Genomic DNA, 50,223 nt, shown 5'->3' with positions numbered 1-50,223 from the left:
TGTCGTGGGAGGTGGCTGTGGTGCCTCTGGTACTCAGGCTCAAAGATGAGCAGAACTTTACTGTAATTGGTATTACACTCCCCATACCCCTTTCCGGCTTTCTGTTACCCTGCCCTGCGCTTAATGGTTGCATAGCATACCGCCGTGAGTACGGCGCCGCTTATAATGGCCAGCGCATACCCGGTTATGGGTTGAATGGCATTGGGAATAAAAAATACAAATACCCCGCCGTGGGGTGCCAGAAGTGTTGCGCCAAACCACATGGACAAGGCGCCAGCCGTAGCCCCACCCAGCATGCAGCTGGGGATCACCCGCAAGGGGTCTCGGGCGGCAAAGGGAATCGCCCCTTCAGATATAAAGCACAACCCCAGCACCAGCGAGGCTCTGCCGGCTTCCCGCTCGCTGACACTGAACTTGCGCCTTGCCAGCAAGGTGGCCATGCCCATGCCCAAGGCAGGCACCATGCCCGCGGCCATGGCGGCTGCCATGGGGCCATAGGTTTGCGACGCCAGCAGCCCCACGGCGAAGGTATAGGCCACCTTGTTCACCGGGCCTCCCAGATCGAAACACATCATGGCACCGATAATCACGCCCAGTAACACCGCATTGGTTGAGCCCATGTTGTCAAGAAAGCCGGTCAGATGGGTCATCAACCAGGCCAGCGGTTCACCCACCACATAAATCATCACCAGGCCGGTAAACAAGCTGGCAAACAAGGGGATAATCAAAATGGGTTTCAGGGCCTGCAGCCGGTGGGGCAACCACAGCTGCCGGGCAATATACTGGCTACTGTATCCGGCCAGCAGGCCGGCTATGATGCCTCCCAGAAAGCCGGCTCCCAGTGAACTGGCCAGCAGGCCGCCAATCATGCCCGGCGCCAGCCCGATTCGCCCGGCAATGGACAAGGCAATGTAGCCCGCCAGCACCGGGATCATCAGGGCAAAGGCGGCCTCTCCTCCAATCTGCATCAGGGCGGCAGCCAGCGAGTCTGGTTGCTGGTATGCATTAATGCCAAACACGAACGACAGGGCCACCAGCAAGCCGCCGGCCACCACCACGGGCAACATGAACGACACCCCTGTCATCAAGTGTTGGTACAAACCGCCCTGCTGCTTGTTGTCGCTCTGGTACTCGGTCACGCCAGTGGGCTGATGGCGTCTGGCATCCAGCAAGGCACGGTTGATGACACTTTGCGGTGATTGCAGGGCGGTCTGGGTATCGGTGCGGTACAAACGTTTACCCTGAAAACGGCTTAAATCTACATCTATGTCTGCGGCCACTATCACCCGCTCGGCGGCGACAATATCGGCCTCATCCAGTCGGTTCTGGGTGCCAACCGATCCCTGGGTTTCTACCTTAATGGTAATGCCCATGTTACTGGCGGCGGCTTTGAGTGCCTCCGCCGCCATAAAGGTATGAGCCACCCCGGTAGGACAGGCGGTAACGGCCACCACGCTGATACTGGCCGCCATGTCATTCTCGGTCAGTGGTGCGGCTTGTTCCCTGCCCTGCTGCAGCCAATCGCCGGGGGCATTCAGCGCGGCTTGCAGCCCGCTGCGATAAACCCGCTTCCCCAGAAAACGGGATAAATCCAGTTCGATATCGGCCGCCACCAATACCAGCTCGGCGTCATCCAGCTCGGCGTCGGTAAAGGGGGTCAGCTCCACCAGCCGGCTATAACACTCCACCCTCGCCTGCCATCCCAGCTCTTGTGCCGCCTGCTCCAGTAAATTGGCGGCCAGATAACTGCCCGCCATGCCACTGGGGCAGGCAGTGATGATGAGTGCCTTCACTCTGCCTCCTTGCTCGCTCTTATTCACGCGAATCGGTTACCGCGCTGTTGTTTTGTGCCTGCATGACCAGGGTACGCACTGCCGTGGCATCGGTTGCCATCAGGGCCTGTTCGGCCAGCTGCCGGCAATCACTGAATCGCCACTGGCGCACATGAGACTTCACCATTGCCACCTGTTTCAGGCCTACCGACAGCTCATCCAGCCCCAAGCCCAGCAAGAGCGGCAAGGCCACGGGATCGGCGGCCAACTCGCCACAGAGTCCGACCCACTTCCCTTGCTGATGGGCCGCACTCACCGTCATCCGGATCAGTTTCAATATCGCGGGGTTGAGCCCGTCGGCAAGCGCAGCCAGGGCACTATTCCCCCTGTCTGCCGCCAGCGCATATTGCGCCAGATCATTGGTCCCGATACTGAAAAAATCCACTTCGGCGGCAAACACCTCGGCATTCAAGGCCACGGCGGGCACTTCCACCATGATCCCCAGCTTGACACTCGGGGCCTGAATGTCGGCCTGAATGTCGGCCTGAATGGAGTCGAATAATTCCTTGGCCCACCGCCACTCCGAGATATCCGTGATCATGGGCAACAGGATGTGCAACGGCCGCGTACCGGCGGCCAGCAACAAGGCTCGAAACTGGTTTGCCAGCCACTCGGGTTGCTGCCGGCACAGCCGCACCCCTCTCACACCCAGGGCGGGATTATCTTCCGCCGCCATGGGGTAGTAAAGCAGCGGCTTGTCCCCCCCGATATCCAGGGTGCGCACCACCAGTGGCCGCTCGGCAAGGGCATCCAGCGCCGCTTGGTACATGGTTTGCTGCTCGTCAACCTCGGGGAGCTGACGGCGAGCCATAAAGGCAAACTCGGTGCGTAGCAGCCCTATGCCATCGGCCCCGACTTCCACGGCATCGGCCGCTTCTTCGGTATTGGCCACATTGGCGGCCACCTCAATGGCATGCCCATCCAGGGTGATGGCCGCTTGCTGTCGCTGCTCCCAGGCTTTCGCCCTTGCCTGCTGCTCTTGCTGCTGCCAGCCCCGGGCCTGGGCCAGCAAGGTGGCATCCGGTGCCAGGCACAAGGTGGCGGTCGCGCCATCCAGAATGGCCGTGGTGCCCGAAGGCACTGCCATCACCGCCTCATCGACCGCTACCAATGCAGGAATACCCAGGGCAGCAGCCAGAATGGCACTGTGTGAGGAGGCCCCGCCCCCCACGCTCACCCAACCGAGCAGTTGGCTGATATCCAGATTCACCAATTGGGACGGGCTGATCTCCCGGGCAACCCAGATATAGGGATGTGACGGCGGCTGGACTGGCTGTCGATGACACAACAAGGCCATCACCCTGTGCCCCACATCACGAATATCCATGGCGCGATCGGCCAGCAGGACATCTTTATTGGCAGCCTGCTGCCGGGTCAGCGTATCAATTTCGCTCCACCAGGCGTTGGCTGCCGACTGGCCTCGCTGAATGCGGCACTGCACTCCCGAGGTCAGAGATGCATCGGCCAATAGCTCCCGGTGCATGGCCATCAATTCCTTGGCCTGAGGGTCTTTAATCCGTTGCTGGGTGGCCGCCAGCTCGGACCGCGCCCGAGCCAGTGCCTGGCTGAGCGCCTGCAATTCAACCGTGGCATCACTGGCCTGGGTGGGGTAATCAAATTCCAGGGGGACATCGACAAACAAGGGTCCGATGGCCAGCCCGTACGACGCCGTGACGCCACTGATGCTCATGTTGGCCGGTATCTGGCTGCTGCCTGCAGCCGGGTCGGTCGGCTCGGGATCACGCTGGGGGACGGGCGAGCTTTCGCCAAGGTTATCGTTCATGCTTTGCGCCAGGGCCGCCAATGCTTGTTCGCCATCCGCCCCTGTCGCCCGGAACAGCAGCTCATGCCCGGCACTGGCCCCCAGGGTGATCATCTGCATCAGGTTTTTGGCCGACACCCAGGGCCCGTCCAGGGTGAGGTTGCGCACCTGAATCTCGGCGGTAAACGACTTGGCGGTATGCACCAGCATGGCGCTGGGCCGGGCATGCAGGCCATGTTCGTTGTATACCTGCAGCGTCTTCTCGTAATAGGGGGGTCTTTGCTCGGGACCCTGTTCCAGAGCGGCCAACAGCGCCTCGGCGCTGGGCTCGCCGGCCAGCTCGGCCCCTTTGCCGGCCGCTAACCATCTGCTGAGCTGATCCAGCAAGGCTTTGTGCTCCAGATCTGACACTTGCAGTGCCAACAGGCCCACCATAGATGCCAGCTCGGTGTCCGGTCCGGTATTCAGGGTCAGCAAGGCCGCACCAGGGGTAGCGCCCTGGGTTTGACACAGCCACCAGCCCTGGCCGATGTGCAGGGGGCTGGACTGCTGTAGTGCCGACTTTGCACGGCCTTCCAGTCCTAACAGATCGCAGGCTTGAGTCACCAGCTCCGATAAGGAGCCTGCATTCACCTGAAGGGCGATGTGGGCGGGGGTAAGCTGGCACCTGGCCGCCGGGGCCGGCTCAGACTGTACCTGCAACAGGGCCAGCACGGCAGCCGGATCCCGGCATGTCATTATGTGTTCCAGCAGGCCCCCTTGCAGCAATCGCCTCGCCAACTGCTGCAACAAGGCCAGATGTGCGTCGCTGTCGGCCGCAATGGCCAACACCAGATACGCGGTATGGCCATTGCCCCAGGGCACCCCCTGGGGCAGCTGCATCACCTTGATGCCGGTGCGCTTAATCAACCGCCGGCCGTTCTGGGTGCCATGGGGGATGGCAACCCCCTGCCCCAGGTAGGTGCTTGTCTGCATTTCGCGCGCCAGCATGTCGTCGCCGTAGCCGGTGGCCACATGGCCGTCCTGCTGCAACCAGGCCGCCAACGCCTGAATGACCGACGTTTTATCGCTGAGCGTCACGCCGGTTTGAATATCTGATACCGACAAGCTAAACATGCCTTTCTCCATTCACTTCACACTGGCCTCATCCATTTTCAGGCTGTGGTGTTCCTTGCAGGCTCGATGGTTTCCCCAGGGAGCCGTCAGGGTTGTATTTCCTGGCCATCCCAGGCAAACAGACGCCCCGAATGCTCGGGCTGCACCCTATCCAGCACCTGCAATAAATGCCGCGCCGCCTGGGCAGGTGTGTGCAACTGCCCCTCGGCCAACCCCGACCTGAAAGGAGCCGATAACCGGGTGGCCACCGTGCCCGGGTGTAGCCCGACGATAGTCGCGGCCGGAAACCGCCGCTGCCACTCGATGCCGATGGTTTTAATGGCCATATTCAGTGCCGCCTTGCTGATACGATAGCTATACCAGCCCCCCGCTCTGTTGTCACTGATACTCCCCACCCGCGCCGACAAGGCGGCAAACTGCAGTGTCTGGCTGCGGGTCAGGCGGGCCGACAAGAGTTGAGCCATGGCCAGCGTGGGCCAGGTGTTGATGCGCAGGCTGTTACTGAATGCCGCTTCATCAAGCTGCTCGATGCGTTTTTCGGGCTGTTGCTCACCCTGGTGCAGCATGCCCAGGGTATTGATGACCCTGTCCGGCAAGGCGTGGGCAGCGGTCGCCTCGGTCAAGGCCGCCTGGTCGGTGTTATCCACCGCCTGCCACTCAGCGCCGTCGATAGCGGGATCGGTACGGCTGAAGATCACCACCTGGTCGCCTCGGGCCAGACACGCCCGAGCCAGCGCACAGCCTATGCCACCCGCGCCCATAATCCAATACTGCATTCGCTTACTCCTCAATGCCACCCTTGACAATCATCGGCTTTTCTTACCGCTCGCTGTGGGCCGCCAGCAAGGCATCGGCCCAGGCCGTTAACTGATCACCATGGGTTAAAAAGTGCTGGCCAAAGGTCAGCGGCGCGCGCACACACACAGGCTCACCGCGATAGGCAAAGCGTAATTGCCAGGCGTGCAGATAGCCACGGTCTGCCGGCCCACCGCCATAACGCTCGTCCCCCAGAATGGGACAGCCCTGGCTTTTTAGTGCCACGCGCAGCTGGTGGGTCTTGCCCGTTTCTGGCTGCAGCAAGAAACCACGCAACCGTTCGGCCAGCAAGCAGCTGTAAAAGCGGGTAACAGCCGGGTTGTTCTGGCTGCGAGCGAGTTTCCAGCTGCCGCCACGGGCCTTTTCCATATCGCCCTTGATCAGCCCCTGCTTTTTAGTGGGCTTGCTAGCCGACAACGCCAGGTACCACTTGCGGGTGCTGCGCTCGGCAAACTGACGGCTGAGTTCCCGGTTGGCGGTGCTATTGCGTGCCAACAACAAGACGCCGGTGGTAATTTTATCGAGCCGGTGTACCGGATACAGCTGCTCGCCCAGCTGCTCGCTGAGCAAACGCACCAGGCCCGGGTCTGCGCCTTCTTGATGCATGCCTATGCCAGCGGGTTTATTGATAACCAGATAATCGGGGTCGGTACGCAGAATATCCATAGCTGAGTCTCTAAGGCTTTTCAGGAGCTGAAAATGCAAAAAGCCCGCTGCGAATTAACGCAGCGGGCTTTTCATGGTTTGGCGGAGGAGCAGGGATTTGAACCCTGGATGGGCTATAAACCCATGCCGGTTTTCAAGACCGGTGCATTCAACCACTCTGCCACCCCTCCGACGCCGTGCATACTACCCAAGGCAGCAGCGGCTTGTAAACCCATAAATGACAATATTCATTTGAATGCACATTAAATATTCAATTTGCCGATAACTCGGGCATCCTGGCTCTTGTTCACGCAATACAAAGCTCGACAATCCGGTCATGATATGTCCAAATGGCACAATAACTTTATATCACCCTCATCGTTTCTGTACCATATTAGTATCAGACACAGATTTAGGAGCTTGTATCATGCGATACCAAAACACGATTCCTCATACCCAGTCCAGTGCACTGGCGACCAACAAGGTGCTGCGTAACACTTACATGCTGCTGGGACTGACGCTGGTGGTGGCTTCTCTGTCCGCCGGTATCAGTGCCATGCTGGCCCTGCCCCGCCCCGGGCTCATTATTACGCTGGTCGGTTTTTACGGCTTGATGTTTTTAACCGAAAAAAATCGTGACAGTGGCCTGGGCTTGTTGTTCATTTTTGCCTTTACCGCGTTTACCGGTTACACCATTGGCCCCATCATCAACTACTACCTCAGTACCGCGAGCGGGACCGAAACCGTGATGCTGGCACTGGCCGGCACGGCACTGACCTTTTTGTCACTGTCCGCCTATGTGCTGACCACCAAAAAAGACATGTCCTTTTTAGGTGGCATGATGATGGCCGGTTTTGTGGTGATTCTGGTGGGCTTTGTCGCCAACATTTTCTTCCAGCTGCCTGCGCTAAGCCTGGCATTGAGCGCGCTGTTTATCCTGTTTTCCTCGGGCGCTATTTTAATGCAGACCAGTGCCATTATTCATGGTGGTGAGCGCAACTACATCTCTGCTACCGTGACCCTGTATGTGTCTATCTTCAATATTTTCCTGAGCCTGCTGCAGTTACTCGGCCTTAGCCGCGACTAAGCTTAAACTCACGATAATCCTAAAAAAGCCCCTAACGGGGCTTTTTTTATGTCTTTGCACTCTGTTGTTCACCACCCAGTCGAGTATCATCAAGGTTAAGTACGGAACCTTGAGCACATTATGTCACCCGCAATTACCTGGTTAAGGCGAGTCTTTACTGACAGCCATTTCTTCTTCGCCCTTAAAGTGCTGCTGGCCATGATCAGCCTGGTGCTGCCCGGCTGGTGGCTGGATCAGACGCCCGCCGCCATGACGCTCGCCCTGGGCGCCATGGCCGGTGCCCTGAGCGAAGTGGATCAGGCCCCCAAAGGCCGGCTGCGCCACCTGCTGCTGAGCCTGCTGTGTTTCTTCGGCGCCATCACCCTGGTCACCCTGTTAATCGACATCCCCCTGCTGTTCGGCCCCTTGCTGGTGCTCAGTACCCTGGTGCTGATCCTGATCGGCGCCTGGGGACCAGCCGCCGGTACGCTGGGGTTCGGCACCCTGCTGATCTCGCTCTACGCCATGCAGGGCCATGTCGACAGCCCTTCGTTCTGGTATCAGCCCGTGCTGCTGACTCTGGGGGCGGCCTGGTATGGCCTCCTGTCCTGGCTGGTGCTGCTGGTCTGGCCCTACAAACAGGTACATGAACAGCTGGCCCAGTGCTACTTCGCCCTGTCCCGCTATCTGCTGGAAAAGTCCCGTTTCTTCGACAGCCCTCAAGAGCAACATCAGCAGCGCCGTCATCAGCTGGCCCAGCTCAATATTCAGCTGGTCAGTGCCCTGGAAAACACCAAGCAAATGCTGAATTTGCGTACTCAGGGCCGGGGCAAGCAAGAACAGGATCAGGAGCTGAGCCGACTGCTGGCACTCTACCTGCTGGTGCAGGAGATGCACGAACGGGCCACCTCCAGCCATTATCCCTATCAACAGCTTAATCAGGATCTGAAACAGGCCGATGTGCTGGTCGGCTACCAGATCCTGCTGATGGAGCTGGGGCAGGCCTGTTATCGGCTGGGTTACGCCATTCTCACCCACAATACTTATCGGCACAGCAAGCGCATCACCTGGGAGCTGAGCGCCCTGCAGGATCAGCTGGATTACAGTCACCTCAAGCGCCACTATCCCCCTTCCCTGCTCAGCCCGATGAGGTTTCTGGCCCGTAACATGGCATCCCTGCATCAATCACTGCAACGGGCCGAGGCGCTCACCCGGCGCCAGCCCGAGCCGGTCTCCATCGAGCTGGCCCGCCCCGACCCGGTGCCATTCTGGCCCAGGCTCAAGGCGCTGCTGCATCCCAATGCCCTGTTGTTTCGCCACGGGGTACGTCTGAGCCTGTGCTTTGCCCTGGGTTATGCCCTGATTGCCGGCTTTGAGCTGGAACGGGGCTACTGGATATTGCTGACCATTCTCTTCGTCTGCAAGCCCAGCTTCAGCGCCACCCGCAAACGACTGATGCAGCGCACTCTGGGGACTTTCGGCGGTATTGTAGCTGCGGTTCCCCTGCTTCATCTCTTTCCCTCGGTCGGTGCCCAGCTGGTAATACTGCTGTTGTGCATCTTTATCTTTTTTACTCAGGTCAAGGTCTACTACAGCTGGGCGGTGGGTTTTGTGACCCTCTTCGTCTTGCTGGCCTTCAACCTGCAGGACGCCATGGCCGAACCGGCGTTTCTGGCCCGATTGTTAGACACCCTGATCGGCTGCGCCCTGGCCTTTGTCGCAGTCTGGTTTATCTGGCCCGACTGGCAGCGCCGCCATCTGCCCCGGCTGATGGCCGATGCCATGGAAGCCAACGCCCATTATCTGGCCGCCATTGCCCGCCAGTTCGAACAGGGCCGGGATGACGAGCTGGACTACCGGCTGCCACGCAAGCAGGCGCACCTGGCAGATAATCAGCTGGCGCTGGCCTGGCAGAATATCCGGGTTGAGCCGGTGCCGCGGTTTTGGCTGAACCTGTGTTTCGACATTGCCTATCGCAACCATGCGCTGCTGTCCTATCTGTCGACCCTGGGAGCCCACCGCATGCACAGCGCACCCTTGCAGGGCGATCAGATCCAGCAACTGGTGGACCGGCTGCTGGCCTCGGCCCAGGCATTGCGAAGCGAAGAGGCGTTGCCAGACTATCCGCCACTGCCAACCAGCACTCTGGACGCCGACAATGACGATGAATGGTTGATCCTCAGCCGCCAGTTATTGAACCAGGTCACCCTGCTGGTAAACGCACTTTACCAGCAGGCCCAAAGCTTTCATCACCTGCCACCGCCAACGGAAGATGCACCCGCCCCTGGACTTGGGTAAAATCACGACACCACAGTGAACGAAAGAAGATGAATGATGATGTTCGAGTTTGAAGGGCGCACCATAGAGACCGATGCTCAGGGCTATCTTAAGCAGCATCGGGACTGGCAGCCGGAAATGGTGGCCATTCTGGCCGAGCAGGAAGGCATTACGGTCAGCCCGGAGCATTGGGAAGTGATCCAGTTTGTGCGCGATTTTTATATCAAGTACAACACCTCGCCGGCCATGCGCGCCCTGGTCAAAGCCATGGCCAAAGAGCTGGGCGAAGAAAAAGGCAACAGCCGTTATTTATACCGTCTGTTCCCCAAGGGCCCGGCCAAGCAGGCCACCAAACTGGCCGGCCTGCCCAAACCAGTGAAGTGCATCTGAAAAAGCTGGAAGCCGGATGCCTGTCTCTAAGTCACAACTATCTGTTGAAATTAGTGTGACTGGTCAGGCAGAGGGCACTACTCCTCCGACTCGCCGTTAATACGGTCCCTGTAGGCTCAGCCGCGCCATCCCTGGCGCGGATGGTCGGCTGAGCAGACACCCTCTGCCTTCCCATTGACACCAGTGCCGTCGGTCAGTGGTGCTCGCCGACGACTCGGGGCCTAAAAAGAGGCTGCTGGGATAGCCTCAGCCGACCATCACATGACAGGGACGTCATGTGCTGAGCGTCACAGGGAGGTGCTTGAAGCGTGTCGGAGGAGGCTACCCAGTTGCCTCTGGGCATTAATTCATTGGCTAGCGACTTGTGACTAAGAGACAGGCCATCAGCTAGAAGCGGTCAGCTACCGATAACCCGTCCCCTTCGTAGGGGTCATGTTGTATGAAGAGTATTCGACCACTTTTAGGTTGTGCCATCGTTTTGGCCGAATACTCTTACCTAGAACAAGTCTCCCCTACTAGATACTGTTCCGTAAGCTTTTGATAAAATTAAGAAATTGAAAGTAAAAACGGCTGTCAGCGTTATGCTGACACACGTTTTTTCAAATATGTTTGTTTGCCGAACAAACAAGCGGCTACAAAAGACGGTGTTTGTCTTTCACTTATGGCTGACAGCTTATCGCTGCAGCTGCCCTTCGGGCTTATTTTTGCTCGGGCTTGGGGTACTTGGCAGCGGTTTCCTTGATCAGTGGCTGCAATTCACCATGCTGGAACATTTCCATGATGATGTCGCAACCGCCGACCAGCTCGCCGTCTACCCACAGCTGTGGGAAGGTTGGCCAATCGGCGTACTTTGGCAGCTCGGCACGAATTTCCGGGTTCTGCAGAATATCCACGTACGCGAAGGGTTCGCCGCAGTTCATCAGAGCTTGAGAAGCCTGGGCAGAAAAACCACAGCTAGGGAACTTCGGAGAGCCTTTCATATACAGCAGTATCGGGTTCTCACTGATTTGGGTTTTAATCTTTTCAATTGTGTCCATGGGGCACCTCAGCAGACGACTGTTGGTAAATAAATGATGTATTAACAACCCATTCTACTTTATCCCCCTGATGTCACAAGACCGAGACACCATAAATTGGTATTGGAATACATTAACTGACGTGACTGGTCACATAACAGGCAACGGGGTGCGGCTGGCAGGTATTTCTTTACACACTGGCGCCGGCTGTGATACCCCTACTAAAGCTGTTGTTGTTTAGCCATCTGGCTAACTGCTACAATGGATTCAGTAATTTAGCGGCTTGCGACTTTATTGTTGTTAGTCGTATTTGCACTGGAAAGCACGTCGCAATGTCTAGACCAGCTTCAGGCTGGCACCATCAAAATGGAGATTATAAGAATGGCATTTGAACTTCCCGCTCTGCCTTACGCCAAAGATGCACTGCAACCGCATATTTCCCAGGAAACCCTGGAATATCACTACGGTAAGCACCACAACTCTTACGTCGTTAACCTGAACAATCTGGTTCCTGGTACCGAGTTTGAAGGTAAATCTCTGGAAGACATCATCACTACCTCTTCTGGTGGCATCTTCAACAACGCGGCACAAATCTGGAACCACACCTTCTACTGGCACTGTCTGGCACCCAACGGTGGCGGCGAGCCTACCGGTGCTTTGGCTGATGCCATTAACGCGGCCTTTGGCTCTTTTGACGCATTCAAAGAAGAATTCACCAAGTCTTGCGTAACCAACTTCGGCTCTGGCTGGACCTGGTTGGTGAAAAAAGCCGACGGTACCGTTGCCATCGCCAACACCTCCAACGCCGGTTGCCCGCTAACCGATAACGTTACCCCGCTGCTGACCTGTGATGTATGGGAACACGCCTACTACATCGACTACCGCAACGTACGTCCCGACTATGTAAAAGCCTTCTGGTCCCTGGTTAACTGGGAATTTGCGGCAGAAAACTTCGCCAAGTAATACTGGCTGAATGATAAAAAACCCCGGCTTGCCGGGGTTTTTTTATGAGTAAATCTGTTTCATCGGCTTTGTGCCGCTCTTGCCTGGAGTCGACAGGCGAGAACGGCTTGCAGCCCTTACCTTTCCTAGTTATCCGCACCGTAAAGCGCGTCGCCGATGGGCTTGACCACTTCCTGACCGTCACCATCGATATCCTGCATCTGTTGGATGCCAAAAAAGATCATCCTGTTTCGTCCTAAATGCTTGGCCTCGTAGAGCGCGTGGTCGGCGCGAGACAGCACAGCCTCAAATCCCTCTTCTGGATTCAGACAGCAGGTTACGCCAAGGCTGACCGTTATTTCGAGTCTATACTCACCGATAATAACAGGGCCACCGGCCAGACATCCGCGGATACGTTCGGCAGACAGCATGGCTTCCTCTCGAGTGCAACTGGGGATCAGGACCAGGAATTCCTCCCCTCCATAGCGCCCGAAAATATCATATTCACGCAGGCACCCGGTGATACGCCGAGACATCTCGCGCAACACCTCATCTCCGACTTGATGGCCATAGGTGTCGTTAACCGCTTTAAAGAAATCGATGTCGAGCATGATCACCCCCAGGCCGTGGGTGGGCTTCTGCTGTAAATCGTGCCGCTGCATCCGCGACAGCTCCTCTTCGGCCCGATGGAGCACGGCACCCCGGTTAATTAAACCGGTCAATGTATCGGTAGTGGCCTGCTGCTCCAAGCGGGTGAGCAGTGCTTTAAGCTGCTTGCTTGCCTTACTCACCACCCAAAAAGAGAGAAGAAATACCCCCAGAAGAATGGTCGCCAGGAGCAGCAGCGACGAGCTGACTCGATAGGAAATTTCATTTCGGTAGCGGGTGACATCGAGATATACCTCAAAACTCCCCGCGATCTCCCCCGAGGTATTGTAAACAGGCAGGTAGGTTTCCACGACATCGACATCGAACCGCTGTTCCTCATACAGGTCGATGAGCTGCTCCTTGGTCATCTGGTGGGAGTCTGTCTCCCCACGCAGAGCCTTCTCCAGGCCAGCACGGTCCTCAACCCGCCTACCGATGATATTGGCATCGGTGCTATAGATGATCACCCCGTCGAGATCAAATACCTTGACCTTGACGATCCCGAAGAGGTGCAGAAAGTCTCTGATTGTTTTATCAAAAGTATTTAATCCATGGTTGTCCATGGCAATATTTTGCTCGCCATCACTAAACAGGAGCTGATAGTGCTGGGCAACCATCAGCTTCGCAATCTGGGTACTATCGTATTCAGCCTCTATCAGTACGCTGTTGGTGGCGGCTCGCTGAATGCCAATCCAGGACAGGCTTAATATCAAGAAGATGGAAACAACGCCGCAAACTAGCAGCAGCTGCTGCAAACTATTCGGGTCACGCTCTCGATGACTCAGTTTATGCATGTCCCTTCCTTGGGTTATATACTTTGCCTACTGACGCCGATGGTTCAATACCGCATTCAAAAAAACACCTTGCTCAATAATAGTAGATAGTGCCCGTCACTGCCTGATCAGACTCCGGTGAACATGACCATTGCCGACCATTTATAAGCTTGATCGTTTATTGTCCCGGCATACCTGTTTGCGTTACAATTCCCGCCACTTTTTTATCTGTATATATTTTAAACAAAAGAGGCTTTATGCAAAAACCGCCACGTATTGGGTTTGTTAGCTTGGGATGCCCTAAAAATCTGGTCGACTCGGAGCGAATTCTGACCCAACTGCGTATTGAAGGTTATGAGGTTGTGCCTTCTTACGATGATGCCGATATGGTGATCGTCAATACTTGTGGCTTTATCGACAGTGCGGTGCAAGAGTCCCTGGAAGCGGTAGGCGAAGCCCTGAGCGAAAACGGCAAGGTCATTGTCACCGGTTGTCTGGGTGCCAAGGAAGATCAAATCCGTGAAGTGCACCCCAAGGTGCTGGAAATTACCGGCCCGCATTCCTATGAGCAGGTGCTCGAGCATGTGCATCGTTATGTGCCTCGCCCCGAGTACAACCCCTTTGTTAACTTGGTACCAGAACAAGGCGTCAAGCTGACCCCCAAGCACTTTGCCTACCTGAAAATCTCCGAAGGCTGTAACCACAAGTGTACTTTTTGCATTATCCCGTCTATGCGGGGTGATCTGGACAGCCGACCCATTGGTGACGTCATCGGTGAAGCGCGCCGCCTGGTCAATGCCGGGGTAAAAGAGCTGCTGGTCATCTCTCAGGACACCTCAGCCTACGGGGTAGACGTTAAGCATAAAACCGGCTTTGCCGACGGCATGCCGGTCAAGACCCACATTCAGGCCTTGTGCGAAGAGCTGGGCAAAATGGGTGTGTGGGTGCGGTTGCACTATGTGTACCCTTACCCGAGCGTGGATAACCTGATCCCCTTGATGCGCGATGGCCTCATTCTGCCTTATCTGGATATTCCGCTGCAGCATGCCAGCCCGCGCATTCTCAAGTTAATGAAGCGCCCCGGCGCCATAGATCGCACCCTGGAGCGCATTCGCAGCTGGCGCGAAATCTGCCCGGAGATCACCATTCGCTCCACCTTTATCGTCGGCTTTCCCGGCGAAACCGAAGAAGACTTCCAGCTGCTGCTCGACTTCATCGAGCAGGCCGAACTGGATCGGGTCGGTTGTTTCACCTACAGCCCGGTTGACGGTGCTCGCGCCAACGAACTGGCCGATCCGGTACCGGAAGACATAAAACAGGAACGCTTCGAGCGCTTTATGTCGCTGCAGCAAGCCATCTCTACCCGCAAGCTGGCGCAAAAGGTGGGCAAGACCATACAAGTGCTGATCGACGAAGTGGACGAAGAAGGCGCCATCGGCCGCTCCAGTGCCGACGCGCCGGAAATAGACGGTGTTGTGTACTTGAACGGAGAGACCAGTCTCGCCCCCGGCCAGATGGTTGAAGTGACCGTCACTCATTCCGATGAATACGATTTGTGGGGCGAACTCGTCTAAAATACTGCGTAATGTTTACTTGAAAGCCCCGAAATCGGGGCTTTTTTTGTACCCACCTTTCGTCATTCAGTAACAACACCGGTTATAAAGCAACCTGTTCTGTGCCTTTTCAGGCTTATTGTGTAGTCCAGCATCATATTTTGTTAGCCGGATCTCATCAGGTAATCAATTGTCCTGTATAGTCATTCTTGTTTAACGCAGTCCAAGACCCAAGCTGCGCTTCTTACAGAACCTGGTCATACAGATGAATACATTAGAAAGAATCACACAACATCTTGAAAGTTTTAGTAAGTCGGAGCGCAAAGTCGCAGACGTAATCCTGGCTTCCCCACAAACCGCGATTCATTCCAGCATTGCCACGCTGGCCAGACTGGCCGATGTCAGCGAGCCGACGGTTAATCGCTTTTGCCGCCGGTTAGACACTAAAGGTTTTCCCGACTTCAAGCTGCATTTGGCACAAAGCCTGGCCAATGGTGCGCCTTATGTCCATCGCGAGCTGGATGATGACGATGGCCCCGAGGCTTATACCGCCAAGGTATTCGAGTCGAGCATGGCCTGTTTGAACGCCGCCAGCACCAGCCTGGATCCCCAGGCGGTGAATCGCGCGGTCGACCTACTGACCCAGGCCAAACGGCTGTCTTTTTTTGGTCTGGGTGCCTCTTCGGCTGTGGCCCATGACGCCATGAACAAATTTTTTCGGTTCAACGTCCCCGTGCAGTGTTTTGACGACGTAGTCATGATGCGCATGAGCGCCGCCAACAGCTCGGTCGATGATGTACTGGTATTGATTTCGTATACCGGCCGCACCAAGGCATTGGTAGAAATTGCCCACCTGGCGCGGCAAAACGATGCCATTGTGCTGGGGTTAACCGCCAAAGACTCTCCACTGGCCAGAGCCTGCACCATGGTGTTGTCAATGGACGTACCCAATGATGCGGATCTGTATCTTCCCATGGCATCCAGGTTGACTCAAATGGTCGTTATTGATGTACTGGCAACCGGCTTTATCTTGCGCCGCGGCAGCAAATTCAGAGAAAACCTGAGAAAAGCTAAAGAAGGGATAAAAAATTCACAATTTGATAACCCTCATCTTTGATTTTGATTGACTGGCTGTCCAACGACTTCCGTTTTTGTGACGCAGTCTACACTTTCCCGTTTCCTTCAGTTATTATCGATAACAATTTATAAACCAAGGGTGCAGCTATAAACCGTGAGCAGGCCAGTTATCTTCTTTCCAACGTCACATTGTGTTACCACGACTTTATCGACGTTGAAGCACTCTCCGGCTGGCATCCCTTATTCTGTTACCATGTCTGTGCATATTGGTATGAAACACCACACGCATTCTTCTTTATGTGATCTACCTCTACACTGGAGTCTCTTATGTTAAGACGTACCAAGATAGTTACTACCCTGGGTCCGGCGACTGATCGCGACAATAATCTTGAAGGCATCATCAAGGCCGGCGCCAACGTGGTACGCATGAACTTTTCTCACGGTACCGCCGAAGATCATATGAACCGGGCCAATCAAGTACGTGCCATAGCCAAGAAGCTGGGCGTACACGTAGCTATTCTGGGGGATCTGCAAGGCCCTAAAATCCGGGTTTCTACCTTTAAAGACGGTAAAATCCACCTGAATGTCGGTGACAAGTTCGTGCTGGATGCCGATCTGGCGCTAGGCGAAGGTGACCAGCAGCAAGTGGGGATCGATTATAAAGACCTGCCAAAAGACGTTAAAGTCGACGATGTTCTGCTGCTCGACGATGGTCGTGTACAGCTGCGCGTTGAAAGCGTCGCAGGCAACAAGGTATTCACCGTGGTCACCGTGGCCGGCCCTCTGTCCAACAACAAGGGCATCAACAAAAAAGGCGGCGGCCTGTCTGCTCCGGCGCTGACCGAGAAAGACAAGGAAGACATCATCACCGCCGCCCAGATTGGCGTCGACTACCTGGCCGTGTCTTTTCCCCGTACCGGTGAAGACATGCGCGTCGCCCGCGATCTGGCCCGGGCTGCCGGCAGCAACGCCAAGATGGTGGCCAAGGTAGAACGCGCCGAAGCCGTGGCTACCGATGCCGCCATGGAAGATGTGATTCTGGCGTCCGACGTGGTCATGGTGGCCCGTGGCGACCTGGGTGTTGAAATTGGCGACTCCGAGCTGGTGGGTGTGCAGAAGAAGCTGATCCGCGCCGCTCGCCGTCTGAACCGCGTGGTGATTACCGCGACACAAATGATGGAATCGATGATTTCCGCGCCGCAGCCGACTCGTGCCGAAGTCATGGACGTGGCCAACGCCGTGCTGGATGGCACCGATGCGGTGATGCTGTCCGCCGAAACCGCCGCCGGTGAGTTCCCGATTGAAACTGTTAAAGCCATGGCTGAAGTCTGTGTGGGCGCCGAAAAGCACCCCAGCATCAATGTGTCCAATCACCGCATGAACTATACCTTCACGTCGGTGGAAGAAACGGTCGCCATGTCGACCATGTATGCCGCCAACCACCTGCAAGGTGTAAAGGCCATCGTGGCCCTGACCCACTCGGGCACCACGCCCCTGCTGCTGTCACGCATCAGCTCCGGCCTGCCTATTTTCTCGCTGTCTGGCGAGGAAACCACCCTGGCCTGGAGCAACCTGTACCGTGGTGTCACGCCGGTGTATTTCAAGCACGATGCCCTGCTTAACAACTCCGAAGTGACCCGTGAAGCGCTGGTAACCTTGAAGAAAGCCGGCTACGTGAACAGCGGTGACCTGGTATTGCTGACCCACGGCGACACCATGGAAGTCGTCGGCAGCACCAACACCTGCAAGATCCTGACGGTTGAATAAACCCATTCGTTGAATGCGCTTTAATAAAAGTCAGTCACCAAAAAGCCGCCCAAGGCGGCTTTTTTGATCCTAAAGAAAACAATACGCGATAAGCTTCACGCCTCACGCCTCACGCCTCACGCCTCACGCCTCACGCCTCACGCCTCACGCCTCACGCCTCACGCCTCACGCCTCACGCCTCACGTATTACAGCACCCCCGGCTTGAAGCTGTCTACCGCTATCGCTTGGCGACGCAGTTCGTCTGCACGCTCAAGCTGCTTGATGTCCTCATCCTTGATAATGTTGTGTGCCTTGCCCTGAACGAGCAGCTCGTCAAACGTCAGCTTGCGTGGCAAGGTGCCGGTTTTTTGTGCCTGATGCAGTTTTTTCTCGATGCCCTGCACGCCCACCATGGCCAAAAAGGCCGCCTCCACTTCACCCAGCCCCGGCTTGCCGTCGGCAGGCACGTAGCACAGAGAAGTTAACCGCTCGCGTATGCCCGACGGCGACATCAACGACCTGCTGATCGCCTGCGCATGGCTATCCAGGGGTTTCTTGTAGCGATTGCCTAGCGGGAAAATCAACGCCTTCAAGGTGACCGCCACCGCCCGGTTGGGGAAGTTCTGAAAAAAGCCGTCCAGCGCTTCTCCCATCAGATGCAGGTTGCGGGTCAGCGCATAATGCACAAAAGGTAATTCATCCCGAGGGCGGCCGTTGTCTTCGAAGAACTTGAGGGTGGCACTGCCTAAATAAAGATGGCTCAACACATCGCCCAGGCGCGCCGAAATCATTTCTTTGCGTTTAAGATCACCGCCCAACATCAACATGGAGATATCGGCACACAAGGCCAGGGCTTTGCTCATGCGCGCCAGCTGACGATAATAGACCGCCGTTTCGCCCGATACCGGTGCTCGGTTAAAACGTGCGCCGGTCAGCCCCTGCCAGAAGGCACCAAAAACGTTGCCGGTGGCAAAGCCGATATGCTTGAACAGCAGACGGTCAAACTCCTTCAGCCCCGCCTCTTCATCCGGATTGGCCGCCGCCTCCAGCTCCTGCAGTACATAGGGATGACAACGGGTCGCTCCCTGGCCGAAGATCATCAGGTTGCGGGTAAGAATATTGGCCCCTTCTACCGTGATGGCTACCGGTATGCCCATGTAGTTGTGCGCCAGGTAGTTTTTAGGCCCCATTTGAATGGCTTTGCCCGCATGCACATCCATGGCGTGATCCAGTACGGTACGCGCCATTTCCGTCATATGGTATTTGGAAATGGCGGTGACGATGGCCGGGCTTTCGTTCAGATCCAGCGCTTGGGCCGTGAGTCGACGAGTCGCTTCCAACTGGTAAGTGAGTCCGCCAATGCTGGCCAGGGCTTCCTGCACCCCTTCGAATTTGCCGATAGACAAGCCAAACTGCTTGCGTACATAGGCATAGGCGCTGGTGCTGCGCACCGACAAATGGCCGCTGGCGGTACCCAGCGCGGGCAACGAAATGCCCCGCCCGGCCGACAAGCACTCTACCAGCATCCGCCAGCCCCGGCCGGCATACTCGGGTCCGCCGATGATCCAGCTCAGTGGGATAAAGACGTCTTTGCCGTGAGTGGTGCCGTTTAAAAATGCCAATCCCATCGGAAAATGCCGGTCGCCAATGTTGACCCCCGGGTGACTGGTGGGGATCAACGCACAGGTAATGCCGGGAGCCTTGTTGTCACCCAGCAGACCGTCGGGATCGAACAGTTTGAATGCCAGTCCCAGCACTGTGGCTCTTGGTGCCAGCGTAATGTAGCGTTTGTCCCAGTTAAGACGAATACCCACTACTTCCTGGCCTTCAAACTCGCCCTTGCACACCACACCCGAGTCGGGAATGGCGCCCGCATCCGAGCCGGCCTCCGGGCCGGTCAGGGCAAAACAGGGCACTTCTGTGCCATTGGCCAGGCCGGGCAACCAGTGGTCTTTCTGCTGCTGGGTACCGTAGTGCATCAGCAGTTCACCCGGGCCCAGGGAGTTGGGCACCATGACAGTGACTGCGGCACTGACACTGCGCGAGGCAATGCGTGCCACTATGGTGGAGTTGGCGTAAGCGGAAAAGTCCCGGCCGCCGTATTCTCTGGGGATAATCAGCGAGAAAAAGCCTTCCTGCTTGATGTAATCCCATACCGGTTCGGGCAGCTCGCGCTCGTCGTTGACTATCTGGTGGTCATCCAGCATAGCCAGCAAGGTTTCTACCTGATTATCGAGAAAGTGTTGTTCGTCATCGCTTAGACGAGAAGGTCCGTAGGCCAGCAGTTTCGACCAGTCGGGCTTGCCACTGAACAAGTCTCCGTCCCACCAAACCGTGCCGGCTTCCATGGCTTCACGCTCGGTTACCGACAGCGGCGGCAGAATTTTTTTAAAGGTGGCAAAGGCCGGCTCGCTGATCCACTTCTTACGTAAACTCATGTTCCCACTCCTCATAAACCACTAAGGTCAACAGACCCTACACAGGGTTGGCACCGACTCCGCTGGCAAGATAAGGGATCACCTTGCGCACCAGCCCTTCTACATCTATGTCTTCATTGAAATCTGTCTTGGCAATATCACGCAGGGCCTCACTGGAGGCCATGGTGAACACCACAGTTCCCAGGGTAAAATGCAGCCGCCAGAACAGGTCCGCAGATGACAATCCTGGCGCCGCTTTTTGAATGGCCCGGGTAAAGTGTTCCAGCACCTGGCCATAATGATTAACGATAAACCAGCGCAAGAACCCCTGGTTATCGATATAACCTCGTCCCAGCAGCTGTAAAAAAATCTCCGGTCCGCGGCGCTGAACGGACACCAGCTGCATCAAGGGCGCCACAAAACAATCAAAGACCTGATGCAAGGTAATGGCCGGCTCATCCAGCAGCTGCAGCAGTGCCGCATTCGTGTTGGGCATAAAGATGGCAAGATAACGATCCATGACCGCTTTGATCAGGTCTTTTTTCGACCCAAAGTGATAGTTGACCGACGCCAGATTGACCCCGGCATCACCGGTGATTTGCCGCAGCGAGGTCTCGCTAAATCCCTGCTCGGCAAACAGCAACTCGGCTGCATCGAGTATTTTTTGTTTGGTTTCTTTTTTAGCCACGGGACACCCCAAATAAAACAACTGTTTAAAATTTACGTTTCATTTGCTATCACTGTCAAGCTAAAAGCGATAACAAGCCATTTTTCTATTGAATAATAATTCTGGGGAACTTTTTACGCTTACCCTGCTCCAATGTAATGCCACTGCAATTAAGCACTAAGTTCGCCCAGCTCTGCTGGGCATTTTTTTGCCTGCCATATGGTGCTCGCCCCAGCGGGACGGGAAGCGGGCCCCAGGAAGTCGGCCCTCTGCTCGAGGTTGGTATGACTCATACCAATTACAGTAAAGATCTGTTCACCTTTGAACCTGAATACCAGAGGCACCACAGCCACCTCCCACGACACGCCATGGATAAATGACACTCACCGTTGCAGCCTACTGCGAACATTCACTGGATGTTCGTTCAGGCAGCAACGTTCGTCACGGCGAGACAAGCTCGCCCCCTGAGGGCTCGGGAAATGCCATCGGCATTTCACGGTCGTGGGAGGTGATCTCTGCTGCCTCTTCTTAGGCTCCGAGTTGCCTGTAGGCACCACCAACAGGCAACTCCGTAGCATCAGGGAGGATGAAGGGATCTCCTCCACCGACCATCACATGACAAGGATGTCATGTGCTGAGCGTCACAGGGACGTGCTTGCAGCGTGTCGGTGGAGGAGGCCCTTTATCCGACCTTTATAGAGCAAGAAAATAGATCTGCTATTTAATCTGTTTGGTATCATTCGTTTGGTAGGCATGCTCAGATTTATCGGATGACAGAAACAAAAAAGCCACTCACGGAGTGAGTGGCTTTTTTGTTTCATATGGTGCCCGGAGCCGGAATTGAACCGGCACGCCCTTGCGAGCGAGGGATTTTAAATCCCTTGTGTCTACCGATTTCACCATCCGGGCAGTAGACTTGCTTGTCACAAAATTGGAGGCGCGTTCCGGAGTCGAACCGGACTAAACGGATTTGCAATCCGCTGCATAACCGCTTTGCTAACGCGCCGCATGAGCTGTGTTACTCAGTTGCTAGGCATTTTAATGATCGCTGCGCTTAGGTCAACTCTAATCTATTCTTTTTGGTTTGTTCGAGCATTTTTTATCCGCAAGTGCTTGTTTTTGTATATTAAACATACTTTTACACCGGTGGGAGACCTAATATGCATGACTAAAGGCGGCGTGAATAATGCCTGCAGATTCGCAGGTTACGGCCACCCCCCACTATTTACACCCCACGGCTTACGCTGAGCGAGTCAAGTCTCCCCAGGCGGCTTTCAAGTAATCGTATGCCGAATACAGGGTCAAGCCGGTGGCCACGTACAGTAAAAAATAGCTGCCCCAAATCATGTACAGGCTCTGCTGCCAGATCAGGCCGATAAGCGCCAGCATCTGGATAGTGGTTTTCCACTTGCCAATCCAGCTGACCGCCACCTGAGAGCGCTGGCCAATTTCAGCCATCCACTCGCGCAGGGCCGAAATAATAATTTCCCGCCCTATCATGATCAGGGCGGGGATGGTCACCAGCGGACTGCTGTAGTCTTCCACTATGATGATCAGCGCCGCCGCCACCATCACCTTGTCGGCGACCGGATCGAGAAAGGCACCAAAGGGCGTGTTCTGCTTTAGCTTGCGCGCCAGAAAGCCATCGAGCCAATCGGTCACCGCAGCCAGGGTAAACACAGCCGCGGCCCACATATACGCCCCTTCCATTTGTACATAAAACAGCACAATAAAAACGGGGATCAGCAGTAATCGAAAGAAAGTAAGAGAATTAGGTATATTTATCATTATTTTTAGACCATTAGATGATGCCGCTACATGGTGCATGATGCCGCTTAGTGATGCAATGCATCGTGAATTTTTTCTGCCAGTGACAGGCTGATCCCCGGCACCTTGGCCAGTTCATCCACACTGGCGCGTTTGACTTCCTGAATACCGCCCAGGTATTTCAACAGTGCCTGCCGCCGTTTGGCGCCCACGCCGGGAATGGTTTCCAGCGTGCTGGTGGTGCGCACCTTGCCTCGTTGCGCCCGGTGGCCGGTAATGGCAAAACGGTGCGACTCGTCACGTATATGCTGAATCAGGTGTAATGCCGGCAAGTCCGCCGGTAAATGCCGCTCTTCGTGACTGCCGCCCATGATCAGGGTCTCCAGCCCGGCCTTGCGCGTGACCCCCTTGGCCACCCCGATGAGCAGCGGCTGGCGTGGGCTGTCGGCCAGCTCGCGGGCTATCACTTCTTCGGCTCGTGCCAACTGGCCCAAGCCCCCATCGATAAACAGAATGTCCGGTAGCTTGTCGATATCGGCTTGATGAAAACGTCGGCTCAAGGCTTGTTCCATGGCCGCATAATCATCCCCCGGGGTAATACCCGTGATGTTAAAGCGCCGGTATTCACTTTTGTTGGGGCCTTCCTGATTAAACACCACGCAAGAAGCCACGGTTTTTTCCCCCATGGTATGGGAGATATCAAAACATTCCATGCGGTTAATCGGTGGGCAGGCCAGCACTTCTTCCAACTGTAGCAAGCGTTGTCGTTGCGTGCTCTTGTGCGCCAGACGACTGGCCAGTGCGGTTTCTGCATTGGTAGTGGCCAGCTTGATAAAGCGTGCCCGCTCGGATCGGGTCCGGCTGCGCAACTTGATACGGCGGCCATAATGCTGGCTCAGGGTGTCGCTTAACACGGCTTCGTCAGACAGGGTGTAGTCGAGCAAGATTTCCGCCGGCGCTTCGCGGCCCCCTATGCCGGCCAGGTAAAACTGCAGCACAAAACTTTGCAGTATTTCTTCGCCGTCGGTATCCGGCGGCATTTTAGGAAAATAACTGCGACTGCCCAGCACCTTGCCCTGGCGAATAAACAGCACCTGTACACAGGCCTGGCTGGGTGACAGAGCCAGCCCGATCACGTCCAGATCATCCAGCACATTGCCGCTCACAAACTGCTGCTCCTGGACCCGGCGCAGGGCCTGTAACTGGTCGCGATATTTGGCGGCGTCCTCAAAGCGCAGCTCGGTGCTGGCCAGATCCATGCTGTTGGCCAGGTCTTGCAGCACCTGCTGGTTTTTACCCTGCAGGAACAAGCGTGCCAGTTGCAGCTGATGGTTATATTCTTCATCGCTGACCAGACCGCTCACACAAGGGCCGGCACAGCGTTTGATCTGGTAGAGCAGGCAAGGCCGAGAGCGGTTGGCATACACGCTGTCTTCGCACTGGCGCACCGGAAACAGCTTTTGCATCAGGTGCAGGCTTTCACGCACCGCCGCCCCGTTGGGGTAAGGCCCGAAGTATTCGCCCTTCTTCTTGCGGGCCCCCCGGTGCAGGCCAATACGCGGATGGCGATGGTCACTGATAATAATATAGGGGTAGGATTTATCGTCACGCAGCAGCACGTTGTAACGCGGCAGATGCTGTTTGATCAGGTTGTGTTCCAGGATCAGGGCTTCGGTCTCGGTATGGGTCACCGTGACTTGTACATCATGAATGTGCCGCACCAGGGCACGGGTCTTCTCGCCACTCACCTGAGTACGAAAATAAGAAGATAACCGCTTTTTCAGATTTTTGGCTTTACCGACATAAATAATCACCCCGGCGTCATCAAACATCAGATACACGCCGGGTTGCTCGGTGACGACCTTTAAAAAAGCCTGGGCATCAAAAGAGTGGCTCATCACTGGTTATATTTTTTCTGCATCCAGCATGCCATAACGAATGGCAAGGTGAGTCAGCTCGACGTCACCATTAATATCCAGCTTGCTGAATAAACGATAACGATAGCTGTTTACAGTTTTAGGACTCAGACTTAACTGCTCGGAAATGTCGGTCACTCGCTGACCCTTGGTAATCATCAGCATGATTTGCAGTTCTCGTTCGGATAACTGCTTGAACGGGTTTTCATCGTTGGAAAACTGACTCAGCGCCATGCGCTGGGCAATTTCGGGTGAAATATAACGCTGGCCACTGTGCACCAGACGAATGGCATTAATCATTTCTTCCGGTCCCGCGCCCTTGGTCAGATAACCACAGGCTCCTGCCTGCATCACCTTGGTAGGAAACGGGTTTTCGGTATGAATGGTCAGGACGATTATTTTTATATCCGGATTAAAACGCAATATCTTGCGCGTGGCTTCCAAGCCACCTATCCCCGGCATATTCATGTCCATTAATACCACATCGGGATGCTGCTCACGACACCACTGCACGGCGTCTTCGCCACTTTTGGCTTCGCCCAGCACCTTCATTCCCTTGACGTCTTCTAGTATGCGTCGGATCCCTGTACGCACTAACTCATGGTCATCAACCAGGAATACGTTTATCAAAAGATGCTCTCCGACTTCGTTAACCTGCTTATCATATAACACTTACCCTATGGATAGCATCATAACCAAGATGCCATTGAAAAGGAAACGTCCACCAGGATAAGCGCTTAATCTTTATTATCCAATCCGTTAGATATTGGCAATAAATACCTTCCATAGCCATTAAAAAAGGCGCCGCAGCGCCTTTTTTATTTAAGCAATATCAGAAGTTATCATCAATAGATGGTAATTTTTGATATTTAATGCTGGCCGCAGCCTTGAGTGCCAATAACAGGCTTTCGTATTCACGCTGCCCCTGCAGGGCGGCCTGACTTTGCTGGATCTGGGGCAGCAACTCGGAGCTGTCTTGCGGTGTGGTCACCGCGTTCAGCTTTAACACCGCCTGGCTACCATCGGCCAGGGCCAGGGTGTGCAGGCTGGAAGACTCCCCTTCCGGTGCCGCCATGGCAAACAAGGCCGTCAGCACCGCAGGATCCTGCTCACTGTCACGGGTGATGCCCTTGAGCTCGGTTATGGTCAAGCCGTGCTCTGCCAGCCAGGCACCCTGCTCGCCGGCGGCCCAGGCTTGCTGCAGCTCGCTGGCAGCCTGAGCTGCGACTTCACGGGCTTTTGCCGCCAGCGCCAGTTCGCGCGCCTGTTCACTCACTTCGGCAAACTCGCGCACCGCAGCCGCTCTGTGCTCGGTCACATGGATCACCACCGCCTTGTTATCACCCAGCTCAATCACTTCCGAGTTCATGGCCTGGTCCCGTAGCTCTCCGGAAAAAGCCGGCGTAAGCACGCGGGGGTCATTGATGGCGGCGGGGGCATCTTGCGCCGAGAAGTAGTCGGTAGACACTATCGTCAGGCCCAGCTCGTCGGCGGCAACGTCCAGCGAGTCCGGAAACTCGAACGCCAGCTCGGCCAACCGCTGCTCCTGCTCATAAAATGCATTGGCGGCCTGCTCTTGTTTCAGATGAGCGGCAATGGCATCGCGCACTTCGGCCAGTGGCTTGGTTTTGGCGTCACGCTTGTCCAGCAAGGTGATCAGGTGAAAGCCAAACTCGCTTTCAACCACGGGGGAAATCTCGCCGGTCTCGTTCAGGGCAAATGCCGCTGCATCGAAGGCGGGATCCAGGGTACCCTGCTCCATCCAGTCCAGCTCGCCACCGTTAGCGCCGGAGAACACATCATCCGATTCGGCCTGAGCCAGCTCGGCAAACGACTCACCTGCAGCTATGCGTTCACGAATGGCTTGCAGCTTGTCGGCTGCCCCTTCGCTCTTGTTCAGCATGATGTGCGCCACCTGCCGTTGCTCTGGCTGGCTGTAGGCGCTCAGGTTGGCCTGGTATTGTGCTTCAATGGCGGCTTCATCCACCTGGGCCGCCGTCAGGCTACTGGCATCCAGCAGCAGATAGTTGACCTTAACCTGCTCCGGACGCTGAAACTGTTCGGGGTGCTGCTGATAATAGTCCTTGGCTTCTTCCTCGCTCAGACTCACGCTGGTGTTAAAGTTGGCCAGCGGCAAGCGCACCAGTTCACCATCCCGTTGCTGGCGGCTTAAACGGTCCAGCAGGCCCGCTTCGGCTTCCAGGGTAAAAGCGGAGCCGATGACGGCATTTAGCAACAGCTGGCGGCTCAGATCCTGGCGTATGTTGTCCCGCAGCTGTTCGGCACTGATGCCACTTCGGGCCAGCAGTTGCTGATAGCGATCGTTGCTGAATTTGTTATCTTGCTGAAACTCGGGCAGGGCACGAATGGCGTTACGCACCTGCTCGTCACTGGCGTATAAGTTCAGCTCTTGTACCTTCTGATCGATCAGGCGCTGCTCTATGAGCTGCTCCAGTACCGAGCGGCGAAGCTGCTCTACGTATAAAGGATCACCCAGCAATTCACTGAACTGGGGGCCGAGCTGGCTTTCCAGCCGGGCACGCTCGTTACGATAGGCATTTTCCAGTTCCTGGGCACTGATTTCATCGCCGTTCACCTCGGCGGCAATTTCGACCTTGGGTTGAGTGACGTAACTGCCCACCCCGGCGAGGGCAAAAGATAAAATAATTAATACCAGGATGACTTTAGAAACGGTGCCCTGGGCGCCCGCTCTGAGTTTGTCAAAAAACATAATTTGTCTTTACTCCCACTAGAGGGGTGTGTCGTCGTAATCGAAAAAAAAGCGCACCTAGTTGATGCGCCTTTCGAGTCATGGCTTAGCGGACCAGGAGCCCGGCAGCAGAAGTATTAGTTAACCGCATCTTTCAGGGTTTTACCGGCTTTAAAGCCAGGTGTTTTGGCGGCAGCAATCTCGATGGCAGCACCGGTTTGCGGGTTACGGCCGGTACGAGCTGCACGCTCGCGCACAGAAAAGGTACCAAAACCCACCAGAGAGACCTGCTCGCCTTCTTTCAGCGTTTCGGTAATGGATTCAACAAAGGCATCCAAGGCACGGCCAGCAGCTGCTTTGGTGATGTCGGCGCCGTCGGCGATCTTGTCGATCAGTTGAGATTTGTTCACAGTCATTCCCCTTGTCGTTGATACGTTGCTTTAGTGAAGCAACCCTTCGATATTGTTATTGATTAATGGATGGCAAGGTCTCAATACAAGACCCCTGCCCTCAGGCTAACCACCGATGCCATCCATGTCGCAAGCGTAGCCGGATAATTTTACCCAAGGCTACTGCGACTCAGGGCTGCTGACAAGTCAGAACCATGAGTTAAGACGAAAAAAGCTTATGCCGGTACCGCAGAAAAGCCTTCTGGTGGCTGTTCCAGTGCCAACTCCAGTACTTCTTCTATCCAGCGCACCGGATGAATCTCCAGATCCTGGGTAATGTTGGCCGGAATCTCTTCCAGATCACGCTCGTTTTCTTTCGGGATCAGCACCCGCTTGATACCACCACGACGCGCCGCCAGCAGTTTTTCTTTCAAACCACCGATGGGCAATACTTCGCCGCGCAGGGTGATCTCGCCGGTCATGGCTACATCGGCCCGCACCGGGTTACCGGTCAGGCTGGACACCAATGCCGTACACATGGCCACACCAGCACTCGGACCGTCTTTCGGGGTTGCCCCTTCCGGCACGTGCACATGGATATCCCGCTTCTCGTGGAAGTCGCTGTTAATGCGCCACTTGTCGGCACGAGAGCGTACCACTGTCATGGCCGCCTGCACCGACTCTTTCATCACGTCACCCAAAGAACCGGTATACGCCAGTTTACCTTTGCCGGGCACGTTCGCCACCTCTATGGTGAGCAGCTCGCCCCCCACTTCGGTCCACGCCAGACCGGTCACCTGGCCTATCTGGTTATGCTCTTCAGCTCTGCCGTAGTCAAAGCGCTGCACACCCAGATATTTTTTCAGGTTCTCCTGATTGATCACCACCTGCTTGATGTCTTTATTCAGCAGGATTTCCTTCACCGCCTTGCGGCACAGCTTGGAAATCTCCCGCTCCAGGCTACGTACGCCAGCCTCGCGGGTATGGTAACGAATGATGCCGATAATCGCCGAGTCTTCCACCACTATTTCGCTTTCTTTCAGACCGTTACGGCTGATTTGCTTGGACAGCAGGTGGTTTTTGGCAATGTTGAGCTTTTCATCTTCGGTGTAACCCGACAAGCGGATGACTTCCATCCGGTCCAGCAAGGGGCCCGGAATGTGCATGGAGTTGGACGTGGCCACGAACATCACGTCCGACAAGTCATAGTCCACTTCCAGATAGTGATCGTTAAAGCTGTGGTTCTGCTCCGGGTCCAGCACCTCGAGCAGTGCAGAAGCGGGATCGCCACGCATGTCGGACGCCATCTTGTCGATTTCATCGAGCAGGAACAGGGGGTTGCGTACTCCCACCTTGGCCATTTTCTGGATCAGTTTGCCCGGCATGGAGCCAATATAGGTACGGCGGTGACCGCGAATTTCCGCTTCATCTCGTACGCCGCCCAGCGCCATGCGCACATATTTACGCCCCGTGGCCTTGGCAATCGACTGTCCCAGCGAGGTTTTACCCACACCCGGTGGACCCACCAGGCACAAGATAGGCCCTTTCAGCTTGTTGGTCCGGCTTTGTACGGCCAGATACTCTATGATGCGCTCTTTGACCTTTTCCAGGCCATAGTGATCGGCATCCAGGGTCTCTTCCGCCTTGGCCAGATCCTTTTTCACCTTGGACTTTTTCTTCCAGGGCACCGATATCATCCAGTCGATGTAGCCGCGTACTACAGTGGCTTCCGCCGACATGGGCGACATCATTTTCAGCTTGGCCAGCTCGGCGTCGGTTTTTTGCCGGGCTTCTTCGGTCATGCCGGCGTCTTCAATCTTCTGCAGCAGTGCTTCAAATTCATCGGGCACGTCGTCCATCTCGCCCAGCTCTTTCTGAATCGCTTTCATTTGCTCGTTGAGATAGTACTCGCGCTGGCTTTTTTCCATCTGCTTTTTAACGCGGGCACGAATACGACGCTCAACCTGCAGCACGTCGATTTCCGACTCCATCAGGGCCATCAGATATTCGAGGCGCTCGCCAACCTGTACCACTTCCAGCACCTTCTGCTTGTCTTCCAGCTTCAGGGGCATGTGGGCGGCCATGGTGTCGGCCAGGCGAGCAGCATCTTCAATCGCCGACAGCGAGGTGAGTACCTCGGGCGGGATCTTCTTGTTGAGTTTGATGTAGTTTTCAAACTGGGTGATGGCCGAGCGAACCAGGACTTCCTGCTCACGCTCGTCCAGCGCCTCGGTTTCCAGGTACTGGGCTTCGGCAACGAAGTAGCCGTCTTCTTCGCGCAGGTTCCCCATGCGCGCCCGCTGGCCCCCCTCGACCAATACCTTGACGGTACCGTCGGGCAGTTTCAGCAGCTGCAGTATGTTGGCAACGGTGCCGACCTGATAGAGATCGTCAGCCACCGGATCGTCGGTGCCTGCTTCTTTCTGGGCGATCAGCAATACTTTTTTGTCCTGGTCCATGGCTGCTTCTAAACAGCGAATGGACTTTTCCCGTCCCACAAACAGTGGAATTACCATATGAGGGTATACCACCACGTCACGGAGAGGCAGAACGGGGGTATCGATGCGTTCGGAACGCTCTAGGGTCATAGTGTCCTCTCAGCTTGAATGCAATGTAATAGCGCTGAGCAGTATATGGGGGCGAGATCGGAAGATTCAATCGCTGAGCACACAAAAACAGAAAAAGGGGCATAAAGCCCCTTTTAACTGGTCAAAAATGACGCATTAACGAGTTCGGACCCGCAAAATTTCTTTTTTGGATCCGAGGGTTATCAGGCGTCAGACAGACAATCAGTCACCCGATGCGGCTTGGTTTTCCCCTTTCTGATAAATCAGTAACGGGGTCGACTCGCCCTTGATGACGGTTTCATCTACCACAACTTTGGCCACGTCCGCTTGCGTCGGCAAGTCGTACATGGTGTCCAGCAAGACCGCTTCTACAATGGAGCGCAAGCCACGAGCACCGGTTTTGCGTTCCATGGCCTTGTGGGCAATGGCACGCAAGGCGTCGTCACGAAACTCCAGTTCAACGTCTTCCAACGCGAACAGGGCACCATACTGTTTGGTGAGCGCATTTTTCGGCTCGGACAGTATTTGCACCAGAGCCGACTCATCCAGCTCGGTCAGGGTAGCCACCACGGGCAAACGACCGATAAACTCGGGGATCAGACCGTATTTCACCAGGTCTTCCGGCTCCACCTGAGTAAAGATCTGGCTCAAGGAAGCCCCGCTGTCTTTCGACTTCACATCGGCACCAAAGCCAATGCCGGTTCCCTTGTCCATACGCTGCTCAATGACCTTGTCGAGCCCGGCAAAAGCGCCGCCACAGATAAAGAGTATTTTGGAGGTGTCTACCTGCAAAAACTCCTGCTGTGGGTGCTTGCGTCCGCCCTGGGGCGGTACCGAGGCTACCGTGCCTTCAATCAGCTTCAGCAGCGCCTGCTGCACCCCTTCACCCGAGACATCACGGGTAATGGAAGGGTTGTCGGACTTGCGGGAAATCTTGTCGATTTCATCGATATAGACAATGCCTCGCTGGGCTTTTTCTACATCGTAGTCACATTTTTGCAGCAGCTTCTGGATGATGTTTTCAACGTCTTCCCCCACATAACCGGCTTCGGTCAGTGTGGTGGCATCGGCCATGGTGAAAGGCACATCCAGCAAGCGGGCCAGGGTTTCTGCCAGCAGCGTTTTACCACAGCCCGTCGGACCAATCAGCAGTATGTTGGACTTGCCCAGCTCAACACCTTCTGTGGTACCGGCATTGCGCAACCGCTTGTAGTGGTTGTACACGGCCACCGCCAGCACTTTTTTCGCATGATCCTGACCAATGACATAGTCATCCAGATTGGCGCGAATTTCGTGTGGCGTCGGTAACGCATCACCCTCAACCTTGGGCGAAATGTCTTTGATTTCTTCCCGAATGATGTCTTCGCACAGCTCGACACATTCGTCACAAATGTAGACGGAAGGGCCGGCAATGAGCTTGCGCACTTCGTGTTGGCTTTTACCACAAAAAGAACAGTACAGCAGCTTGCCGCCGTCCCCTTCGCCCTTGCGTTTTTCTGTCATTCAGTCACCTCATATGCGTACAGGCTGAGGAGTGCCTTACTCACTCTGTATAAAGAGTGTACAGCACCCCACCCCGCTTTGCTCAACCGCGCTTGAACAGCACCTCGTCGACCAGGCCGTATTCTTTGGCTTGTTCGGCAGACATGAAGTTGTCACGATCGGTATCACGTTCAATTATCGACAGTTCCTGGCCGGTATGTTTGGCCAGCAGACGATTGAGCTTTTCTTTAATGTAGAGAATTTCTTTGGCGTGAATTTGAATATCCGACGCCTGGCCCTGGAAACCGCCCAGAGGCTGATGGATCATCACCCGGCTGTTAGGCAGCACAAAGCGCTTGCCTTCCGCGCCACCCGCCAGCAGGAAGGCGCCCATGGAGCAAGCTTGTCCCATGCACACAGTGCTGACGTTCGGCTTGATAAACTGCATGGTGTCGTAAATCGACATGCCGGCGGTGACGGAGCCACCCGGTGAGTTGATATACAAATATATATCTTTTTCCGGGTTTTCTGACTCCAGGAACAGCAGCTGGGCACAGATCAGGTTGGCCATGTGATCTTCTACCTGGCCGGTCAGAAAAATGACTCGCTCTTTCAGCAGGCGAGAGTAGATATCATAAGAACGCTCACCCTTGGCAGTTTGCTCCACCACCATGGGAATGAGGGCAGCCAAGGGCCCGCTCGTCATCGAATCATGCATATTTGACATAAGATATTGTCCCTAAAACAAAATGGCCCGAGTGCACTTACACTAGGGCCATTATACGCAAGAGCTTAACGCCTAAGTCAACTGCTTATTAAGCACCAACCCCTGGCTTGTTCATTAGTTCGTCAAAGCTAACCTGCTTGTCGGTTACCTGAGCCTGGCTCAGTACGAACTCGATAGCCTGATCTTCGATGGCCAGGTTGCGAACATTCTCCAGCAGCTCCGGGTTGTCGTTGTAATAAGCGACAACTTCGGACGGATCTTCGTAGGCAGAAGACATGGAAGCGATGATTTCCTGAACCTTGGCATCATCCGCCTTGATTTCATTCTGCTTGATCACTTCACCCAGCAGCAGACCCACGCGTACTCGACGCTCGGCCTGTTCCTGGAACAGCTCGGCTGGCAGTTGCGGTGCATTGGCCTGATCCATGCCACCAAAGCGCTGCAGCGCCTGCTTGCGCAGGGTCTCGATTTCGTTGTCGATCAGTGACTTTGGCACGTCAACCGGATTTTGCTCCAGCAGACCGTCAATCACCTGCTCTTTAACAGAGGCTTTCAGGGCCTGGGCCAGTTCGCGCTCCATGTTCTTGCGCACTTCGGCTTTCAGACCGTCAACGCTGCCATCGGCAATACCGAAACGCTGTACGAACTCTTCGGTCAGCTCAGGCAGTTGCTGGGCTTCAACCTTGGTCACGGCAACGGCGAACTGGGCCGGCTTGCCTTTCAGGTTTTCGGCGTGATAGTCCTCGGGGAAGTTCACTTCCAGAGTAAAGTCGTCGCCTACTTTCTTGCCCATCAGACCGTCTTCGAAGCCCGGGATCATACGACCCGAGCCCAATACCAGTACGAAGTCTTCGGCCGCGCCGCCTTCAAACTCTTCGCCGTCTACCGAGCCCACGAAGTTCATGGTTACGCGGTCGTCGGTGGTGGCTTCACGCTCAACTTCAATCCAGTCGGCGTGCTGCTTGCGCAGGGTTTCGATCATCTGATCCAGATCGGCGTCCTGCACTTCGGCTTGTGGTTTTTCTACGCTAACGGCGTCCAGACCTTTCACTTCCACTTCTGGATACACTTCGAAGGTGGCGGTAAAGGTAAAGTCCTGGCCGGCTTTCAACGCGCTGGGCTCCAGGGTTGGCATACCGGCCGGGTTCAGCTTTTCGCTGATCACGGCTTCAAAAAAGTTGCGCTGCATCAGGTCGCCGGCCACATCTTCTGCTACCGAGGCACCAAACATTTTCTTGATAACGGTCAGCGGCGCTTTGCCCGGACGGAAACCGTCGATACGGCGAGTCTTGGCCAGTTGACGCAGACGGCTGTTTACTTCGCCGTCTACCTTGTCGGCAGGTACGGTTATGGTCAGGCGGCGCTCCAGGCCTTGAGTCGTTTCTACTGAAACTTGCATTCTTCTACCTCAATTATCTTCAGCACCTTGGTGCTGACCTGTGATTGATTTAAAACAGCCTGGGCTGCTTCCTTGAATCTTGATGAAGACAGTGTGTTTTCACAACAGTGCTGTCTTCCCGGCAAATTAGACGCGGCATTATAACGAGGCATAGTTGCAGCGTCGAGCATCACTGTGGCTCAGGTTAAGCTATATGAGGATGAATTCATGTTTTTCAACAAAAAACCGTCATAAAGTTATTTTTTGCCGAGTGAACGTGAGGAGCTGGTGCCAAACACCGTCCCTGCAGATGTGGGTATTACTCCTCACGCCTTCCCTCTTACTTCTCACTGACAAAAAGGGCATGCCACTGCATGCCCTTGACCCACCTAACGCCAGGAGTGGAATTTAGAAAGAAACGCGACGGTACTGCCGGTATTCGGGCTTCCAGAAGTTGGCTTCTATTGCTTCATCCAGTGCCGCATCGGAAATTTGCAGCGCCTGGCCCTGCAGCTGGGCGGTTTTGGCAACCATTTTGGCAATCTGGCGGCTCACTTCCTGAATGTCTTCCAATGGTGGCAGCAAGGCACCCTCACTGTCGGTGGCCATCGGAGAGCAGGCAGCCAGCGCGCGACTGGCCGACATCAGCATGGCGTCGGTTACTCGTTTGGCGCCACACGCCAACACCCCCAGGCCAATGCCGGGGAAGATGTAGGAGTTGTTGCACTGCACGATTTCATACAGCTTGCCCTTGTATTCAACCGGTGCAAACGGGCTGCCGGTAGCAACCAGTGCCTGGCCGTTGGTCCAGTTGATAATATCTTCTGGCGTGGCTTCTACCCGGGAGGTGGGGTTGGACAGCGGGAAGACAATCGGACGCTCACAATGGGCATGCATGGTCTGGATCACTTCCTTGGTAAACAGACCTGGCTGGCCGGATACCCCGATCAGGATGTCGGGCTTACCGTTTTGCATCACTTCCAGCAGCGAGATGTTCTCGTCGGCAGTCTGCCAGTCGCTGAGGTGATCGAGTGACTGGGCCAGCGGGCGCTGAAAATCAACCAGGTTGGGCATGTTGTCGGTGAGCAGACCAAAACGGTCGACCATGAACACGCGCTGGCGGGCTTTTTCATCGCTCAGGCCTTCGGCTTTCATCTGTGCCACGATTTGCTCGGCAATACCACAACCGGCTGATCCGGCCCCCAGGAAGGCCACTTTTTTCTCGGACAGCTTGCTGCCACTGGCCTGACAGGCTGCAATCAGCGAGCCCAGGGTCACGGCGGCGGTACCTTGAATGTCGTCGTTAAAGCAGCACAGCTCGTCTTTATAACGGTTGAGCACCGGCATGGCGTTTTTCTGTGCGAAGTCTTCAAACTGCAACAACACATTGGGCCAGCGACGCTTCACCGCCTGAATAAAGGCATCGACAAACTCTTCATATTCTTCGCCGGTTACCCGCGGGTTGCGCCAGCCCATGTACATGGGATCTTTCAGCAACTGTGGGTTATTGGTTCCCGCATCCAGTACCACAGGCAGGGTGTAGGCCGGAGAGATGCCACCACAGGCGGTATACAGAGACAGCTTGCCGATGGGAATGCCCATGCCGCCGATACCCTGGTCGCCCAGGCCCAGAATACGCTCGCCGTCGGTGACCACAATCACCTTGACGTTGCGTTTGGTGGCGTTTTGCAGAATGTCGTCAATACGATCACGATCCGGGTAGGAAATAAACAGGCCCCGTGCACGACGATAGATGTTGGAAAACTCTTCACAGGCCTTGCCGACGGTCGGGGTGTAGATGATGGGCATCATCAGGCTCAGGTGATTCTGTACCAAACGGTAGAACAAGGTTTCGTTGGTATCCTGAATGTTGCGCAGGTAAATGTGCTTGTCGAGATCGTTTTGAAAAGAAGTATATTGCTTGAATGCCCGCGATGCCTGCTCTTCAATGGTTTCGATATTGTGTGGCAACAAGCCGTCCAGGTTGAATGCAATCCGCTCATCCTTGGAAAAAGCGCCGCCTTTATTCAATAGCGGCGTTTCCAGCAGTACTGGTCCGGCAAAAGGGACATAGAGGGCACGTTTTTCATGATGCTCTTTGGGCATAAGACATCTCGCTTAAATTATTATCCCGCAGGGGGAGTGATGATTTGAGTAATAGGGGGCTCGCGGCCAGTATAAGCCAAGCCCTCCTATCAAACCACCACCGGCTCGGCCCTCAGTCGCTGGTTGCACCAGTTATCAAAGGCTCATGTGCTACTACGCAGTTCCGCCCCTGGCTTTTGGCCTCATACAGAGCCTTATCGACCTGCGACAACAACTCGGTCATATCACTGTCCCTGTGCCCCTCTACCACGCCGGCACTGATGGTCACCATGACTTCGCTGTCGTCCAGGGGGCTTTTCACCGGCTGTGACTCTACCGCCAGTCGTAATGTTTCGGCCTGGCGTACGCCCTGCTCCAGACGGGTACCCGGTAGCAGGATCATAAACTCCTCTCCCCCGTAACGTGCCACCATGGCCTCTGAGCCCAGAATATCTACCAGGGTCGTCGCCACACTCGCCAGTACCTCATCGCCCATCAGATGACCGTGCTGGTCATTAATGCGTTTGAACTTGTCCAGATCGAATAACATCAGGGTGTAGGGTTGCTCGTCGGTACTGGCGTGGCGCACCGCGGCCAGTTGCGGCATAAACAGGCGACGGTTCATCAAGCCGGTAAGGGGGTCCCGGGTCGACTCCCGATACAAGTCCATCAGCATGCGCAGCTGGCCGGTCTGTACCCACAACATGGCCAGACTGAAGCAGAGTAACAGCCACACGCGGTCAAACAGCGCCCCATTATCCAGGGTGTGCGAGTCCAGCCAGTAATCCGTGGCCAGCACCGCCACTATCACGGTTACCGCCACCCGCAGCCCGGAACGGATGGGCAAGGGCAATACCGCCAGCAACGCCAGCAAAAAGTAGGGAAACGCCACGTAACCTGCCGGCATGACGGCGACATCGCGAAAACTCCACAGGCTGACCAGGTTGAATGACAGCAAAATGAACAAGAGCGCAAACAACGACATCACCATCCAGTGGCGATTCAGCTTGCACAGATAGCTAAGGGGTAACAATGGCGTCAGCATCACGCCCGTCATGAGCCGAACTTTCCACAACAGCTTGAAATGAGCCGAGTCCAGCAGCCACCAGTCCATGGCCACCCAGCCGGGAATGCCGATAATGAGCAGGGTAACCAACCAACGAAAGCGAACGGCCACAAAACCAATGCGGATGAGCTTAAAATCCCGAGAGTGATGCTTATCACTCCAGTATTCTTTGAGTTCCAACCCATACCCCTTTTTAAATAGTGAAACGCCCCACTCGTATCCAGGCGCTTTGCTGACAGGACTGCCCGATAAAATAGTTTGCCCATGCGTCACCTGCACGGCACACACGCACTCGCCCGGATAACGGCGAGATACATGTTAAAAACGCCAAACAGTAACCAAAGAGCCTTGCGGGCGCCAGTGTATAATGCGGCCGACTAAAAATCATTGCCGAGGATGCGGTTTTGTTGATTGGCGCCGTGTGTTGCAGGGGCTGAGCTTAAATGACAAAATTCCCTGTATATTGAGGTCTGCTGAGCTGTCGAGGGACAGGCCAACGGACGCTAACCCCATGTATTTACAGGAACCTGCCTTGACCATCAAACTTTATGGCATTAAAAACTGCGATACCATCAAAAAAGCCCGCAAGTGGCTGGAGCAGCACGATATCGGTTATCAGTTTATCGATCACAGAGTCGACGGGCTTGATACCGCCAGGCTGCACCTTTGGCTCGACAAACTGGGGTGGGAGCAGCTGGTCAACAAACGCAGCACCACGTATCGCGCGCTGTCCGATACCGACAAGGCCAACCTGGGTGCCGACACGGCGGCGGCCTTGCTGGAGGCCAATCCCACGCTGATTAAACGGCCGCTGCTGGAGCAAAACGGCGAGTTTACTGTGGGCTTTAACGATGCCCTCTATTCCCGTGTATTGAATAAGGACTGAGCATGACCGACTCTGCCGTGCTGGATCTCGCTTGCGATCTGATCAACCGCGCGTCGGTGACACCCGACGATGCGGGGTGTCAGACGTTAATGGGCGAGCGACTGGCCGCCCTGGGCTTTAAGCTGGAAACCATGGTGTTTGAAGACACCACCAACCTGTGGGCCCGCCGAGGCAGCGACGGGCCCCTGTTCTGTTTTGCCGGGCACACCGATGTGGTGCCTCCGGGCCCACTGGATCAATGGCACACCCCGCCCTTTGAGGCCACGGCCATCAATGGCTATTTGCATGGCCGGGGGGCTGCAGACATGAAAGGCTCACTGGCGGCCATGGTAGTGGCCACCGAGCGATTTATTGCTCGACATCCGGATCACCGGGGCTCGATCGCCTTCTTGATCACCAGTGATGAAGAAGGGCCTTTTATCAACGGTACTACCCGCGTGATCGACACCCTGGAAGCCCGTAACGAAAAAATCACCTGGTGTCTGGTGGGCGAGCCCTCTTCCACCAATGAAGCCGGCGACGTGGTCAAGAACGGTCGCCGTGGCTCGCTGACCGGCGACCTTACCGTTAAGGGTATTCAGGGGCACGTGGCCTATCCGCATCTGGCGGACAACCCGGTGCACAAGGCAGCACCGGCACTGGCCGAGCTGGCCAATACGGTGTGGGACCAGGGTAACGACTTCTTTCCGCCTACCAGCTTTCAAATTGCCAACCTTCACGCCGGCACCGGAGCTTCCAATGTGATCCCGGGCGAGTTCAAGGTGCAGTTCAACTTTCGCTTCAGCACCGAGCTGGATGAAGACAAAATAAAAAGCCGCGTCCACAGCATACTCGACGCCCACGGCCTGAATTACCACATCGACTGGCTGCTTAACGGCCTGCCTTTTCTCACCGATAAAGGCGAACTGGTGCAGGCCACAGTGGCCGCGATCACGGCCGTGAAACACAAGGAACCCGAATTGCTGACCTCGGGTGGCACCTCGGATGGGCGTTTTATTGCACAAACCGGTGCTCAGGTGATTGAGTTGGGCCCGGTGAATGCCACCATTCACAAATTGAACGAATGCGTGAAAATTGCCGATCTCGAGCTGATCACCGATATGTATGAAGGTATTCTGGAGCGCTTGTTGGTATGAACCCGCTTTGCCTGCTGGGCTTGAATGACAGCCATCTGGTCGCCTTGAACGAGCCAGGCCACCGCCTGCAGGCCGAGGCCAGAGACGCCTTTATGGCGATGCAGGCCGCCGCCGCCGAGGCGGGTTTCAAGCTGATGCCAGCGTCCAGCTTTCGCAGCTTTGAGCGCCAGCTGGCCATCTGGAATGGCAAGTTTGAGGGGAAACGCCCGCTGCTGGATGCCAACAGCCAGCCTCTGGACACCCTGGCCTTAAGCGAGCCCGAGCGCATTAACGCCATTTTGCACTGGAGCGCCCTGCCCGGCACCAGCCGGCACCACTGGGGGACAGATCTGGATATTTACGACCCCGATTTGCTTCCCCCGGGTACCAGGTTGAAGCTTGAGCCCTGGGAATACCAGGCGGGGGGCTACTTCTACCCGCTCAGCCAATGGCTGGCGGCCAACATGGCCCGCTTTGACTTTTTTCTGCCGTTTGCTCACCAGGGAGACGGGGTGGCGGTTGAGCCCTGGCATCTGAGTTACCGCCCTCTGGCCACGGCTTGCGCCAGTCAGCTGACCTTGCCCCTCGTCGCCGAGGCGCTAAGGTTGCAGCAAATCGCAGGAAAAACGCATATCCTTAACCAACTGGACGAGATTTTTGTCCGTTTTATCAGGGTCTGTGAACCCTAGCCATTCTAATGAGGATTACACCATGAGCACCTGGCTCTGGATTGCTTTGCCCCTGCTGTTTCTTGTCGGGCTATTTGTCAGTGCGCTTAAAGACACCAAGCGGGTTGAACGTTCGGTAAAAAAAAATCGCGATAAAATGCAGTTGAAAGACTGGGATCAGGAAGAAAGAAAAGACAAGGCTAGAGAAGAAAAATGGGGGGTGCCACCGGCGCCTCCCGGCAGCTACCATGCCGATGAGGATAAAGATAACCACAAGAAAGAAGACTAAAGAAGCTGTCTTGCCCTGCGGACAGCTGTACGCATTAAGCCGTACGCTGTCAGTTAAAGAAGGCCGGCGGCTGTTAAGCAATATCTTGTAACTGATGTGGTGCTGTCGTCATTCCCGCGAAGGAACGTCATCCTCGCGTAGGCGGGGACGGGAATCCAGGGCCTGTGGCGCAGATCTGTCAGCCTGCGCTTCTCCTGCAAAGACACTGGACCCCCGCCTTCGCGAGGGTGACGAGAGAGGGAGCGAGGGTGACGAGAGAGGGAGCGAGGGTGACGAGAGAGGGAGCGCGGGATGACGACAGCACCACACCTATTATGCCAGACGGCTTAATGTTCTGTTTGTTGCGCTTGCCACTGGCTATAACGCGCCAGATCGGCACGCGCCAAATCCAGCGCCAGCTTGATCACCAGGGCATCATCCAGATAGCCCGCCAACGGTAAAAAGTCGGGCACCACGTCCACCGGCGACACAAAATACACCAGGGCAGCCACTATGGCGGCAATGACCTTCCAGGGGACGGCTGTATAGTGGCCCTTGCGGTAATCATTTAACAGACTCACCATCAGGCGCAGGTCTTGCCACCACCGAGCCAGGGAAGCCGGTGGCTGATCACCCAGCTTATTCAGCTTGTGCTCGCCCGTACTGGCCGCCTGTTCGAGGCGCGATGAGTCTACCGATTCCATATCGGCCAAAAAACGAGCGCCGCTTTGTTGTTGCTGTTTTTGACTCAGTACCATCATTGCCTCTTTACTGTGATAAAACAGGCCGGCTCACTCCGTCGTCAATACCTGTTCCAGTGGAGTATGATCCAGGTTATGTGCCTTGGCCACGGCCTGGCAAATGACCTGACCCTGATGCACATTCAGCCCTTGCGCCAGATGTGCGTCTTGTTGCAGCGCCTGTTGCCAGCCCATATTGGCCAGAGCCTTGATAAAGGGCAGCGTTGCATTGGTGAGGGCAAAAGTTGACGTATAGGCCACGGCGCCCGGCATGTTGGCCACACAGTAATGCACAATACCGTCCACTTCGAAGGTGGGGTCCTGGTGGGTGGTGGGATGGCTAGTTTCAAAACAGCCCCCCTGGTCGATGGCCACATCCACCAGCACGGCCCCCTTGGGCATGAGCTGCAACATGTCTCGCGTCACCAGTTTGGGGGCGGCGGCGCCGGGGATTAAAACCGCACCAATGACCAGCTCGCTGCGAGCCAGCTCGACCTCGATATTGGCCGTCGTGGAATACAGGGTTTTCAGCCTGGGGCCGTACAGCCCGTCCAGTTCGGTGAGTCGCGCCAGCGATGTGTCCACCAGGGTAACATCCGCCCCCAGCCCCATCGCCATGCGCGCAGCATTAATGCCTACTACGCCCCCGCCCAGGATCAGCACCCGGGCAGGCAGCACCCCGGGCACGCCGCCCAGCAGTACGCCTCGCCCGCCCTGGGCTTTCTCCAGGCAATGGGCACCGGCTTGTATCGCCATGCGCCCCGCTACCTCGCTCATGGGGGACAGTAAAGGCAAGCCCCCTTGATCATCTGTCACCGTCTCGTAGGCAATAGCCGTGCAACCCGAGGCCAGCAAGCCTTGGGTTTGCGCCAGATCCGGCGCCAGGTGCAGATAGGTAAACAGCAGTTGTCCCGGCCGCAACTGCCGATATTCCTCGGGCTGGGGTTCTTTCACCTTGATGATCATCTCGGCCCGGGCAAAGATGTCACTGGCATCCTTGACCAGCTCGGCTCCCGCGGCGGCATAATCGTCATCCAGCAGACCAATGGCAGTGCCGGCACCGGTTTGCACCATCACCTTGTGGCCATCGCGCACCAGCTCTTTAACGCCGCCCGGTGTCATGCCAACCCGATACTCATGATTCTTTATTTCTCGTGGAACCCCAATGTCCATATCTGCCTCTGAGTTAGATGGTTGATGACGTCAATCAGGGCCAACAGACCCTGAGGTTGCCGTTACACATTCAGCAGTAAAAACTCTCGCTCCCAGGCGCTGATCACGGTAAAGAATGCCTCGTATTCCTTGCGCTTCACCGAAATAAAGGCACTGACAAACTTGGGGCCCAGCAACTGGCACAGCTCGTCGCATTGCTCCAGTTCCAGCAAGGCTTCCTCCAGGCTGCGCGCCAGATTGAACGGCATGTTATAGGCACTGCCCTGCACCTGCTCAGTGGCGGCAATCTTGTTCATCATGCCCAGATAGCCACACGCCAGGCTGGCAGCCAAGGCCAGATAAGGGTTGGCATCGGCCCCGGCAAAGCGGTTTTCGATGCGTCGGTCGGCGGGGCCCGAGCGGGGCACTCGCAGGCCCACGGTACGGTTGTCTTCTGCCCATTCCATGTTGCGTGGCGCCACGTCGCCAAACGCCAGCCGACGATACGAGTTCACATTGGGCGCAAACAAGGCCACGGCACTGGGAATATATCGCTGCATGCCGCCGATATAGTGCAAGAACAGGTCGCTGTGGCTACCATCGGCATTGCTGAACAGGTTATTGCCTGCCTCGTCGACCAGGCTCTGGTGAATGTGCATGGCACTGCCCGGCTCGTTTTGCATCGGCTTGGCCATAAAGGTGGCATATACATTATGGCGCATGGCGGCTTCGCGCATGGTGCGCTTGAACAAAAATACCTGGTCGGCCAGGTCGAGGGCGTCACCATGAATGAAGTTGACTTCCATTTGTGCCGCACCCGACTCGTGGATCAGGGTGTCCACTTCCAGCCCCTGGGCCTCGCAAAAGTCGTACATGTCCTCGAAAATGGGATCAAATTCGTTAACCGCATCGATGCTGAACGACTGGCGTGCGGTTTCCGGGCGACCGTTACGCCCGATGGGCGGTTCTAGCGGATAGTCCCAGTCTTCATTTTTTTTAACCAGAAAAAACTCCAGTTCGGGGGCCACCACAGGCCGCCAGCCCTGAGCTTCATACAGTGCCAATATTTTGCGCAACACACTGCGCGGCGCCATTTCCACCGCCTGACCATGGGCATCAAAACAATCGTGGATCACCTGTGCCGTGGGTTCACTGGCCCAGGGCACCAGCCGCGGGGTACGGGTGTCGGCCTGCAATTCCATATCCCGTTCGGTCCAGTCGATATGTTCATCTTCGGGCCAGTCACCATTGACCGTTTGCAGAAAGATGTTTTCCGGCAGTCGCATACCGCCTTCTTTTAAGAATTTGCTGGCCGGTAATATCTTGCCTCTGGCATTGCCGGTAAAGTCGGGTAACAGACATTCCACCTCGGTAATGGCATGCTGCTCCATCCAGCCTTTCAGCCACTCCATATCGCGCTTTTGTGTACCATGTTTATTCATTGCTTATACCCACAATAAAAACAATTCCCTTGTCCTAGCTGGCCTGTTGACCGTGAGACGCGAAAGTTCGACAGACCTGGATAGGATGACCCATTCTGGCTTAATCTTTAACATAGCAAGAATGCACACTCATTCGCTACCGGCTCTTACTTTATCTACCACCTGGAATGGTTATGACCCAACACGCCCGTTCTTATTACGCCGCCTCTACTAATCTGGACTTGCGCTATCCCGCTCTTGAGCAAGATCTGGATGTGGATGTCTGCATTGTCGGTGCCGGCATTACCGGCGCCTCGGCGGCCTTGTCGCTGGCAGAGAAAGGCTACAAGGTCGTGGTGCTGGAGGCCAACCAGGTGGGCTGGGGGGCATCGGGTCGCAGTGGCGGGCAAATGATCTTCGGCTACGCCTGCGAGCAGGAAACTCTGACCCGCCTGATGGGTCCCAGAGCCAGCCAGACGCTATGGCAGACGTCCCTTGCCGCCATGAACCTGATGCGCATGCGCATCGAGAAGCATCACATTCACTGCGACCTGGTCGATGGTCACTTGCATGCCGCCATGAAGCCGCGGCACATGACGGAGCTGGCCGGCTGGAAGCGATCCCTTGAAAAGGAGTTTGGCTACGGTTCATTACAGCTGTGGGATCAAGCCAGACTGCGCCAGCAATTAGCCAGTGATGCCTATCTGGGCGGCTTGTTTGACCCGAATAGCGGCCATGTGCATCCGCTCAACTATACCCTGGGGCTGGTGCAGGCCGCCGAGCAGGCCGGTGCCACCTTTTATGAGCACAGTGCCGTCACCCGTATCGAACAGGGTACCACTCCCCTGGCCCATACCGAACGCGGCCAGGTACGCTGCCGGCATTTATTGCTGTGCGGTAATGCCTACCTGAGCGGTGTTGCCCCGGATATCGAACGCAAGCTCATGCCGGTGGGTACCTATATTACCGCCACGGCCCCCCTGGGTGCCGAGCGGGCACAGGATCTCATTCGCAACAACATGGCCGTGGCCGACATTAACTTTGTGCTCGACTATTTTCGCCTCAGCGCCGATCACCGGCTGCTGTTCGGCGGCAGAGTCAGTTATTCGGGGCGAGAGCCACGGCACCTCGCCTCACTCATGGGGCAACGGCTGCGCCATATTTTTCCTCAACTGTATGACGTGGAACAGCAATACACCTGGGGAGGCTATGTGGGTATCACCATGAATCGCGCCCCTCATTTTGGCCGTCTGAATGGTAACGTCTATTTTGCCCAGGGCTTTTCCGGCCACGGCATTGCCCTGACCGGAATGGCAGGCAGCCTGATGGCCGAGACCATTGCCGGCTCGGCGGAGCGCTTCGACCTGTTCTGCAAAATCCCGCACCATGACTTTCCGGGCGGCCGCTTACTGCGCACCCCGGCCCTGGTACTGGCCATGACCTGGTACCGATTGCGGGATTGGCTGTAGACGGTAAAAAGGCCGAACAAAGCTGTCATACCAAACTGAGTAAGTAACTGGTCTATTTAGCTGCTCAGTAAAGGCCGTACGAAGGGTCTACTCCACCGACACGCTGCAAGCACCTCCCTGTGGCGCTCAAACACATGACATCCTTGTCATGTGATGGTCGGTGGAGTAGATCCCTTCATCCGCCCCCAGCTGCGGAGTTGCCTGTAGGTGCTATCTACAGACAACTCGGTGCTTGTGGAGAGGCAACAGAGATCGGCTCCCACGACCGTGAAATGACAGGGATGTCATTTCCCGAGCCCCCAGGGATGGGTTTATGGCGTGTCGGGGGAGGCTACCCAGTCGCCTCTGTACGCTCATTGGCTGCCTGCTAGGTTCCTGACTGATGCGGGGTGACTTGCCGAATACGGTGAAATATGCTCCATTTAGGGAAAGATGGAAGGAGCGATATGGAACAACTGGAGTTTTTTGACGTACCCAGCCCCTGCATTGGTGTGTGTCAGGTCAACAACAGGGGCTATTGCAAAGGCTGCTTTCGCAATCGCGACGAGCGGTTCAACTGGCTGCAGTTCAGCTCGGGACAGAAGCGGGAAGTGATCCGCCTGTGCCAGGATCGCAAACGCCGGGTACTGGCGGCGGCACGCAAAAAACAACTCGAGCTGGAACTGGGCGAGCAGGATGCACCACCACAAGACTCACTCCCGCTTTAAGCCTCTTTATCCGCCTGCAAGCGTTGGCTGATCCAGTCGGCAATCTGCCGTGCCGGCTCCGGTTCCAGATGCAGGTGGTGGCTGGCAGGCAGCGTATTGAACTCGAGGTCCGGCACCCTGTGCAGCAGATTTTCGATTAAGGGCCGCTCTTCCCCCTGCTCCGCCATGATCAACTTTACCGGCATGGACAAACGGCGTACGAAAGCCACGATTTGCGCCTCACACAAACGCACCAGTGACGGCTGGGTCAGGGCGATATCGCTGCGCCACACCCAGCCATCGGACGCCTGTTTCAAGCCCCGCTCCAGTAGCCAGGTGGCCGCTTCCCGACTCACCGGCCAGCGACTGTTGATGCGCGCCTGCAGTGCCTCTTCAAAACTGGCATAAGGCCGCAACGATCGTCGGCCCAGCCGTGCTCCTCGACGCAACGCCTTGCCCATCAGCTCGGGTAGCTGCTCGGCGGGATAATCCAGCGGGACCAGGCCATCCAGCAAGATCATTCGGCGTACCTGTTCAGGAAACGCCCCGGCAAACAAGGTGGCAATGCCGGCGCCCAGCGAGTGACCCAGCAAGACCACCTTGTCCAGCCCCAGGTGCTCGACCAGTGCCTGCACATCGGCTACGTTATCCCAAACATAATAGGGCTGACCGAGTGGCCGGTGATCGGACAAACCGTGGCCCGCCAAATCGAGCGCAATCAGCCGGATGTGTGGCAGATGATGCGCCAGCAACGTGAAGCTGGCGGCATTATCCAGCCAGCCGTGCAGGGCAATAACGGGATCCCCCTCGGGGTTGCCCCACTCCATGACGGCCAACTGGCGCCCATGCACGGAAAACTGCCAGTGTTTACAGGAAGGCGCTAACACGGCTTACTGCTCCCAGGACTCGGGATATTTATATCCCTCAAAACGTTTAACGGCATAGTCCTTGAAAGCATCCGAGTTATAGGCGGCCATCACATCCTGAACGAAGGGCTGCTCCTGATCTTCGCTGCGCACCACGACCCAGTTGATAAAGTCGTAACTGCGCTCCAGAAACAGGCCTTCACTGAATGCAATCCCGCTGGAGGCGGCATAGTTACCGTTGATCACCGCAAAGTCGACATCCTGGCGTGAACGCGGCAGCTGAGCTGCTTCCAGCGCCACCAGCTTGATGCCTTTGGGGTTGCCTGCAATATCAAACTCGCTCGCCTTCAGCGGGTCTATCTCGGGCTTCAATTCTATCCAGCCCAAATCGGCCAGCATTAACAATGCTCGCGCCTGATTGGTCGGGTCGTTGGGAATGGCCACCCTGCTGCCTGCCTTCACCTGCTCCAGCGAGTGTTGCTGGCCAGAGTACAACCCCATGGGGCCGGTAGGCACCTGGGTAATGGCGGTGAGATCGAGCTTGCGGTCTTTGCTGAAGCTGTCCAGATAGGGTTTGTGCTGAAAACAGTTAACGTCCAGAGAGCCTTCTGCCAACGCGATATTGGGCATGACATAGTCGGTAAACTCGACCAGTTTCACCTGATACCCCTGCTGCTCCAGGTAGGGTTTGATCGACTCGCTAACCATGTCGGCAAAGTCACCCACTGTGGTGCCAATAACAATTTCCTTCTTGTCTGCATCTGCGGCAAGCACAGACAGGGGAAAGGCCGCAACAGCCAGCGCCAGCAAAGGCAACTTGAGCAGGGTTCGACGCATAACAACTCCTTGAAATAGACGATAACAGCCCAACAGCTAAACGCGCAGTTTAGACATTTAGACGGCTATACTAACAAGAAGTCTGTTTGAGACCAAGTAAAGCTTTGAACGTAATACGGGAGTAAAGGAAGCAAGTGCCAGAACTCGGGACGACGGCAAGGACACTGGATCTCCGCCTTCGCGGAGATGACGGCACAAACACAGACAGTAGTCTGCAAAGGCTACTGGATCTCCGCCTTCGTGGAGATGACGACACAAACACAGACAGTAGTCTGCAAAGGCACTGGATCTCCGCCTTCGCGGAGATGACGACACAAACACAGACCCTAGTCTGCAAAGGCACTGGATCTCCGCCTTCGCGGAGATGACAGCACAGTCACGGCTCATAGACGGCGATAAGGCCGAGTTACGTCGGCCTTATCGCCGGTGGCTACGGCTGCCGGCCGTGCCTGGCGTTATTGTTCATCCCAGCTGCTGGCCGCCTGGGCGTCACTGTCTCTGGCTTCCACCCAGCGTGTTCCCTGTGGGGTTTGTTCCTTTTTCCAGAATGGCGCTCGGGTTTTCAGGTAATCCATAATGAACTGGCAGGCCGCAAAAGCCGCTTCACGGTGCTGGCTGGCCACGCCCACCAGCACAATCTGATCGCCCAACTCAAGCGCACCGATTCGATGGATAACCCGGCATTCCAGAAGTGACCAACGCTCATGAGCCTGATCGACAATTTGCTGCAGTGCCCGCTCCGTCATGCCCGGATAATGTTCCAGGGTCATGCCGCTGACGGCATCCCCCTGGTTCATGTCACGCACCTTGCCGACGAAGGTCACCACGGCACCCGTCTGGTGAGATTCACTGAGGGCACCATATTCGGTGGCCAAATCAAAGTCGTCGGTTTGCACCCGTATCATGTCAGCCTCCCGTTACCGGCGGAAAGAAAGCCACTTCATCTCCGGCCTTCACCGGCGCGTGCAGCGACACTATGTCGTGATTCACCGCAGCCAGCAAGGTCTGGCTACCCAGGGCGCGCGACCAGGGCTCACCGCGGGCCACCAGATGCTGGCGCAGTGCGTCCACGCTGGCGAAATCGCCGCTCAGCTCCAGGGTGTCCTGCCCGAGTTGCTCACGCACCCGGGCAAAAAAGACCACTTTTATCGTCATGCCGTAAAGTCTCCCGATTTGCCGCCCCGCTTTTCCAGCAGGCGGATGCCGTCGATGCGCATGTCTTTTTGGACCGCCTTGCACATGTCATAAATCGTCAGCGCCGCGACCGAGACTGCCGTTAGCGCCTCCATCTCGACCCCCGTCTGGCCCGAGAGCTTGCAGTAACTCTGAATGTGCACGCCCCCGCGCTCGGTGTCCGGCGTTAATTGCACTTCGACCTTGGACAGCGCCAACGGATGGCACAACGGGATCACATCGGCGGTTTTTTTCGCCGCCATAATGCCGGCGATGCGGGCGGTGGCAAACACGTCGCCCTTGTGATGCTGTCCGCTCAAGATAAGGGCCAGCGTCGGCTCGGCCATCAGCACCCAGGCTTCGGCTCTGGCTTCTCGTACCGTGACCGCCTTGGCGCTCACGTCTACCATGTTGGCCTCGCCCGAGGCATTAATGTGGGTTAATTCACTCATGCGCCCACCAGATGTTGTACGAAGTTACACGGCTTGTGGCGGGCATCGAGTTGCTCGGCCAGAATCCCCGTCCAACCGGTCCGGCAAGCACCGGTCGACCCAGGCAGACAAAAAATGGCCGTGCGGTTGGCCAGCCCGCCCAGGGCCCGACTCTGCACGGTTGACGTACCCAGCTCCTGATAAGTGATATGGCGAAACAGCTCGCCAAAGCCATCTATGTGGCTGTCAAACAGGGGGCCGATCGCCTCGGGAGTGGTATCGCGGCCGGTAAAGCCGGTACCGCCTGTGATCAGCACCACCTGCACCTCGGGGCTGGCTATCCAGCGGGATACCAGGGCGCGCAGCTGGTATTTGTCATCTTTAATAATGGCTTTTTCTGCCAGCTGATGGCCCGCTTCGGTCAGGGCGCCAACCAAGTACTGCCCCGAGCTGTCGGTCTCTTCAGTACGGGTGTCAGAAACGGTCAGCACCGCAATTTTCAACGGCACAAAAGCGCTCGCAACATGACTCATAACATTCCCTTTAAACGTTTACACAAAGATAATAACCCGCAGCACTCTGCCGCCCTGACAGGCGGTTTGAGCATTCAAGGTACGGGGAGTGTCTGCTTAACCACCGATAGACGCTAAATGTGGTGTCATGCCGGTGTGCCCTTCATGGAGGAAGTGAGTGGCCTTTTTATCGGCCAGCGCCTCTCTCAATCGTTGCTGCAGGGCACCCTGGTCGTGATCGTCAGCCAGCAAATCCCGCAAATCAACGCCATAGTCACCAAACAAGCACAAATGCAGCTTGCCCAACGACGACACCCGCAGCCGGTTGCAACTGGCACAAAAGTCTTTGGCATAGGGCATAATCAGGCCGATTTCACCTTGATAATCCGCATGCCAGAACACCTCGGCCGGTCCGTCGTTGTGGGCTCTGATCTTTTGCTGCCAGCCCTGTTGCAACAAGATTGCCTTGATAACGGCCCCCCGCACATGGTGACGCTGAAACAGCTCATCCATTTCGCCGGTTTGCATGAGCTCAATAAAGCGCAATTGAATGGGGTTGTCTTTGATCCAGGCCAGGAAACGATCAAGATCGCCGTCATTTAGACCGCGCATCAAGACGGCATTCACCTTGACCTGCTCGAATCCTGCCACAAAGGCGGCGTCGATCCCCGCCATCACCTCGTGAAAGCGATTCTGTCCGGTGATCTGGTGAAACATGTGCGGATCCAGGCTATCGACGCTGACGTTAATCGCCGTCAGACCGGCCTGACGCCAGTCGGCTGCATGTTTTGCCATCCGATAGCCATTGGTGGTCATGGCGACCTTTTGTATGCCCGGCGTGGCGGCCAGCGTTTCGATGATTTGCGTAAAGTCTTTGCGTAGCGAGGGCTCACCGCCAGTGATACGCACCTTGCTGGTTCCCATGGCGGCAAAGGCCCGGGCCAAACGGCGAATTTCATCCAGGGTGAGAAATGACTTGCGACCGTCCGGCCTGTAGCCATCCGGCAGACAATATTGACACTTGAAATTGCAGACGTCGGTAACCGACAGCCGCAAATACTGGAACTTGCGCGCGAACGCATCCTGTAATTCAAACATAAACACCTTTCCAAATTCGGGAGGCAGCGGCATTTCTCCCGCAACCCTTACAGCACTAGGCTGAGCGGTC

Annotated in this window: 42 protein-coding genes, 3 tRNA genes and 1 riboswitch (1 of these 46 running past the window's edge); of the genes, 13 read left to right on the top strand and 32 right to left on the bottom strand. The window is 56.0% G+C overall.

Features of this window, described 5'->3' with window-relative positions; translation table 11 throughout:
- Positions 1-104: 104 nt before the first annotated feature.
- From ACN0VL_RS04070 to ACN0VL_RS04050, 5 genes are all read right to left on the bottom strand, one after another.
- Positions 105-1,793, bottom strand: coding sequence for a PTS fructose-like transporter subunit IIB (locus tag ACN0VL_RS04070; protein WP_417614844.1), 1,689 nt, complete (start codon positions 1,791-1,793; stop codon positions 105-107).
- A 19-nt stretch (positions 1,794-1,812) separates the two neighbouring features.
- Positions 1,813-4,710: a phosphoenolpyruvate--protein phosphotransferase gene (gene ptsP / locus ACN0VL_RS04065; protein ID WP_417614843.1), complete on the bottom strand. Its 2,898-nt coding sequence runs from the start codon at positions 4,708-4,710 to the stop codon at positions 1,813-1,815.
- A gap of 86 nt (positions 4,711-4,796) precedes the next feature.
- The gene (locus tag ACN0VL_RS04060) at positions 4,797-5,486 is read right to left on the bottom strand and encodes an SDR family NAD(P)-dependent oxidoreductase (protein WP_417614842.1); all 690 of its coding nucleotides are present in this window, start codon (positions 5,484-5,486) and stop codon (positions 4,797-4,799) included.
- A gap of 43 nt (positions 5,487-5,529) precedes the next feature.
- Positions 5,530-6,192, bottom strand: coding sequence for a TIGR01621 family pseudouridine synthase (locus tag ACN0VL_RS04055; RefSeq protein WP_417614841.1), 663 nt, complete (start codon positions 6,190-6,192; stop codon positions 5,530-5,532).
- A gap of 79 nt (positions 6,193-6,271) precedes the next feature.
- Positions 6,272-6,362 (bottom strand) — tRNA-Ser (locus ACN0VL_RS04050).
- 236 nt (positions 6,363-6,598) lie between these two features.
- Between ACN0VL_RS04050 and ACN0VL_RS04045 the strand changes: the two genes are divergently transcribed.
- From ACN0VL_RS04045 to ACN0VL_RS04035, 3 genes are all read left to right on the top strand, one after another.
- Positions 6,599-7,258 carry a Bax inhibitor-1/YccA family protein gene (locus ACN0VL_RS04045; RefSeq protein ID WP_417614840.1) on the top strand — a complete coding sequence of 220 codons (660 nt, stop codon included), beginning with the start codon at positions 6,599-6,601 and terminating at the stop codon, positions 7,256-7,258.
- 120 nt (positions 7,259-7,378) lie between these two features.
- Complete coding sequence (gene yccS, locus ACN0VL_RS04040) at positions 7,379-9,535, top strand: YccS family putative transporter (RefSeq protein ID WP_417614839.1); 2,157 nt, start codon at positions 7,379-7,381, stop codon at positions 9,533-9,535.
- Positions 9,536-9,574: 39 nt separating this feature from the next.
- Positions 9,575-9,904 carry a TusE/DsrC/DsvC family sulfur relay protein gene (locus tag ACN0VL_RS04035; RefSeq protein ID WP_417614849.1) on the top strand — a complete coding sequence of 110 codons (330 nt, stop codon included), beginning with the start codon at positions 9,575-9,577 and terminating at the stop codon, positions 9,902-9,904.
- 698 nt (positions 9,905-10,602) lie between these two features.
- Here ACN0VL_RS04035 and ACN0VL_RS04030 read toward each other — a convergent pair.
- A complete protein-coding gene (locus ACN0VL_RS04030; protein ID WP_417614838.1) occupies positions 10,603-10,941 on the bottom strand; it encodes a Grx4 family monothiol glutaredoxin in 339 nt (112 codons plus the stop codon).
- Between the two features lie 360 nt (positions 10,942-11,301).
- Here ACN0VL_RS04030 and sodB point away from each other — a divergent pair, with 360 nt between their 5' ends.
- Positions 11,302-11,883 carry a superoxide dismutase [Fe] gene (gene sodB, locus ACN0VL_RS04025; RefSeq protein WP_417614837.1) on the top strand — a complete coding sequence of 194 codons (582 nt, stop codon included), beginning with the start codon at positions 11,302-11,304 and terminating at the stop codon, positions 11,881-11,883.
- A 125-nt stretch (positions 11,884-12,008) separates the two neighbouring features.
- Here sodB and ACN0VL_RS04020 read toward each other — a convergent pair whose 3' ends face one another.
- A complete protein-coding gene (locus ACN0VL_RS04020; RefSeq protein ID WP_417614836.1) occupies positions 12,009-13,304 on the bottom strand; it encodes a GGDEF domain-containing protein in 1,296 nt (431 codons plus the stop codon).
- 236 nt (positions 13,305-13,540) lie between these two features.
- Here ACN0VL_RS04020 and rimO point away from each other — a divergent pair, with 236 nt between their 5' ends.
- The 3 genes from rimO (at position 13,541) to pyk (ending at position 17,680) form a co-directional block, all read left to right on the top strand.
- Positions 13,541-14,857, top strand: coding sequence for a 30S ribosomal protein S12 methylthiotransferase RimO (rimO, locus tag ACN0VL_RS04015; protein ID WP_417614835.1), 1,317 nt, complete (start codon positions 13,541-13,543; stop codon positions 14,855-14,857).
- Between the two features lie 244 nt (positions 14,858-15,101).
- Positions 15,102-15,953: a MurR/RpiR family transcriptional regulator gene (locus ACN0VL_RS04010; RefSeq protein ID WP_417614834.1), complete on the top strand. Its 852-nt coding sequence runs from the start codon at positions 15,102-15,104 to the stop codon at positions 15,951-15,953.
- Between the two features lie 287 nt (positions 15,954-16,240).
- Entirely contained in the window at positions 16,241-17,680 is a 1,440-nt protein-coding gene (gene pyk / locus ACN0VL_RS04005; protein ID WP_417614833.1) for a pyruvate kinase, read from the top strand.
- 186 nt (positions 17,681-17,866) lie between these two features.
- On the opposite strand, the gene ACN0VL_RS04000 is transcribed toward pyk, so the two are convergent.
- The 15 genes from ACN0VL_RS04000 to ACN0VL_RS03930 all read right to left on the bottom strand — a co-directional run bounded on the left by ACN0VL_RS04000 (position 17,867) and on the right by ACN0VL_RS03930 (position 37,011).
- Entirely contained in the window at positions 17,867-20,098 is a 2,232-nt protein-coding gene (locus ACN0VL_RS04000; protein WP_417614832.1) for an acyl-CoA dehydrogenase, read from the bottom strand.
- A gap of 37 nt (positions 20,099-20,135) precedes the next feature.
- Complete coding sequence (locus ACN0VL_RS03995) at positions 20,136-20,765, bottom strand: TetR/AcrR family transcriptional regulator (protein WP_417614831.1); 630 nt, start codon at positions 20,763-20,765, stop codon at positions 20,136-20,138.
- Between the two features lie 801 nt (positions 20,766-21,566).
- Positions 21,567-21,653, bottom strand: a tRNA-Leu gene (locus ACN0VL_RS03990).
- A gap of 23 nt (positions 21,654-21,676) precedes the next feature.
- A tRNA-Cys gene (locus tag ACN0VL_RS03985) sits at positions 21,677-21,750 on the bottom strand.
- A 233-nt stretch (positions 21,751-21,983) separates the two neighbouring features.
- The gene (gene pgsA / locus ACN0VL_RS03980; RefSeq protein WP_417614830.1) at positions 21,984-22,532 is read right to left on the bottom strand and encodes a CDP-diacylglycerol--glycerol-3-phosphate 3-phosphatidyltransferase; all 549 of its coding nucleotides are present in this window, start codon (positions 22,530-22,532) and stop codon (positions 21,984-21,986) included.
- 47 nt (positions 22,533-22,579) lie between these two features.
- Positions 22,580-24,409 carry an excinuclease ABC subunit UvrC gene (uvrC, locus tag ACN0VL_RS03975; RefSeq protein ID WP_417614829.1) on the bottom strand — a complete coding sequence of 610 codons (1,830 nt, stop codon included), beginning with the start codon at positions 24,407-24,409 and terminating at the stop codon, positions 22,580-22,582.
- A gap of 6 nt (positions 24,410-24,415) precedes the next feature.
- Positions 24,416-25,057 carry a UvrY/SirA/GacA family response regulator transcription factor gene (gene uvrY / locus ACN0VL_RS03970; RefSeq protein WP_417614828.1) on the bottom strand — a complete coding sequence of 214 codons (642 nt, stop codon included), beginning with the start codon at positions 25,055-25,057 and terminating at the stop codon, positions 24,416-24,418.
- Positions 25,058-25,259: 202 nt separating this feature from the next.
- The gene (locus ACN0VL_RS03965) at positions 25,260-27,158 is read right to left on the bottom strand and encodes a SurA N-terminal domain-containing protein (RefSeq protein WP_417614827.1); all 1,899 of its coding nucleotides are present in this window, start codon (positions 27,156-27,158) and stop codon (positions 25,260-25,262) included.
- 116 nt (positions 27,159-27,274) lie between these two features.
- A complete protein-coding gene (gene hupB / locus ACN0VL_RS03960; RefSeq protein ID WP_188629896.1) occupies positions 27,275-27,547 on the bottom strand; it encodes a nucleoid-associated protein HU-beta in 273 nt (90 codons plus the stop codon).
- A 215-nt stretch (positions 27,548-27,762) separates the two neighbouring features.
- The gene (gene lon, locus ACN0VL_RS03955; RefSeq protein ID WP_417614826.1) at positions 27,763-30,114 is read right to left on the bottom strand and encodes an endopeptidase La; all 2,352 of its coding nucleotides are present in this window, start codon (positions 30,112-30,114) and stop codon (positions 27,763-27,765) included.
- A gap of 201 nt (positions 30,115-30,315) precedes the next feature.
- Entirely contained in the window at positions 30,316-31,596 is a 1,281-nt protein-coding gene (clpX, locus tag ACN0VL_RS03950) for an ATP-dependent protease ATP-binding subunit ClpX (RefSeq protein ID WP_417614825.1), read from the bottom strand.
- A gap of 82 nt (positions 31,597-31,678) precedes the next feature.
- A complete protein-coding gene (clpP, locus tag ACN0VL_RS03945) occupies positions 31,679-32,281 on the bottom strand; it encodes an ATP-dependent Clp endopeptidase proteolytic subunit ClpP (protein ID WP_417614824.1) in 603 nt (200 codons plus the stop codon).
- A gap of 109 nt (positions 32,282-32,390) precedes the next feature.
- Positions 32,391-33,701 carry a trigger factor gene (gene tig / locus ACN0VL_RS03940; protein ID WP_417614823.1) on the bottom strand — a complete coding sequence of 437 codons (1,311 nt, stop codon included), beginning with the start codon at positions 33,699-33,701 and terminating at the stop codon, positions 32,391-32,393.
- A gap of 387 nt (positions 33,702-34,088) precedes the next feature.
- Complete coding sequence (locus tag ACN0VL_RS03935) at positions 34,089-35,786, bottom strand: NAD-dependent malic enzyme (RefSeq protein ID WP_417614822.1); 1,698 nt, start codon at positions 35,784-35,786, stop codon at positions 34,089-34,091.
- A 112-nt stretch (positions 35,787-35,898) separates the two neighbouring features.
- Entirely contained in the window at positions 35,899-37,011 is a 1,113-nt protein-coding gene (locus ACN0VL_RS03930) for a GGDEF domain-containing protein (protein WP_417614821.1), read from the bottom strand.
- A 352-nt stretch (positions 37,012-37,363) separates the two neighbouring features.
- Between ACN0VL_RS03930 and ACN0VL_RS03925 the strand changes: the two genes are divergently transcribed.
- Genes ACN0VL_RS03925 through ACN0VL_RS03910 form a run of 4 tightly spaced genes read left to right on the top strand, consistent with a single transcriptional unit; the run spans position 37,364 to position 39,789 of the window.
- Positions 37,364-37,717 (top strand): ArsC family reductase, encoded by a 354-nt coding sequence (locus ACN0VL_RS03925; protein ID WP_417614820.1) that lies wholly within the window; start codon positions 37,364-37,366, stop codon positions 37,715-37,717.
- A gap of 2 nt (positions 37,718-37,719) precedes the next feature.
- Positions 37,720-38,853 (top strand): succinyl-diaminopimelate desuccinylase, encoded by a 1,134-nt coding sequence (dapE, locus tag ACN0VL_RS03920; protein ID WP_417614819.1) that lies wholly within the window; start codon positions 37,720-37,722, stop codon positions 38,851-38,853.
- Positions 38,850-39,521 carry a M15 family metallopeptidase gene (locus ACN0VL_RS03915; RefSeq protein WP_417614818.1) on the top strand — a complete coding sequence of 224 codons (672 nt, stop codon included), beginning with the start codon at positions 38,850-38,852 and terminating at the stop codon, positions 39,519-39,521. Before dapE ends, ACN0VL_RS03915 begins: the two co-directional genes overlap by 4 nt.
- Positions 39,522-39,543: 22 nt before the next feature.
- Positions 39,544-39,789, top strand: a complete 246-nt coding sequence (locus tag ACN0VL_RS03910) for a hypothetical protein (protein ID WP_417614817.1) — start codon at positions 39,544-39,546, stop codon at positions 39,787-39,789.
- A 326-nt stretch (positions 39,790-40,115) separates the two neighbouring features.
- Here the strand turns inward: ACN0VL_RS03910 and ACN0VL_RS03905 are convergent, their stop codons facing one another.
- The 3 genes from ACN0VL_RS03905 to ACN0VL_RS03895 all read right to left on the bottom strand — a co-directional run bounded on the left by ACN0VL_RS03905 (position 40,116) and on the right by ACN0VL_RS03895 (position 43,072).
- Positions 40,116-40,529, bottom strand: a complete 414-nt coding sequence (locus ACN0VL_RS03905) for a YkvA family protein (RefSeq protein ID WP_417614816.1) — start codon at positions 40,527-40,529, stop codon at positions 40,116-40,118.
- Between the two features lie 30 nt (positions 40,530-40,559).
- Complete coding sequence (ald, locus tag ACN0VL_RS03900; protein ID WP_417614815.1) at positions 40,560-41,681, bottom strand: alanine dehydrogenase; 1,122 nt, start codon at positions 41,679-41,681, stop codon at positions 40,560-40,562.
- A gap of 62 nt (positions 41,682-41,743) precedes the next feature.
- Positions 41,744-43,072, bottom strand: coding sequence for a glutamine synthetase family protein (locus ACN0VL_RS03895; RefSeq protein ID WP_417614848.1), 1,329 nt, complete (start codon positions 43,070-43,072; stop codon positions 41,744-41,746).
- 203 nt (positions 43,073-43,275) lie between these two features.
- Here ACN0VL_RS03895 and ACN0VL_RS03890 point away from each other — a divergent pair, with 203 nt between their 5' ends.
- Positions 43,276-44,550, top strand: coding sequence for an NAD(P)/FAD-dependent oxidoreductase (locus ACN0VL_RS03890; RefSeq protein ID WP_417614814.1), 1,275 nt, complete (start codon positions 43,276-43,278; stop codon positions 44,548-44,550).
- Between the two features lie 446 nt (positions 44,551-44,996).
- On the top strand, positions 44,997-45,257 hold the full coding sequence (locus tag ACN0VL_RS03885; RefSeq protein WP_417614813.1) for a DUF1289 domain-containing protein: 261 nt from the start codon (positions 44,997-44,999) through the stop codon (positions 45,255-45,257).
- Here the strand turns inward: ACN0VL_RS03885 and ACN0VL_RS03880 are convergent.
- The 7 genes from ACN0VL_RS03880 to moaA all read right to left on the bottom strand — a co-directional run bounded on the left by ACN0VL_RS03880 (position 45,254) and on the right by moaA (position 50,153).
- On the bottom strand, positions 45,254-46,123 hold the full coding sequence (locus ACN0VL_RS03880; RefSeq protein WP_417614812.1) for an alpha/beta fold hydrolase: 870 nt from the start codon (positions 46,121-46,123) through the stop codon (positions 45,254-45,256). The genes ACN0VL_RS03885 and ACN0VL_RS03880 overlap by 4 nt on opposite strands.
- A gap of 3 nt (positions 46,124-46,126) precedes the next feature.
- Positions 46,127-46,939, bottom strand: a complete 813-nt coding sequence (locus ACN0VL_RS03875) for a MetQ/NlpA family ABC transporter substrate-binding protein (RefSeq protein ID WP_417614811.1) — start codon at positions 46,937-46,939, stop codon at positions 46,127-46,129.
- Positions 46,940-47,394: 455 nt separating this feature from the next.
- Positions 47,395-47,844, bottom strand: a complete 450-nt coding sequence (gene moaE, locus ACN0VL_RS03870) for a molybdopterin synthase catalytic subunit MoaE (protein WP_417614810.1) — start codon at positions 47,842-47,844, stop codon at positions 47,395-47,397.
- 1 nt (position 47,845) lies between these two features.
- Positions 47,846-48,094, bottom strand: a complete 249-nt coding sequence (moaD, locus tag ACN0VL_RS03865) for a molybdopterin synthase sulfur carrier subunit (protein ID WP_417614809.1) — start codon at positions 48,092-48,094, stop codon at positions 47,846-47,848.
- Positions 48,091-48,564 (bottom strand): cyclic pyranopterin monophosphate synthase MoaC, encoded by a 474-nt coding sequence (gene moaC, locus ACN0VL_RS03860; protein WP_417614808.1) that lies wholly within the window; start codon positions 48,562-48,564, stop codon positions 48,091-48,093. The genes moaD and moaC overlap by 4 nt, the downstream gene beginning before the upstream one ends.
- Positions 48,561-49,076 carry a molybdenum cofactor biosynthesis protein B gene (moaB, locus tag ACN0VL_RS03855; RefSeq protein WP_417614807.1) on the bottom strand — a complete coding sequence of 172 codons (516 nt, stop codon included), beginning with the start codon at positions 49,074-49,076 and terminating at the stop codon, positions 48,561-48,563. The genes moaC and moaB overlap by 4 nt, the downstream gene beginning before the upstream one ends.
- Positions 49,077-49,172: 96 nt before the next feature.
- Entirely contained in the window at positions 49,173-50,153 is a 981-nt protein-coding gene (moaA, locus tag ACN0VL_RS03850) for a GTP 3',8-cyclase MoaA (protein ID WP_417614806.1), read from the bottom strand.
- Positions 50,141-50,223: riboswitch (molybdenum cofactor riboswitch) on the bottom strand; it runs 56 nt beyond the window's last position. (Overlaps the previous gene by 13 nt.)

Source organism: Oceanisphaera sp. (assembly GCF_048268965.1).
GTDB lineage: Bacteria > Pseudomonadota > Gammaproteobacteria > Enterobacterales > Aeromonadaceae > Oceanimonas.
The sequence above is the reverse complement of the archived record's forward strand: the minus strand, read 5'-3'. Positions and strand labels throughout refer to the sequence as shown.

Coding starts and splice junctions, on each gene's coding strand:
- ACN0VL_RS03910 (WP_417614817.1), top strand. CDS start 39,544: ATGAGCACCTGGCTCTGGATTGCTTTGCCCCTGCTGTTTCTTGTCGGG.
- ACN0VL_RS04035 (WP_417614849.1), top strand. CDS start 9,575: ATGTTCGAGTTTGAAGGGCGCACCATAGAGACCGATGCTCAGGGCTAT.
- ACN0VL_RS03935 (WP_417614822.1), bottom strand. CDS start 35,786: ATGCCCAAAGAGCATCATGAAAAACGTGCCCTCTATGTCCCTTTTGCC.
- clpX (WP_417614825.1), bottom strand. CDS start 31,596: ATGACAGAAAAACGCAAGGGCGAAGGGGACGGCGGCAAGCTGCTGTAC.
- dapE (WP_417614819.1), top strand. CDS start 37,720: ATGACCGACTCTGCCGTGCTGGATCTCGCTTGCGATCTGATCAACCGC.
- lon (WP_417614826.1), bottom strand. CDS start 30,114: ATGACCCTAGAGCGTTCCGAACGCATCGATACCCCCGTTCTGCCTCTC.
- ACN0VL_RS04030 (WP_417614838.1), bottom strand. CDS start 10,941: ATGGACACAATTGAAAAGATTAAAACCCAAATCAGTGAGAACCCGATA.
- moaB (WP_417614807.1), bottom strand. CDS start 49,076: ATGAGTCATGTTGCGAGCGCTTTTGTGCCGTTGAAAATTGCGGTGCTG.
- moaD (WP_417614809.1), bottom strand. CDS start 48,094: ATGACGATAAAAGTGGTCTTTTTTGCCCGGGTGCGTGAGCAACTCGGG.
- ACN0VL_RS03905 (WP_417614816.1), bottom strand. CDS start 40,529: ATGATGGTACTGAGTCAAAAACAGCAACAACAAAGCGGCGCTCGTTTT.
- ACN0VL_RS03915 (WP_417614818.1), top strand. CDS start 38,850: ATGAACCCGCTTTGCCTGCTGGGCTTGAATGACAGCCATCTGGTCGCC.
- ACN0VL_RS04010 (WP_417614834.1), top strand. CDS start 15,102: ATGAATACATTAGAAAGAATCACACAACATCTTGAAAGTTTTAGTAAG.
- clpP (WP_417614824.1), bottom strand. CDS start 32,281: ATGACGAGCGGGCCCTTGGCTGCCCTCATTCCCATGGTGGTGGAGCAA.
- pyk (WP_417614833.1), top strand. CDS start 16,241: ATGTTAAGACGTACCAAGATAGTTACTACCCTGGGTCCGGCGACTGAT.
- pgsA (WP_417614830.1), bottom strand. CDS start 22,532: ATGATAAATATACCTAATTCTCTTACTTTCTTTCGATTACTGCTGATC.
- ACN0VL_RS04000 (WP_417614832.1), bottom strand. CDS start 20,098: ATGAGTTTACGTAAGAAGTGGATCAGCGAGCCGGCCTTTGCCACCTTT.
- ptsP (WP_417614843.1), bottom strand. CDS start 4,710: ATGTTTAGCTTGTCGGTATCAGATATTCAAACCGGCGTGACGCTCAGC.
- ACN0VL_RS03965 (WP_417614827.1), bottom strand. CDS start 27,158: ATGTTTTTTGACAAACTCAGAGCGGGCGCCCAGGGCACCGTTTCTAAA.
- ACN0VL_RS04055 (WP_417614841.1), bottom strand. CDS start 6,192: ATGGATATTCTGCGTACCGACCCCGATTATCTGGTTATCAATAAACCC.
- moaC (WP_417614808.1), bottom strand. CDS start 48,564: ATGAGTGAATTAACCCACATTAATGCCTCGGGCGAGGCCAACATGGTA.
- moaA (WP_417614806.1), bottom strand. CDS start 50,153: ATGTTTGAATTACAGGATGCGTTCGCGCGCAAGTTCCAGTATTTGCGG.
- tig (WP_417614823.1), bottom strand. CDS start 33,701: ATGCAAGTTTCAGTAGAAACGACTCAAGGCCTGGAGCGCCGCCTGACC.
- moaE (WP_417614810.1), bottom strand. CDS start 47,844: ATGATACGGGTGCAAACCGACGACTTTGATTTGGCCACCGAATATGGT.
- ald (WP_417614815.1), bottom strand. CDS start 41,681: ATGGACATTGGGGTTCCACGAGAAATAAAGAATCATGAGTATCGGGTT.
- rimO (WP_417614835.1), top strand. CDS start 13,541: ATGCAAAAACCGCCACGTATTGGGTTTGTTAGCTTGGGATGCCCTAAA.
- uvrC (WP_417614829.1), bottom strand. CDS start 24,409: ATGAGCCACTCTTTTGATGCCCAGGCTTTTTTAAAGGTCGTCACCGAG.
- ACN0VL_RS03895 (WP_417614848.1), bottom strand. CDS start 43,072: ATGGAGTGGCTGAAAGGCTGGATGGAGCAGCATGCCATTACCGAGGTG.
- ACN0VL_RS03890 (WP_417614814.1), top strand. CDS start 43,276: ATGACCCAACACGCCCGTTCTTATTACGCCGCCTCTACTAATCTGGAC.
- ACN0VL_RS03875 (WP_417614811.1), bottom strand. CDS start 46,939: ATGCGTCGAACCCTGCTCAAGTTGCCTTTGCTGGCGCTGGCTGTTGCG.
- ACN0VL_RS04060 (WP_417614842.1), bottom strand. CDS start 5,486: ATGCAGTATTGGATTATGGGCGCGGGTGGCATAGGCTGTGCGCTGGCT.
- ACN0VL_RS04045 (WP_417614840.1), top strand. CDS start 6,599: ATGCGATACCAAAACACGATTCCTCATACCCAGTCCAGTGCACTGGCG.
- ACN0VL_RS04020 (WP_417614836.1), bottom strand. CDS start 13,304: ATGCATAAACTGAGTCATCGAGAGCGTGACCCGAATAGTTTGCAGCAG.
- ACN0VL_RS03885 (WP_417614813.1), top strand. CDS start 44,997: ATGGAACAACTGGAGTTTTTTGACGTACCCAGCCCCTGCATTGGTGTG.
- sodB (WP_417614837.1), top strand. CDS start 11,302: ATGGCATTTGAACTTCCCGCTCTGCCTTACGCCAAAGATGCACTGCAA.
- yccS (WP_417614839.1), top strand. CDS start 7,379: ATGTCACCCGCAATTACCTGGTTAAGGCGAGTCTTTACTGACAGCCAT.